General features: G+C 44.8%; 62 protein-coding genes (1 of these 62 only partly in view). 40 read left to right on the plus strand and 22 right to left on the minus strand.

Features of this window, described 5'->3' with window-relative positions; translation table 11 throughout:
- The first annotated feature begins 17 nt into the window (after positions 1-17).
- Positions 18-254 carry a hypothetical protein gene (locus tag L3V37_RS03130; RefSeq protein ID WP_005374030.1) on the plus strand — a complete coding sequence of 79 codons (237 nt, stop codon included), beginning with the start codon at positions 18-20 and terminating at the stop codon, positions 252-254.
- A gap of 121 nt (positions 255-375) precedes the next feature.
- On the opposite strand, the gene L3V37_RS03135 is transcribed toward L3V37_RS03130, so the two are convergent.
- Positions 376-1746 (minus strand): L-serine ammonia-lyase, encoded by a 1371-nt coding sequence (locus L3V37_RS03135; RefSeq protein ID WP_237305823.1) that lies wholly within the window; start codon positions 1744-1746, stop codon positions 376-378.
- A gap of 131 nt (positions 1747-1877) precedes the next feature.
- On the opposite strand from L3V37_RS03135, the gene L3V37_RS03140 reads away from it, so the two are divergent.
- Complete coding sequence (locus L3V37_RS03140; protein WP_138939760.1) at positions 1878-2720, plus strand: YdcF family protein; 843 nt, start codon at positions 1878-1880, stop codon at positions 2718-2720.
- Here L3V37_RS03140 and L3V37_RS03145 read toward each other — a convergent pair.
- Positions 2710-3366 (minus strand): hypothetical protein, encoded by a 657-nt coding sequence (locus L3V37_RS03145; RefSeq protein WP_237305824.1) that lies wholly within the window; start codon positions 3364-3366, stop codon positions 2710-2712. The two genes, L3V37_RS03140 and L3V37_RS03145, sit on opposite strands and share 11 nt — an antisense overlap.
- Positions 3367-3615: 249 nt before the next feature.
- Positions 3616-3882 carry a DUF333 domain-containing protein gene (locus L3V37_RS03150; RefSeq protein ID WP_005374023.1) on the minus strand — a complete coding sequence of 89 codons (267 nt, stop codon included), beginning with the start codon at positions 3880-3882 and terminating at the stop codon, positions 3616-3618.
- Positions 3883-4159: 277 nt separating this feature from the next.
- Here L3V37_RS03150 and L3V37_RS03155 point away from each other — a divergent pair, with 277 nt between their 5' ends.
- Positions 4160-4678 carry an NUDIX hydrolase gene (locus L3V37_RS03155; protein ID WP_005374021.1) on the plus strand — a complete coding sequence of 173 codons (519 nt, stop codon included), beginning with the start codon at positions 4160-4162 and terminating at the stop codon, positions 4676-4678.
- Between the two features lie 434 nt (positions 4679-5112).
- On the opposite strand, the gene L3V37_RS03160 is transcribed toward L3V37_RS03155, so the two are convergent.
- From L3V37_RS03160 to flgA, 4 genes are all read right to left on the minus strand, one after another.
- Positions 5113-5859 (minus strand): lytic transglycosylase domain-containing protein, encoded by a 747-nt coding sequence (locus tag L3V37_RS03160; RefSeq protein WP_237305825.1) that lies wholly within the window; start codon positions 5857-5859, stop codon positions 5113-5115.
- Positions 5840-6277 carry a flagellar export chaperone FlgN gene (gene flgN / locus L3V37_RS03165; protein WP_005374018.1) on the minus strand — a complete coding sequence of 146 codons (438 nt, stop codon included), beginning with the start codon at positions 6275-6277 and terminating at the stop codon, positions 5840-5842. Before flgN ends, L3V37_RS03160 begins: the two co-directional genes overlap by 20 nt.
- A 20-nt stretch (positions 6278-6297) precedes the next feature.
- Positions 6298-6579 (minus strand): flagellar biosynthesis anti-sigma factor FlgM, encoded by a 282-nt coding sequence (gene flgM, locus L3V37_RS03170; protein WP_005374016.1) that lies wholly within the window; start codon positions 6577-6579, stop codon positions 6298-6300.
- A gap of 136 nt (positions 6580-6715) precedes the next feature.
- On the minus strand, positions 6716-7513 hold the full coding sequence (gene flgA / locus L3V37_RS03175; protein WP_222712021.1) for a flagellar basal body P-ring formation chaperone FlgA: 798 nt from the start codon (positions 7511-7513) through the stop codon (positions 6716-6718).
- A 77-nt stretch (positions 7514-7590) separates the two neighbouring features.
- Between flgA and flgB the strand changes: the two genes are divergently transcribed.
- From flgB to L3V37_RS03235, 12 genes are read left to right on the plus strand one after another with little or no spacing between them, the layout of a single operon-like run.
- A complete protein-coding gene (gene flgB, locus L3V37_RS03180) occupies positions 7591-7953 on the plus strand; it encodes a flagellar basal body rod protein FlgB (RefSeq protein ID WP_005374013.1) in 363 nt (120 codons plus the stop codon).
- Between the two features lie 2 nt (positions 7954-7955).
- On the plus strand, positions 7956-8390 hold the full coding sequence (gene flgC, locus L3V37_RS03185; protein WP_005374012.1) for a flagellar basal body rod protein FlgC: 435 nt from the start codon (positions 7956-7958) through the stop codon (positions 8388-8390).
- Positions 8390-9073, plus strand: coding sequence for a flagellar hook assembly protein FlgD (flgD, locus tag L3V37_RS03190; RefSeq protein ID WP_237305826.1), 684 nt, complete (start codon positions 8390-8392; stop codon positions 9071-9073). Before flgC ends, flgD begins: the two co-directional genes overlap by 1 nt.
- 27 nt (positions 9074-9100) lie before the next feature.
- A complete protein-coding gene (flgE, locus tag L3V37_RS03195) occupies positions 9101-10297 on the plus strand; it encodes a flagellar hook protein FlgE (protein WP_017635110.1) in 1197 nt (398 codons plus the stop codon).
- Positions 10298-10309: 12 nt separating this feature from the next.
- On the plus strand, positions 10310-11041 hold the full coding sequence (gene flgF, locus L3V37_RS03200) for a flagellar basal-body rod protein FlgF (protein WP_005374009.1): 732 nt from the start codon (positions 10310-10312) through the stop codon (positions 11039-11041).
- Positions 11042-11065: 24 nt separating this feature from the next.
- Complete coding sequence (gene flgG / locus L3V37_RS03205; protein ID WP_005374008.1) at positions 11066-11851, plus strand: flagellar basal-body rod protein FlgG; 786 nt, start codon at positions 11066-11068, stop codon at positions 11849-11851.
- A gap of 32 nt (positions 11852-11883) precedes the next feature.
- Complete coding sequence (gene flgH, locus L3V37_RS03210) at positions 11884-12555, plus strand: flagellar basal body L-ring protein FlgH (protein WP_017635111.1); 672 nt, start codon at positions 11884-11886, stop codon at positions 12553-12555.
- Positions 12555-13676: a flagellar basal body P-ring protein FlgI gene (locus tag L3V37_RS03215; protein WP_237305827.1), complete on the plus strand. Its 1122-nt coding sequence runs from the start codon at positions 12555-12557 to the stop codon at positions 13674-13676. Before flgH ends, L3V37_RS03215 begins: the two co-directional genes overlap by 1 nt.
- 10 nt (positions 13677-13686) lie before the next feature.
- Positions 13687-14235, plus strand: a complete 549-nt coding sequence (locus L3V37_RS03220) for a rod-binding protein (RefSeq protein ID WP_237305828.1) — start codon at positions 13687-13689, stop codon at positions 14233-14235.
- Positions 14236-15609: a flagellar hook-associated protein FlgK gene (flgK, locus tag L3V37_RS03225; protein ID WP_130546458.1), complete on the plus strand. Its 1374-nt coding sequence runs from the start codon at positions 14236-14238 to the stop codon at positions 15607-15609.
- A gap of 11 nt (positions 15610-15620) precedes the next feature.
- Positions 15621-16520: a flagellar hook-associated protein FlgL gene (gene flgL / locus L3V37_RS03230; protein WP_138939755.1), complete on the plus strand. Its 900-nt coding sequence runs from the start codon at positions 15621-15623 to the stop codon at positions 16518-16520.
- A gap of 18 nt (positions 16521-16538) precedes the next feature.
- The gene (locus L3V37_RS03235) at positions 16539-17579 is read left to right on the plus strand and encodes a flagellin (protein WP_237305829.1); all 1041 of its coding nucleotides are present in this window, start codon (positions 16539-16541) and stop codon (positions 17577-17579) included.
- An 88-nt stretch (positions 17580-17667) separates the two neighbouring features.
- Here L3V37_RS03235 and L3V37_RS03240 read toward each other — a convergent pair whose 3' ends face one another.
- Positions 17668-20355 carry a DUF2339 domain-containing protein gene (locus L3V37_RS03240; RefSeq protein ID WP_237305830.1) on the minus strand — a complete coding sequence of 896 codons (2688 nt, stop codon included), beginning with the start codon at positions 20353-20355 and terminating at the stop codon, positions 17668-17670.
- 416 nt (positions 20356-20771) lie between these two features.
- On the opposite strand from L3V37_RS03240, the gene L3V37_RS03245 reads away from it, so the two are divergent.
- The 4 genes from L3V37_RS03245 to L3V37_RS03260 all read left to right on the plus strand — a co-directional run bounded on the left by L3V37_RS03245 (position 20772) and on the right by L3V37_RS03260 (position 24938).
- Positions 20772-22571 carry a sodium:proton antiporter gene (locus tag L3V37_RS03245; protein WP_130546454.1) on the plus strand — a complete coding sequence of 600 codons (1800 nt, stop codon included), beginning with the start codon at positions 20772-20774 and terminating at the stop codon, positions 22569-22571.
- A 238-nt stretch (positions 22572-22809) separates the two neighbouring features.
- Positions 22810-23829, plus strand: a complete 1020-nt coding sequence (fni, locus tag L3V37_RS03250) for a type 2 isopentenyl-diphosphate Delta-isomerase (RefSeq protein ID WP_222133102.1) — start codon at positions 22810-22812, stop codon at positions 23827-23829.
- A gap of 194 nt (positions 23830-24023) precedes the next feature.
- Positions 24024-24287 carry a DUF3012 domain-containing protein gene (locus tag L3V37_RS03255; RefSeq protein ID WP_005373992.1) on the plus strand — a complete coding sequence of 88 codons (264 nt, stop codon included), beginning with the start codon at positions 24024-24026 and terminating at the stop codon, positions 24285-24287.
- Between the two features lie 252 nt (positions 24288-24539).
- Positions 24540-24938 carry a GFA family protein gene (locus L3V37_RS03260; protein WP_005388696.1) on the plus strand — a complete coding sequence of 133 codons (399 nt, stop codon included), beginning with the start codon at positions 24540-24542 and terminating at the stop codon, positions 24936-24938.
- Positions 24939-25031: 93 nt separating this feature from the next.
- Here L3V37_RS03260 and L3V37_RS03265 read toward each other — a convergent pair whose 3' ends face one another.
- Positions 25032-25382 (minus strand): rhodanese-like domain-containing protein, encoded by a 351-nt coding sequence (locus L3V37_RS03265; protein WP_025768015.1) that lies wholly within the window; start codon positions 25380-25382, stop codon positions 25032-25034.
- Positions 25383-25649: 267 nt separating this feature from the next.
- On the opposite strand from L3V37_RS03265, the gene L3V37_RS03270 reads away from it, so the two are divergent.
- The 3 genes from L3V37_RS03270 (at position 25650) to L3V37_RS03280 (ending at position 27887) form a co-directional block, all read left to right on the plus strand.
- Entirely contained in the window at positions 25650-25940 is a 291-nt protein-coding gene (locus L3V37_RS03270) for a co-chaperone GroES (RefSeq protein ID WP_005373989.1), read from the plus strand.
- 33 nt (positions 25941-25973) lie between these two features.
- Positions 25974-27572: a chaperonin GroEL gene (groL, locus tag L3V37_RS03275; RefSeq protein WP_005388702.1), complete on the plus strand. Its 1599-nt coding sequence runs from the start codon at positions 25974-25976 to the stop codon at positions 27570-27572.
- A 105-nt stretch (positions 27573-27677) separates the two neighbouring features.
- On the plus strand, positions 27678-27887 hold the full coding sequence (locus L3V37_RS03280) for a hypothetical protein (RefSeq protein ID WP_005373984.1): 210 nt from the start codon (positions 27678-27680) through the stop codon (positions 27885-27887).
- 131 nt (positions 27888-28018) lie between these two features.
- On the opposite strand, the gene L3V37_RS03285 is transcribed toward L3V37_RS03280, so the two are convergent.
- Positions 28019-28630 carry a LysE family translocator gene (locus L3V37_RS03285; protein ID WP_237305831.1) on the minus strand — a complete coding sequence of 204 codons (612 nt, stop codon included), beginning with the start codon at positions 28628-28630 and terminating at the stop codon, positions 28019-28021.
- A gap of 109 nt (positions 28631-28739) precedes the next feature.
- On the opposite strand from L3V37_RS03285, the gene L3V37_RS03290 reads away from it, so the two are divergent.
- Positions 28740-29630 (plus strand): LysR family transcriptional regulator, encoded by an 891-nt coding sequence (locus L3V37_RS03290; RefSeq protein ID WP_005388706.1) that lies wholly within the window; start codon positions 28740-28742, stop codon positions 29628-29630.
- A gap of 59 nt (positions 29631-29689) precedes the next feature.
- Positions 29690-30061, plus strand: a complete 372-nt coding sequence (locus tag L3V37_RS03295; RefSeq protein WP_005373979.1) for a VOC family protein — start codon at positions 29690-29692, stop codon at positions 30059-30061.
- A 98-nt stretch (positions 30062-30159) separates the two neighbouring features.
- Here the strand turns inward: L3V37_RS03295 and L3V37_RS03300 are convergent, their stop codons facing one another.
- Positions 30160-30381 (minus strand): hypothetical protein, encoded by a 222-nt coding sequence (locus tag L3V37_RS03300; protein ID WP_017635120.1) that lies wholly within the window; start codon positions 30379-30381, stop codon positions 30160-30162.
- Positions 30382-30503: 122 nt separating this feature from the next.
- On the opposite strand from L3V37_RS03300, the gene L3V37_RS03305 reads away from it, so the two are divergent.
- Positions 30504-31031: a TetR/AcrR family transcriptional regulator gene (locus tag L3V37_RS03305; protein WP_005373975.1), complete on the plus strand. Its 528-nt coding sequence runs from the start codon at positions 30504-30506 to the stop codon at positions 31029-31031.
- A 44-nt stretch (positions 31032-31075) separates the two neighbouring features.
- Here the strand turns inward: L3V37_RS03305 and L3V37_RS03310 are convergent, their stop codons facing one another.
- Positions 31076-32026 (minus strand): helix-turn-helix domain-containing protein, encoded by a 951-nt coding sequence (locus L3V37_RS03310; RefSeq protein WP_237305832.1) that lies wholly within the window; start codon positions 32024-32026, stop codon positions 31076-31078.
- A 184-nt stretch (positions 32027-32210) separates the two neighbouring features.
- Between L3V37_RS03310 and L3V37_RS03315 the strand changes: the two genes are divergently transcribed.
- The 4 genes from L3V37_RS03315 to L3V37_RS03330 all read left to right on the plus strand — a co-directional run bounded on the left by L3V37_RS03315 (position 32211) and on the right by L3V37_RS03330 (position 37158).
- On the plus strand, positions 32211-33623 hold the full coding sequence (locus L3V37_RS03315; protein WP_237305833.1) for an ethanolamine ammonia-lyase subunit EutB: 1413 nt from the start codon (positions 32211-32213) through the stop codon (positions 33621-33623).
- Positions 33616-34500: an ethanolamine ammonia-lyase subunit EutC gene (gene eutC, locus L3V37_RS03320; RefSeq protein ID WP_237305834.1), complete on the plus strand. Its 885-nt coding sequence runs from the start codon at positions 33616-33618 to the stop codon at positions 34498-34500. The genes L3V37_RS03315 and eutC overlap by 8 nt, the downstream gene beginning before the upstream one ends.
- Before the next feature lie 11 nt (positions 34501-34511).
- Positions 34512-35915, plus strand: a complete 1404-nt coding sequence (gene eat, locus L3V37_RS03325; RefSeq protein WP_005373969.1) for an ethanolamine permease — start codon at positions 34512-34514, stop codon at positions 35913-35915.
- A gap of 187 nt (positions 35916-36102) precedes the next feature.
- Complete coding sequence (locus L3V37_RS03330; protein WP_237305835.1) at positions 36103-37158, plus strand: nitronate monooxygenase family protein; 1056 nt, start codon at positions 36103-36105, stop codon at positions 37156-37158.
- A 38-nt stretch (positions 37159-37196) separates the two neighbouring features.
- Here L3V37_RS03330 and L3V37_RS03335 read toward each other — a convergent pair whose 3' ends face one another.
- Positions 37197-37676: a peptide-methionine (S)-S-oxide reductase gene (locus tag L3V37_RS03335; protein WP_054701515.1), complete on the minus strand. Its 480-nt coding sequence runs from the start codon at positions 37674-37676 to the stop codon at positions 37197-37199.
- A 217-nt stretch (positions 37677-37893) separates the two neighbouring features.
- Between L3V37_RS03335 and L3V37_RS03340 the strand changes: the two genes are divergently transcribed.
- A complete protein-coding gene (locus L3V37_RS03340) occupies positions 37894-38634 on the plus strand; it encodes a DNA-binding transcriptional regulator YciT (protein ID WP_054865466.1) in 741 nt (246 codons plus the stop codon).
- Here the strand turns inward: L3V37_RS03340 and L3V37_RS03345 are convergent, their stop codons facing one another.
- The 4 genes from L3V37_RS03345 to L3V37_RS03360 all read right to left on the minus strand — a co-directional run bounded on the left by L3V37_RS03345 (position 38635) and on the right by L3V37_RS03360 (position 41480).
- Positions 38635-39528 (minus strand): DMT family transporter, encoded by an 894-nt coding sequence (locus tag L3V37_RS03345; protein WP_237305836.1) that lies wholly within the window; start codon positions 39526-39528, stop codon positions 38635-38637.
- A gap of 154 nt (positions 39529-39682) precedes the next feature.
- Positions 39683-40039: a VOC family protein gene (locus L3V37_RS03350; protein WP_237305837.1), complete on the minus strand. Its 357-nt coding sequence runs from the start codon at positions 40037-40039 to the stop codon at positions 39683-39685.
- A gap of 29 nt (positions 40040-40068) precedes the next feature.
- The gene (locus L3V37_RS03355; protein WP_237305838.1) at positions 40069-40722 is read right to left on the minus strand and encodes an isochorismatase family protein; all 654 of its coding nucleotides are present in this window, start codon (positions 40720-40722) and stop codon (positions 40069-40071) included.
- A 32-nt stretch (positions 40723-40754) separates the two neighbouring features.
- Positions 40755-41480, minus strand: coding sequence for an NUDIX domain-containing protein (locus tag L3V37_RS03360; RefSeq protein WP_005373953.1), 726 nt, complete (start codon positions 41478-41480; stop codon positions 40755-40757).
- 298 nt (positions 41481-41778) lie between these two features.
- Here L3V37_RS03360 and pncB point away from each other — a divergent pair, with 298 nt between their 5' ends.
- From pncB to L3V37_RS03380, 4 genes are all read left to right on the plus strand, one after another.
- On the plus strand, positions 41779-43089 hold the full coding sequence (gene pncB / locus L3V37_RS03365; protein ID WP_237305839.1) for a nicotinate phosphoribosyltransferase: 1311 nt from the start codon (positions 41779-41781) through the stop codon (positions 43087-43089).
- A gap of 320 nt (positions 43090-43409) precedes the next feature.
- Complete coding sequence (locus L3V37_RS03370) at positions 43410-43769, plus strand: hypothetical protein (RefSeq protein ID WP_005373947.1); 360 nt, start codon at positions 43410-43412, stop codon at positions 43767-43769.
- Between the two features lie 214 nt (positions 43770-43983).
- A complete protein-coding gene (locus L3V37_RS03375; protein WP_005373945.1) occupies positions 43984-44502 on the plus strand; it encodes a glycine zipper 2TM domain-containing protein in 519 nt (172 codons plus the stop codon).
- 170 nt (positions 44503-44672) lie between these two features.
- Positions 44673-45452 carry a methyltransferase domain-containing protein gene (locus tag L3V37_RS03380; RefSeq protein WP_213874357.1) on the plus strand — a complete coding sequence of 260 codons (780 nt, stop codon included), beginning with the start codon at positions 44673-44675 and terminating at the stop codon, positions 45450-45452.
- A 64-nt stretch (positions 45453-45516) separates the two neighbouring features.
- Here the strand turns inward: L3V37_RS03380 and L3V37_RS03385 are convergent, their stop codons facing one another.
- Complete coding sequence (locus tag L3V37_RS03385) at positions 45517-46398, minus strand: DMT family transporter (RefSeq protein WP_005373940.1); 882 nt, start codon at positions 46396-46398, stop codon at positions 45517-45519.
- 93 nt (positions 46399-46491) lie between these two features.
- Here L3V37_RS03385 and L3V37_RS03390 point away from each other — a divergent pair, with 93 nt between their 5' ends.
- From L3V37_RS03390 to L3V37_RS03400, 3 genes are all read left to right on the plus strand, one after another.
- Positions 46492-47376 (plus strand): LysR family transcriptional regulator, encoded by an 885-nt coding sequence (locus tag L3V37_RS03390; protein WP_005387224.1) that lies wholly within the window; start codon positions 46492-46494, stop codon positions 47374-47376.
- Positions 47377-47556: 180 nt separating this feature from the next.
- A complete protein-coding gene (locus tag L3V37_RS03395) occupies positions 47557-48171 on the plus strand; it encodes an outer membrane beta-barrel protein (protein WP_005373936.1) in 615 nt (204 codons plus the stop codon).
- 160 nt (positions 48172-48331) lie between these two features.
- The gene (locus L3V37_RS03400) at positions 48332-49999 is read left to right on the plus strand and encodes an ABC transporter substrate-binding protein (RefSeq protein WP_237305840.1); all 1668 of its coding nucleotides are present in this window, start codon (positions 48332-48334) and stop codon (positions 49997-49999) included.
- A gap of 75 nt (positions 50000-50074) precedes the next feature.
- On the opposite strand, the gene ompV is transcribed toward L3V37_RS03400, so the two are convergent.
- From ompV to L3V37_RS03420, 4 genes are all read right to left on the minus strand, one after another.
- Positions 50075-50851 (minus strand): outer membrane protein OmpV, encoded by a 777-nt coding sequence (gene ompV / locus L3V37_RS03405; protein ID WP_017635134.1) that lies wholly within the window; start codon positions 50849-50851, stop codon positions 50075-50077.
- A 221-nt stretch (positions 50852-51072) separates the two neighbouring features.
- Positions 51073-51606, minus strand: a complete 534-nt coding sequence (locus L3V37_RS03410; protein WP_005373930.1) for a copper resistance protein NlpE — start codon at positions 51604-51606, stop codon at positions 51073-51075.
- Positions 51607-51868: 262 nt separating this feature from the next.
- Positions 51869-53098 carry a glycine betaine/L-proline ABC transporter ATP-binding protein gene (locus L3V37_RS03415; RefSeq protein ID WP_213911849.1) on the minus strand — a complete coding sequence of 410 codons (1230 nt, stop codon included), beginning with the start codon at positions 53096-53098 and terminating at the stop codon, positions 51869-51871.
- Positions 53091-53990 (minus strand): proline/glycine betaine ABC transporter permease, encoded by a 900-nt coding sequence (locus L3V37_RS03420; protein ID WP_005373926.1) that lies wholly within the window; start codon positions 53988-53990, stop codon positions 53091-53093. Before L3V37_RS03420 ends, L3V37_RS03415 begins: the two co-directional genes overlap by 8 nt.
- Positions 53991-54490: 500 nt before the next feature.
- Between L3V37_RS03420 and L3V37_RS03425 the strand changes: the two genes are divergently transcribed.
- The 3 genes in view from L3V37_RS03425 to nqrM are tightly spaced (at most 1 nt apart) and all read left to right on the plus strand, a layout consistent with a single transcriptional unit that may run on beyond the window.
- Positions 54491-54781 carry a DUF134 domain-containing protein gene (locus L3V37_RS03425; RefSeq protein WP_005373924.1) on the plus strand — a complete coding sequence of 97 codons (291 nt, stop codon included), beginning with the start codon at positions 54491-54493 and terminating at the stop codon, positions 54779-54781.
- Positions 54778-55284 carry a NifB/NifX family molybdenum-iron cluster-binding protein gene (locus L3V37_RS03430; protein ID WP_005387209.1) on the plus strand — a complete coding sequence of 169 codons (507 nt, stop codon included), beginning with the start codon at positions 54778-54780 and terminating at the stop codon, positions 55282-55284. The genes L3V37_RS03425 and L3V37_RS03430 overlap by 4 nt, the downstream gene beginning before the upstream one ends.
- Position 55285: 1 nt before the next feature.
- A protein-coding gene (nqrM, locus tag L3V37_RS03435; RefSeq protein ID WP_237305841.1) for a (Na+)-NQR maturation NqrM crosses the window boundary here: on the plus strand, positions 55286-55393 show its 5' portion. It continues 102 nt past the right edge of the window; the window shows 108 of its 210 coding nt (coding positions 1-108); the start codon lies at positions 55286-55288; its stop codon lies beyond the right edge, outside the window.

Raw genomic sequence — 55393 nt, forward strand, 5'->3', positions numbered from 1 at the left:
GATAATAGAGGTGATGTATGAAAAAACTAATCGCACTTGTTTTGATGGTTTGCTCAACAAACGTAGCATTTGCTGGCGATGGGTCATACACGGGCACGATTGATATGACGATGGCAACGAAAAATCAGGTTGACGTAGAGCGTGCAGATTCTCAATTGACGCTGAAGGGTCGCAATGAAATGGCCTATGGCGGTGTAACAATCCATTCGGATGCTGCAACTCAAAAAATTGAACTTCGTGGTCGACGTGATTAATCGAATAGTTTCTTGTTAAGAAAATGCCGCGAAGAACGCGGCATTTCTATATGTAATATCATCAGATCACAATTACCAGATAAGCGTATGGTGAGAAGCTAAGCGCAATGACCACTTGCCATTATTCGCATGGCGGTGCCATATGAATGACAGCTAAGCCCCCCAAAGAGGTTTCACGGTATTTTTTATTCATATCTTTACCAGTCTGATACATGGTTTCGATAACTTTATCTAACGAAATTAAGCATTTACTTGTGCGCTTTAATGCCATACGCGATGCATTAATCGCTTTCATTGCTCCCATGGCATTTCTTTCAATACAAGGTACTTGAACCAAGCCGCCAATCGGGTCACAAGTCATACCCAATGAATGCTCCATCGCAATTTCCGCAGCAATACAAATCTGCTCGTTACTGCCCCCTCTTAGCGCTGTTAAGCCAGCGGCAGCCATGGATGAAGAAACCCCAACTTCTCCCTGACACCCCACTTCTGCACCAGAAATTGACGCGTTAGTTTTATATAAGATGCCGATAGCGCCGGCGACTGCGAGAAAGTCTTTTAGCTGTTTAACATCGAGCTCTTTGATGAAGCGATGGTAGTACATCAATACCGCCGGAATCACCCCTGCTGCGCCATTCGTTGGAGAAGTAACGACTTGCCCTCCTGCTGCATTTTCTTCACTAACCGCAAAGGCGAAGAGATTGATCCAATCCATGATCTCCATCGGATCGTTTTCAACTGCAGCGTTGGCTTCGAGCTTTTTCAAAAGGTTTGGTGCTCGACGAGTGACATTTAGACCACCTTCCAAAATCCCTTCCGTATCGAAGCCACGTTGCATGCAGAGCGACATCACTTTCCAAATTTGCTCTGCTCTTTGGTTAATTTCTTCGTCTGAGCGAAATGCGAGTTCGTTTTGGAGGATCATGCCTCCCAAGCTGAAACCGTTCGTCTCGGCTTTTTCCAGCATCTCATCTGCGGATGTAAACGGAAATGGTACTGCGACCTCATCTTGTTGCGTGCCGTTCTCTAGTTCGTCGGCGGTGGCGATGAATCCGCCCCCAATGGAGTAATAAATTTCAAACGCTACTTGATCTCCAGCAGCGTCTAATGCCGTAATCGTCATGCCATTTTCATGCAAGGGAAGGTTGTCGCTATGAAAGACGATGTCATGGTCGTAGCTAAACTCAATCTGGTGTGTACCGGCGAGCATGAGCGTATTATTTTCTATGGTATTTTGTAGCGCACTTTTGGCACTGCTCATTTTGATGGTATCAGGTTTATTTCCCATCAAACCAAGGACCGTGGCTCGGTCTGTATGGTGCCCTCGACCTGTCAGTGACAATGAGCCATAAAGGTCCACTTGCACCCGATGCACTTTCGCCATAGAGTCGCTAACTAGCTGAGTGAAATGGAATCCGGCAAGCATAGGACCATTAGTGTGGGAGCTGGATGGCCCGACACCAATTTTAAATATATCGAAAATCGACAGCATAATTGACTTCCTTTAGCAGTGAACCTTTATAAAGGTCTCTAGAACAGTGTTGTTAACTAGATGTTAAAGCTTGTGGGTCGGGAGTGAAAGAAGATTTTTGTAACACTGCCAACTAAGCGCGAGATTTTAAAATGAAGTTAGACAACATCGTCATCGTTTTAGGTAAACGCCTCGTCAATAACAGGTTGACCTCTGAGGGCATAACCAGAGTCGAAGCTTTGTCTTGTAGGACTGCATCACTACCGACAGAGCGAACGGCGATTATTTTTTGTGGCGGAGTAACGCAAGGACAAAGTGTTTCTGAAGCAGAGGCGATGTACGCGTATTTTAGAACCCTAAACGCAGACTCTGTGAATCCGTTCCCTGAACGTCATATACTCTTAGAAACGGAGTCGTTGAACACGTTTCAAAACATGCGTTATGTTTCCCAAGTTTTGTGCAAAAGTGGGTTGTTCGAGTTATGGTCGGGGCATCCGGTTGAGGTTATCTTGCTGTCTAATGACTACCACCTCGAACGAATCATTGATATCCAGAATTTGATGGATGAGCAAGGCTTATTACGAGTACTTAAATCCGATTGCGAATCCATGGGGGTGACTCTCAATATTCCACTGGATATCAGCAAACATATTAGCGTGCCATACCCACATAAAGGGCTTATGGCGGAGACATTCTTGCTACTCGATGAACTCACAACCTACCGAGTTTATTTAGAAGGGATCAAGCATGGCGCATTTTTCCGAGATTTATCAATTGTCCGAAAAAAGCCACTTATGATTGCAAGAGATGCTATTCACAAATTGCTCTCTTTACCGCTCGATAAAGAGGCTTTGCAACATATTGAAGAAATGAAAAAGGCCGTCGAAATGACGGCCTTGGATGAATCTGTAGGTGCTGCGGAAAAGGCATTAAGTATCTTCCATCCGATACTGACGGCATTGAACCGTCGCTTTGACCCAGAGTCTATTCATTAAGCTCGCGTTTTGTGCGGACGGCGCCTAATGCGATCAAACAGTAGCAAAGCAGTTCTATACCTTCTTCTGAGATATTTTTAACATCACGGATGTAATTTTCGTCCATCACTTGTTGCCAAAAACTACCCATACCATACAAACGAGAGAAGACTAATAATAGCATTACAGCACCAACTAATAGCTTCATATGTGGCACCGTTAAAATGGTCGCCATTTCGTTCATGGTACCTTTACCACCTTGGTAAGCTTTGGCGCAAGCCAGTGCGGTGACAGCAAGTGCTGGGAAAACCCAAGAGCCATGATGAATCATGTCTGTCCAATAGTCCGTTTCGCGAATAATCAGTACTGCAAAAAATCCTGCAATCAAAATAGACGCATGCTTTAGCTGAGGCTGTTGTTTCGATAAGCTGAAAAACGACCATGATGCAATAGCAAGCATCACAAGCTGGAGCGTTTCTGTAACGGAAAGCTCGCCAAGGCTTGATCCCAACACGACATAATCAAGACGAAGACTAAGGTTAACGAGAATACTGATAGCGACAATCATCAAGGCGTTTAAACTCGATTTATAAATAATGCGCTTCGATTTTTCAGTAACAACGTTGCTTGGGGCTGACTCGGCTTCTTTTACTATTTGTGTTTTCATCTGCTCACCTGTCCCAGAAAATGTGGAAGAAATGTGAATTAGTGTGATCTGTGTTTGGAAATTTTATTGTCCAAGTGGAAAGTTATGTCAGGGGAATGTCAGGAATAGAACACTGTTCGATATAGGGTCGATGTGCGGTAAAGTCAGAGATATGTAAAAACAACGTAAGAACACTTTGATAAATCAAATAAAAAAGGAGCCGAAAGGCTCCTAAGTGATAGAGGGAAGGTGACGTATCGACAAAAAGAATTAGTAGTTGTCACCCTCATTTTCTTTGTGATTCTCGCGATAGTATTCCCATTGCTCGACGCGTTCATTGTCCGACAGCACACAGTAAGTGACACGTTCGCCGTTTTCCGACACGGTATCCAGCTCACCACCTTGCTGAACACAGTATACGGCTGCGGGATTTGCAACGGAGGTATACTCAGTTGAGCGGGTCGCTCCCTCGTAAGTTGAACAACCAGCCAGTACCAATGTTGCAGCCATAGCCATCATTAAATTTGTCTTTTTCATTCTTTATCTCCGCATGGGGTGGGCGAGTATTGTATTGATTATAGGCAACTTTAAGAGATTATTGTCTTATAGATGTTAAAAGTAAGAGGGACGTATAAGAATTTAGATATTCTCATTTATTGCTGATTAGCACGTCACACTTCTGTTCTTGGCGTATTGTTGTGAAGGTCATATCAATCACTCCCTGACAAGCGCTCGAACGTACTTTGCCTACAACAATGATTTAAAGTGTGAAATTCGGTAATATGCGCACAAAACATTGACCGTGGTATTTTCGATGAGACATTTAAAATCGACCGTTCATCCAGACATAGAGCATTTGGATGACAAAATTGTTTTTCAGCGCAATGCAGCGCGAGCCATTGTACTTGATGGTGAAGATGTGCTGTTGCTCTATACAGAACGTTACCATGACTACACGTTACCAGGCGGTGGTATTGATGATGGTGAAGATGTCATTGCTGGATTAGTCCGTGAATTAGAGGAAGAAACGGGCGCCCAAAATATACATGGTATTAAGCCTTTCGGAATCTTTGAGGAGTTTCGTCCGTGGTACAAGGATGACGCTGACGTGATGCACATGGTGTCGTATTGTTATACATGTAAAATCGAACGTGAGCTAGGCGAAACGGCGTATGAAGATTACGAAGTTAAAAATGGAATGCGCCCGGTATGGATGAACATTCACGAAGCAATTGCACACAATGAAAAAACGATGGCAGAAAGCCCGAAAAAAGGCATGAGCATTGAGCGCGAAACGTTTTTGCTTCAGTTGATTTCTAAAGAATTACTATAAACAGCTAGCTTGCATCATTACGACTTAGCTTCTGTTGGCGCTATTGTTGGTAAAGATTTTAGAGCAATAAAAAAGTCCGGACTCCCCCCCGGAACCCGGACTTATTCCAGACGCGCAAGCGAAGCGTCATCTTGATATGTTAGATTTGTTTCGAACTATGAAAACAATAGCTGTTTTACATTTAGTGTGTAAATAATTATTAGGTCTGACCATTGGTTTTCATGTTTTTTGCAAACGCAATGTGACGCATATCTACCCAATTGCCAAGCGCAATTGGGGCGCTTTTTAGTAAACCACTACTCTTTCTTATCTTTGAGATACCTTACCTCAACTTTTTTGCACACGTTTGCATAGAGATCACGAGTTTTCAAATTCGCCGAACAGGATCTTGTAATTTTACGTTTCTCTGACATTGAGCTCTGTCGTAGCTTTTATCACAAATTAACTAGCGGAGGCAGTCGGCTAAAGTCGACCAGCGGTTGTGAAATCATAGGAGCGTCTGGAGCAAACAAGAGTAAAGGTTGAAATGATGAGGATTGTAACTGACCGATATCTATCAACTTTTCCAATGCATAGAAGCGGCTGACGTATTGGCGAGTCTCGTTAGGCAGCGTGAGTTGTTGGAAATCTCGACTTCCTGCTTGCTGAATAGCACGTGCAACGCGTCCTTCTCCGGCATTGTATGCAGCTAAGGTCAGAGCCATATTTTGATCGAATTTGTTGTATAAAAACGCCAGGTACTTGAGCGCGGCCGTTGTGCTAGCTTCTGTGTCAAAGCGATCGTCTTGTTTTGTATTTATCGTTAATCCGAATCGTTTCGCTGTGGTTGGTATCAATTGCCAAAGTCCGGCGGCGTTAGCGTGAGAAACGGCTTTGGGGTTGTAAGAAGATTCTAACATTGGTACTAAGGCTAGGCTATTTGGTAATGAGTGGTTTTGAAGCTGTTTGAAAATGTGGTTAATTACCGGTTTGGATGAATCGAGACGCTTGGCAATTTGTGGCTTGTATGGTGCTAATACTTGATACTGCGTTTGAATATCGACAGCATTTGGTTTTGCCTGGCATGTGATTGGAAGGTAGGACAGAAAGGTAATAAAAATAAAAAGGCCTACAGTACTCAGCCGAGATGGCGACTGAATCTGTAGGCAAGACGAACATCGTTTAGAACGATTTATCTTCATAAGTGTGTTGCACAGGTTGTTTGAGTTGACTGACCAACTCATGGAACGCCGCAGAGCTGTGGCCATTGCTCTGGTTGTATTGTTGGCACTGACTTACCAACGTTTCCAATAGCGCCCATTGTTTTCTAGCTTGCATACCTATTTGGGCAGGCAAAGCATTGAAAATTCGTTTTACGCTGGCGTCATTACACGCTAACCCCAGCGCTCGCATACACTGGCTTCTGTCATTGGCGGAGCGGCTGAGTTTATTGAGTATCGGCATTTGTTTCTGAACATTGTCGTTCAGTGCCTCTCCATCAAACTTTAAGTACAATACCTTTTGCTGCTGCAGCAAAGGAAGCAGTTGTTGATAAAGCTTAATATCCTCAGATATAGAGCGAACAAATTGTTGAATTCGCTGCGATACTGCGCTTGCCATGATGTCTTCCTAGCGTTTTATTACTCGTGACCTGTATGGAACTGCATGATTGCCTTGGATAGCACTTTTGTATCTAGGCTAAGTTCACCACGCGCTAATGCGTTGCGTACTTGTTCTACTTTTTCCATATCAACATCAGGTAGTGATGCCATTTCAGCTTGAGCGCGATCTATCGCTACGGTATTCGCTTGAAATGCAGGCTCGTGTACTTTGCTCTGTTCGACGACGTCGACAGGCTGTTTGCTTGCTTGCTGTAATTTTGTTTGTGGGACATGACCGCCCGCGACTTTGTCGATTTTCATGCTGTGGTCCTCATCATCATGTTCTAAATTAAGTAGGCGGTTAGAATGTGATAAACATTAAATATTTTTTTTGTACTCGAAGTTCAGTGTTACTGACGAGAGCCAAAATTAAAAAATGTTACCCCGAGTCAAAAAATCAAAATTGAGTATGAACCTGGTTTAATCCAGTTACTACTGCTCTTATGACCTTGCCCGAACTTGGGTTTTCCACGTCAATTTGTTGCCCTTTCGCTCCATCTTCTAAGGCGACTCCTTTTGTGCTGGCACTAAATCCATTTTTGCTCGCAATGACTATGACTTCATTGCCTTTCTCGATTAGAGGTGGGGCCGACAAATTGGATGGATTAACCACTTGCCCAGCCCGCAAACGACGAGAGGTTTCTAAGCCTACTGCTTGCTCGGGGCGAGTATAAAAATCGTCTTGGCGAGAGATGGTTCGGGTTTCAAGCTTTATGTGTTTAGCCGTTACGACTTCATTTCGGCCAACCGTGGTTGTCGCGACCAAAACAGGCAGAGTCAGCGAAGACTTTATCGTAACGTTAATTCGCCATGGTGATGCGATATTGTCGCAGCTGACTGAGCGCTTGAGGTTACCGACTGGCAACGTGTTGTTGTCTCGACCTGTGATAACTAAAGGCGATTGACATTCTGGCAAGTGATTGGCTGAACCGGGCACCCACATGTCGAAGTCCAGTTTGTACTCCCCCCACTGATTGGAGAGCGCTACGCGATCCACCTCTTGTTCGAAATCCGTTGCTACAACGGACCTTATCTCTTCAACGCTTAGGGTTTTGTCATTGGTGTTGGCGAATGCTTGTTCTGATGTCAAAGCGAGTAACGTCAGCATTATTGTTGAGGAAGTAGACACTTTCCTCTTGTTTTTAATGCTTTCCGAGAACCGGAAGTTTGGCTTCCATCCTTGTTTGTAAATCATTGATATATATGGCTATTTTTTATGGCACGTATCTTGTTTGTATGTTGGCGTATTCGAGCCAACTGTAAGGAAGATGCATGGCGATCACATTTGAAAATGCTTTAGGAGTACATCCAGAGGCACTTAATTTTCGCGTTCAGCGTACCAAAGTCCTCGCCAGTAACCTAGCAAATGTTGACACCCCTGGGTATTTGGCGAAAGACCTAAGTTTCACCACCGTAATGAACCAAGTAACGGCAGGTGGTGTGAACAAACCGGTGCCAAAGTTCCAGGTTCAGGCCCAATACTCGGTGCCTTACCAGAATAGCAAAAATGGCAACACCGTAGAGCTTGGTGTTGAACAAGCAAAATTCACGCAAAACAACATGGACTTTCAAACTAGCCTGACGTTTCTCAACATGAAATTTAATGGCTTAGCGAAAGCGATTGAGGGACGTTAATTATGTCATTCACTGATATTTACTCGATCACTGGTTCCGCGATGACAGCACAAACTGTGCGTCTGAATACGGTAGCCAGTAACTTAGCAAACGCAGATGCAGTATCTGCAAATCCAGAAGATGCTTATAAAGCGCTTAAGCCAGTATTTGCGACTGTGTACCAAAAAACGCAAATGACAACAGAAAATGGAGCTTATCCCAATGCAGAAGTTCGCATTGTTGACGTTGTTAAAAATGCTGGAGATGCAGAGAAGCGTTTTGAGCCGAACAACCCACTGGCTAATGATGAAGGCTATGTATTTTACCCCGATATTGATGTAGTTGCTGAAATGGCAGACATGATGTCCGCAACACGCAGCTTCGAAACGAATGTTGAAGTATTAGCCAATGTAAAAAGTATGCAGCAAGGTCTGCTTAGATTAGGGCAGGGTAGCTAATGAGTATTGCACAATACACCCCTTTATCGTCTGACGCTCAAGTAAATACAAAAGCAAAAGACAGCAACGGTATCTCACCAAACCCTAAAGACATGAACAGTGCTTCTTCATTGGAGAATGAGTTTATTTCTTTGATGGTGGCTCAAATTCAAAACCAAGACCCACTTAATCCCCTTGATGGTACGGAATACGTTGGTCAATTGGCTCAGTTCTCGCAGGTACAAAGTACCGAGAATATGTCTAAGACAATGCAACAGAGCATGGTGTTACTGGACAACATGCAAGTGCTGTCAACAGCGGGCCTTGTTGGGCAAACGGTTTACGTCAATGCGGATGAATTTCAGCTTGGTGAAGACGTACAAAACGGAAAAATCGAACTCGCTCATAGCTCAAACCAAGTCACGTTAGTTGTTAAAGATGAATTTGGTCAATCAACTAAAGTGCCACTAGGTGCTCACGGCAAAGGTGACGTCGACTTTTCAATTAATCCTGAAGAACTTGGTCTTAAACCAGGCAAATACTCAGTGGCCGTAGAAGTGCAAGAAGGGCAAGCAAGTCCAAATGTGCTGATGGCAGGCACTGTTGAGCAAGTGCGCATTCCTAATACCGGTGGCGCAGCATTAGTCAATGTCCATGGCGTTGGCAACGTTCCTTTCTATCAAATCACTCAGTTTGGTGCTTAACCAAATACGGAAATCAGAGGTCTATTTATGAGTTTTAACATCGCACTAAGTGGTCTGGACGCGACCAACACAGAGCTAAACACAATCAGCCACAACATTGCCAACGCATCAACGTATGGTTTTAAAGGTGGCCGCACAGAATTCTCCGCTGTATACAATGGCATGCAACCTGGTGGTGTGGAAGTCGCGTCAATTTCACAGAACTTCGACAAAGACGGCAGTATCACAGGAACTGGCCGTGCGATGGACCTAGCTATTAATGGCGGTGGCTTTTTTGTTACTAAAGATAATATGGGTCAAATGTTGTACACACGTTCAGGTGTGTTCTCAACGGATAAGAACAACTTTGTTACGGCTAACAGCGGTGCAAAGCTTCAAGGTTACAGTGTCGATAGCAACAACAACCTAATGACAGGTTCTGTGGGTAATATTCAGGTATCGACTTCCTCACTGAATGCTAAAGCAACAGACAGCTTAGATTTTGTTGCGAACTTCGACGCAAGCGCGTCTGTTATTGATAAAGCCGTAACGCCATTCAATCCAAAAGATCCAAGCTCATTTAACTCGTCTTACACAACAAAAGTCTACGACTCATTGGGTAACTCGCACACGGTAACTCAGTACTTTACTAAGACTGCTTCTAACTCGTGGGAAGTAAACGTTCAAGTAGATGGCGGTACGACGCCAGTAGCAACTGTGCCTGTAACGTTTGGTAAAGACGGCTCGCTTTCAACACCGACTGCGCCGTTTAATGTTTCATTCCCTGCAGCAGGCGCGAACGCGATGAGTGTAGACATTAACCTGAAAGGCAGCACGCAATTTGGTGCAGCTTTTGGCGTAAGTACTAATAGTCCTAACGGTTACACATCAGGTGAACTTGCAGGCGTACGCGTTGAAGGTAACGGCATGGTTTACGCGACTTACACTAACGGCCAATCACAGCTACAAGGTCAAGTTGTTCTTGCTGATTTTGCAAACACACAAGGCTTAGCGAAAGTGAGTGGAACATCATGGACTCAAAGCTTTAGCTCAGGTGCTCCAATTATGGGTGTTCCGGGTTCAGGTACGATGGGTGACCTAACTCCGGGTGCATTAGAAGGTTCTAACGTTGACTTAACCAGCGAACTTGTTGCTCTAATGACTGCACAACGCAACTACCAAGCAAACGCAAAGACAATTTCTACCAGCGACAAGCTTACTCAAGCTTTGTTTAACGCGGTGTAATGGGAGTTTTGCATGGATAGTTTGTTATTTACGGCAACGTCGGGTGCCAGCCGAGTTCTTAAAGCGCAGCACGTTCGTTCAAACAACTTATCAAATGCTGATACTGCGGGTTTTCGAGCGGATATGGAGCGTGTGCGTAGTGTAGAGATGCAAGGCCCAGGTTTTGATGGTCGCACTATGGTTGTGACCAACTCTGCCTCAACACGTTTCGACGCTGGCGATATTGTGAAAACAGGACGTCCGTTGGACGTTGCGGTTATGGGTGAGGGGTATCTCTCTGTAGAAACCCCAGCGGGTAACGAAGCTTACACCCGTGCAGGCAATATTCAGGTCGATACTTTTGGCGCTCTAACAATCAATGGGTTCCCTGTCCTCGGTGACAATGGTCCTTTGGTTGTGCCGGATTACCAAAAGATTGAAATCAGCGAGCGTGGTCAAGTCTCAGTGATCCCACCAGGTGGCGGCGCAGAAATTGTGGCAGGCACTTTGAAGTTGGTTAAACCGGAAATTAATCAACTGCAAAAAGAGAGCGATAGCTTGCTGCACAGCGTAGATGGCGTGCCATTCGCGGCAGATGAAACCGTGCAACTCTCTCCTGAGCACATTGAGGGCAGTAACGTATCTGCTATTGATGAATTGGTTAGTGTGATGTCGCTGACGCGCAACTTTGAAATGCAAGTTCGCATGATGAAAACGGCGGAAACTCTAGCAAAAGCTGGTAACAAATTAATGGCGGCGAGCTAAGTCTCGCCCCGGAAGGAGTAAAAAATGCATTCAGCATTATGGGTAAGTAAAACAGGCATGGCAGCGCAAGACACGAAGATGACTGCCATTTCTAACAACCTAGCAAACGTAAACACGGTTGGCTTTAAGCGTGACCGAGTCGTATTTGAAGACCTTTTCTACAGCATTCAGCGTCAACCAGGCGCCCAAGTAGACCAAGTTAACGAACTACCAAGTGGTATTCAGCTAGGTAGCGGTGTTCGCGTTGTTGGCACACAAAAAGTGTTCACGCAAGGTAATACCCAAAACACAACGCAAGAGTTGGATCTTGCTGTAATGGGTCAGGGTTTCTTCCAAATAGAAAACTCGGATGGACAGATCATGTATACACGTAATGGTCAGTTCCATCGAAACTCAGAAGGCTTAATGGTGAACAGTCAGGGCCTGCCTTTAGAGCCTCAAATCCAGATCCCTGACAATGCGGTCTCTTTCTCTGTGGGTGTTGATGGCACCGTGACAACAACAACAGCAGACGATCCAACACCTCAGCAGCTTGGTCAAATTACACTTGCAAAATTCATCAATCCAGCAGGCTTAGAGGCCATGGGTGGCAACTTATTCCGTGAAACGGAAGCCAGCGGTCCAGCTGATGAGCTGATTGCAGGAGCTGATGGTGCCGGCATTATCAAGCAAGGTGCACTGGAAGGGTCAAACGTACAAGTAGTAGAAGAGATGGTCGACATGATCACCACTCAACGTGCGTATGAGATGAATGCGAAAGTGGTCTCTGCTGCAGATGACATGCTGAAGTTTGTTTCGCAATCAATGTAAGTATGAAATTGGTGATGATGAAGGAAAAAGCAATGAAATGGCTTTCTAAGAGTTGGGCAGTAGCCGCCGTGTTGCTGGTGGGATGTGCTGGCCGTCAGGAATTTATTCCGCCTGAGCCGAATGCTGAGGAATATGCACCACCAACGCTCGATTACACGCTGCCGGAAACCCAATCTGGTAGCCTTTATCGTCACCAATACACGATGACCCTGTTTCAGGATCGTCGTGCTTACCGAGTTGGCGATGTATTAACGGTTCAACTATCAGAAGAAACCTCATCGAGTAAAAATGCGGGTACTAAGTTCGGTAAAAGTTCAGCAATTAACTTTGTGGCGCCGACCATAGGCACGAAAACTATCGATGAGTTAGGGGTTAGCGTGGATGGCAAACGTAACTTCGATGGCAGTGCATCAAGTTCACAAGGCAACAAGCTTCAAGGTGCCATTACGGTAACGGTACACGAAGTATTACCTAATGGCGTATTGCGTATCAGCGGTGAAAAATGGCTTCGTCTTAATCAAGGCGACGAGTTTATTCGTCTAACCGGTATCGTCCGTGTGGATGATATTAACCGCAGTAACCAAGTTTCTTCTCAACGAATTGCTGATGCAAGAATTACCTACGCAGGTCGCGGAGCCCTAGCTGACAGCAACGCAGCCGGGTGGCTAACTCAGTTCTTCAACAGCCCATGGGTACCTTTCTAATGAAGACAATGCAATCTTTCTTTATGTCTCTCCTATTGGTGTTGAGCTTGGGACTACCAGGCACTTCACGTGCTGAAGCGGAAATTCCGATCATGGACTTGGTCGATGTTCGCGGCATTCGAGAAAACCAACTGGTTGGTTATGGTTTGGTGGTTGGCTTAGCCGGCCAAGGTGACCGAAACCAAGTGAAATTTACCTCTCAATCTATTACCAACATGCTACGTCAGTTTGGGGTTCAAATTGATGACAGTATGAACCCTAAGCTACGAAATGTGGCTTCTGTGAGTGTGACAGCGTCCGTTGATCCAATGGCAGGCCCAGGACAAACGTTGGATGTGGTTGTGTCTTCAATCGGTGATGCAAAGAGCCTTCGCGGTGGTACGTTATTGCTAACGCCTTTACGTGGTATTGATGGCGAAGTGTACGCGATTGCGCAAGGCAACGTGGTTGTGGGGGGCTTATCTGCAGAGGGGCGAAGTGGCTCCAAAGTAGAAGTGAACACACCAACGGCGGGTCGCGTTCCGAATGGTGCGACTTTAGAGAGAGAAATCAAAACCGATTTCAACCAACGTGATGAAATCACCCTAAACCTGCGCAAGCCTAGCTTCACTACAGCAAAAAATATTGCGCGTGAAATTAACAACACTTTTGGACCTAACGTTGCAGTTGCGATCAATAAAGCGCGCATTGATATGCGTGCACCAAAAGATACACAGCAGCGTGTCGTCATGATGTCGATGCTTGAAGAAATGAGCGTTGTTGAAGGCCGTAAACCTGCTCGTATTGTCTTTAACTCTCGCACTGGCACCGTGGTGATCGGTAAGAGTGTCAAAGTGAGTGAAGCAGCAGTAAGTCACGGTAACTTAACCGTGCGAATTTCTGAATCACAACAAGTTAGTCAGCCTAATGCGTTTGCAAATGGCGATACGAAAGTCGTTAACCAAACGGATCTTGATGTGAATGAAGATCTCGCTCAGATGGTGATTTGGCCTCCAGGCACGGAACTTAACACCATAGTTAATGCGGTAAATAGTTTAGGTGCCACGCCTACAGACTTGATGTCTATCCTGCAAGCTTTGAGTGAAGCGGGTGCATTGAACGCTGAATTGGTCGTGATATAAGGAGTTAAGGATGAAGCTAGACAGTACCAATGAACAAACTCAGTTAAATTCGATGCTTTATCACGACAACAGTGCATTGGCTAACATCAAGCATAGTCGTGATCAAGAAGGCGCACTTGAAGTCGTCGCAGGTCAATTTGAGGCAATGTTCCTACAAATGGTGTTACGCCAAATGCGTAGCAGTAGTGACGCTCTTGCTGATAAAGACAGCCCGTTTGCCAGTCAGCAACAAGGGGTATTCCGTGATATGTATGACGGTCAGCTGGCGATGGAACTAGCAAAGAAACAGGGCTCAGGCATTGCCAATATGCTCATCCAGCAGCTGAGCCCGTCTATGCGTGAGGTTGCTTTCGATGCTGCGCGCAACATCTCATCCGCTAACGATGGTAAAGGTTCGAATTCTGAATCTATCTCACAAGTAGATTCTAAAGAGGTGGAGAAGAATTCAAGCCTATTTAATACCGCTTCTCAAGCCGTCGCCTCTGTTAAACAGGTATTCGGTGAGGCCGGTATGACTACCGCGTTTTCTCAGCCGTTGATCAGAAAAATGGAGCTGTAAATGAACCTAGTTAATATTGCCCTTTCAGGTTTAGGCGCGAACCGTGTGGCCCTAGACGTAACCGCGCAAAACGTGGCAAACGTGAATACCGTGGGTTACAGTCGTCAACAAGCGTTGATGGCGTCTGTCGATGATGGTAAAGCCAATCGCTTAAGTCCAGGTTTAGGGGTAGAAGTCACTAGCATTCGCCGCGTTACTGATCAATTTCTGATTAAGCAAACGTGGTCGACTAACAGTATGGCGGCATACGCATCTGGATACACCAGTAACATGAGTCAGCTGGAGAATACGCTTGGTGCCGATGGTTTCAGTATATCGGCTGGCTTGGACTCGCTAAACGCTGCGCTTAACGATGCGACCGTTAAGCCGGAATCCATACCTTACCGCCAGCAGATCATTAACGAATCTGAAGCTTTGGCCCGCCGTTTTAATACGCTTACCGAGTCTTTATACAATCAACATAAAGACATGAGCGACCAACGTAATGCAGCGCTTAACCACGCGAATAGCCTTATGGAAAATATCGCGAAGGTGAACAAGCAACTGGTAGAGATGCAAGGTACAGGTGGTAACCCATCACAGTTAATGGATGAACGAGATAGGTTAATCGGTGAGTTATCTCAAACCATTGAAATCAAAACAACACAGCAGCATGACGGCAGTGTTCAGGTCACACTAACCTCTGGTCAACCGCTTGTGATGGGTACGGACCATGGCAAACTGGAAGCCATTCCTGACCCGAGTGATCCTTACTTAGCGGACTTACACGTCACGTTCTCGAATCAAAGTTTTGCGATTGGTGACTCGCTTGGTGGCAAATTAGGTGCGATTAATGACTATCAAACCGAAGTGTTGAAACCAAACCAACTGGCTCTGAATGACATGGCGAAAGCTCTCGCGGATGAATACAACGCCGTGCTTGCAACTGGCAAAGACTTAAATGGCAACCCAGGTAAACCTTTGTTCAGCTATGACCCAGCAAACCCTGCAGCCAGTTTGGATATCACTGAGTTAACTCCAAGTGAGCTTGCTTTTTCAAGTGATGGTACGCCAGGTAACGCAGATGCGTTGCAATCATTGATCGAGTTAAGCAACAAGCCAGTGGCGGTATCAGGTTACGGCTCAGTAAGCTTGAACGATGCCTTTAGTTCAATGGTGGGTCAAACCGCAATTAAAGCACGCCAAGCTAATGCTGATTATCAAGCGAAGTTAGCCATGAACAAGCAAGCGCACGCAGCTCGCGATAATGTTAGTTCCGTAAACAGCGATGAAGAAGCGGCTAACTTAATGACGTTTGCTAATGCGCACAACGCCAACATGAAAGTGATCAGCACAGCGAATCAGCTGTTCGATTCTGTATTGCAGTTATTTTAAAGGAAACCCAGATGCGAATCAGTGACAATCAATTTAGCCAAATGATGCTGCAAAGTCTGCAAGGTAACAATGCAGGTCTGGGGCACGTGCTACAACAAATGACGACAGGTGAGCGTCTAACTAAACTATCTGATGATCCAATGGCTTCGATCAAGTTGCTTAACTTAGACCGAGAAACCAGTGCGATTGCTCAGTACAAAAACAACATTGAAAACGTAAAAACGACGCTATCGAGTCAAGAAACCCATTTAGATTCGATCAAAGAAAGCTTAAAAAGCATGCGAGACATCGCGCTTTGGGGTGCGAACGGCTCTCTTACTGACGAAAGTCGTGGCGGTATGATTACAGAACTTAAGAGTTACCGTGACTCTATTGAGTCGTCTTTTAACGCGCAGGATGAAGAAGGGCACTACCTTTTCTCTGGTACTAAAACGGATACTGCGGCTGTAAGTAAAGCGAGCGGCAGCTACGTAATTGAAGGTAATAGTGACAAGCGCGTAGTAACAATTGCTAAAGGTGTCACGATGGATTCCAATATGACTGCAAAAGAAATATTGGACCTTGGGGGAGGCCATAACGTGCTTAACCAAATTGATGCGCTGATCAAAGAGTTTGAGAGCCCTACCGCCAACTTCAGAGCTGAAGTTGAGGCGAGTATCAGTGCTATCGACGATACTTTTTCAAACGTACTAGGGACCATGACTGAGATTGGTGGTCGACACAACAACTTAGATCTTGTTGGTGGCGCGCACAGTGAAAACAAGCTGTTCGTTGACAAAGTATCTGGAGACCTCTCTGCTCTGGACTATGGTGAAGCGTCGGTACGATTGAGTAATTACATGGCCGCTTTGCAAGCAACGCAAGCAAGCTATGTGAAGATCGATGGTTTGTCGCTGTTTGACCGTTTATAAGGTTAGGAAGTTCTTTTTATGGTAATGAGTACAGTAGAGGTTAGACCCCATAGCATACGCTTAGGTGGACAAGAACAAGCCTCTATCATGCCGACCCGTTCTGCAGACTCAAGTACGGCAATTAAACCGCGCCCGGCGCAAATTCAGGCTGACACTGCGTCAGCCTACTCTGTATCTGGTATTCAGCTTACACAGGGTCAGCAGCAAGCCACGGCGGTTCAGATCGCGTCCAAATCGCTGCAGGTGATTGGCAAAGAGCTCACGCAAATTAAACGTGGTTTGGCGCAAGCTATTAATCAAGGCGTACAAAATGTTCCTGGTTTGCAGGATACATTGGTTCGTTCTAAAGCCACCATCCAAAAAGTCGTTGAGCAAGCACGTTTCGATGGCCAGAAAGTCCTAAATAACGAACTGCACTTAAAACTGGATAAAGCGGATATTCGTCGCTTTTCTATTCCAGGTTTGAATGTTCATCGCTTAAGCGACAAGGCCGAGCAAATCCGTTTGGATTTTCCTCAAGGTCAAGCGGTGATGATTCAGTTTGATGGACAATCAGACGGTGAGCGAACGGTCAAAATGCTGGATCGCAGCTTGATTGCGTTAGGAATGCGAGCCTCATTAGCCGATGATGGCAGCATTTTATTTGAAGCCAGAGACAACGCTTATCAACAAATGCAGCAAAAGGTGATGGTAACGGGGGAAGGGCACCGATTCCCTGCGGGACAGCCTAACGTTTTGAACTTAAAGTCTGAGCCAGATGGTATTGCGGAGCTCGGGTTTGATCTAGGCTCACGCGACGGCATCAAGCAGACGATTGCCAAAGTAAATCAGCATCTGAAACAAGTTCAAACGAGCTTGCAAGAAGCGAAAGCTTTTCATGGTGAACTGAATACTCAAATGCGTTCTATCCAAACCAAAACCGCACAGCTTTCAGTCAATGAGGTGAATGCAAAACTGGATGGATTCATGCAAAAGTCTGGCGAGTTTACTTCGACTTTTCAGGCATTGAATGCGCAAGCAAACGTGCGTCGTCATACCGTGGTCGCTTTACTGAAGTAACGAACACTCCAATGATTCCCGGCTTTACACTGTTATCGTCCCCCAATAACGAAAACAGCGCACTGTCGGGAATCTCTCTTTGACTCGTCTAGGGCTCGAGTGCTTTTGCCACCGAACGATTCAATTTCTGGAATAGCCATCCAAGTGCTATCAAAGATGCACCTAAGCCTAAGAAGCTTATTGCTCGCCAGAACCCATCCAGAGAGCTCACATCCCATAAGAATACTTTCAGTGCGACACAGGCAAGGACCACTAGACCGACACGCTGCATCATCAGCCCCTGTTGGGTCACGCCGCGCCAAGTCAACAATCCACCTACGAGCAAGCCAGCCACTGAATAACTGAACAACTCTGCCATGCTGGTTGGCTGATACAGCATCATCGATGTGGTTTGCCAGAATTGACGGATAGACATCCCCAACCAAATGGCTGCAAGTAAAAAGCCTAGACTAGCAATCGCAAATCGATGAACTTGCAACGTATTCCAGCGTTTAAAGGTTGCGATAAGCAGGATGCAAGCTGGTAACAGCCAGCCGATACTCAGCATGTTAAAGATGGGAAGTGCTTGTGCAGAGACGTTATCAGTCACCAACGGCGATTCTGCCGTATTAAGCAAAATAATCAATATAGCGAACGCGCACCAAAGCAAGTAACTATAGATTTCGTAGATACGGCTTAAGCGTTGCGCAAATTGGCTGCGGTAGCTGTATACCAAACCCATAACTAATGCTTGATTGGCAAAGACTGCCGCACTTGTGAAGTCGATGTGCCCCAAGTAACCATATTGCCCCGTTAACCAGTAGTTAGTTTGGGTGAACAATGCCATTAAGAATACATGTAAAAACGCCCCTTCAAACCAGTTGGTCAGTTCTCGGTCCACTTGTTTTAGTGTTGAACGAGCATAAGACAAGATGAAGAGAGAAGGCAGATAACTCACCAGAACCCAAGCCCAATGCCCGGCTTCTACCGGTTGCCATTCGGGTATGAAAGGTAGCAGCGTGAGTCGGATAACCAGTATTCCCATTGCCACTTTAATCGCCCAACTCGCAGGTCGAAATAACCCGACTTGAGCCTGTAAGGCCATTATCGCAACTTGTATTGAGATTGCTGTTGTTAACCAAGTATCGCTCAACCAAACAAAAGCGATACCTACGATTAAAGCATGCATAACGGCAGAGCATTCTAATGCCAACGAACGTGCACGCTGACCAAGCACAACATAGTAAGTGGCCATCAATGCGCAGAATGCAGTCCAATACCACAGGTAGCCCTGCATAAATTCGTCAATATAAAACAACGTAATTAAGCTCATCGCGGGAGCCAGTACCAGCAGAAGCAGCCCACTGAGTTGCGAACGGTCACTAAGTGATTGGCAATATGTTCGATAGCCGATCAGCGCAATACTCGCGGCCAATGCGAATAGGATGCTAGCTTCTCGTTCTAACATATACAGCGCATCAAAAGCGATGGTAAGAACAATCTGCGCGGTTGCCGAGACGAGAATGGATGGCAAAAATACACGTAATGACCAGCCTGTACGAAGTGCTGGTAGCCAGATGATCGCAACAAGCAGCGTATAACAGTACGCCATTTGTAGAGTGTTCAGCTCCGGCATTCTGGTGACGGCAGAAAAGGTCAATAATACAATTGCGAGAGCGGTAGCGGTCGGCGAGTTTGTCCACTTGCTTTGATAGTGACGAAAGCGAGGATTGAGCATCCAACCCATTCTCGGAACCGCGAAAATGAGATACAAAGTGATGGAGAGATAAATCGCGAGCCACGAGAACAACCGTTCTGTTGGTACACTCTCAATCAACAGCAACATCCAAATGACATGTGGAATCGCGATACTTGGCGTAATCCATGCCCTACGCACTTTTTGCATCAATAAGGTCGCCGCGAACGAAATCGCGCAGATGTATCCGGCTAACAAGAAGTAGTTGGGTTCATTACCTCCAATCCACAGTGGTGCTGTGTAGCCACCAATTAAGCCAAGCACGGCCATTAACGGCCCTTGTCGCAATGATAATGCTAAACTGAAAAATGCCGCTGAAGCCAAGATGATCAACGAGATACTCGGCGTTAGCATTTGATAAACCACAAAGGCAAAAATGACGGTGCAGTAAATGCCCGTTAATCCCGTACCGGTAACGGCAGCAGGAACATACGTAAAGCCTTGGGCTCGTGCTGCCCGTTGCGGATTCTGTTGTTCTTTACGGTGAAACCACTCGCCAACAAGCACCATAAGTAATGAGATCACAAAGGCAAAGGACACTCGCATAAATGGCGAAAACTGGATGTGACTACCAATCACCTGTACGAGATAACCTCCACCGATCAGCATGGCCAATGCGCCTACCCAAACCAACCAATTTTCTTGAATGTTGCTAAGCAGGCTCTGAACTTTACTCTGAAGGAATGACTCATTTTCTTGACTAAAAACATCCAGTTGCACTTCTCTTGTCTGGGCGTACCCTTGATTCGCAGCGCTCTGGTCCAAGTCTAGGTTGGCAGCTGGATCATGTTCCCCAGAGGATGAGACATTTTTCTGTTGTGATTCTATGTGAGGTGACGTCGCTACAGATGGTGTGTCTTTTTCGATGCTGGATTGTTGGTGCACTTGTGGGCTTGAGCCCCCATGGACACTGGCTCGTAGTGATGTGACTTCCTCACGAAGTTTGGTTAGTTCTTTTTCTAAAAGTGCAGCTCGGTTGGCGGCTTTCACTCCGATGAGGATGGCGAGACACGCCATGAACAGTGCTAGTATTACGTACAATCCATTTCTCCTTGCGTACGTCGCGTGACACACGATTCTTAACTTTGAGCACTTACGCTAAAGCTTAGTTCATGCTCTATGCCTTAGCCTCATATAGTGCTAGGTTCCGCGCTTTCTTTAGAAATCATTCTACATAATGAAACTCAATGCGTAATGATGAATTCGACAAAGTCGCACACTTGTGTGCCACTTTAAAACCTGATGAACAAAAATGAGTCGTTAAGTCATTGGGGGTCAACTATATTCATAGTTCTGATGCGATCGCCAAATGACTTCAAACATGTGCGTTTCGTAGCGATGTCATCGAAGGTCAGTCGTTTGATTTGCACGTTCGGTTGTTTCTATTTGACCGTAAGGCTGAATGTATTCGGGTATAGCGCATTCACGCGAAAAAAGACAAAAACAGGTAATTATTGATGCAAGTGGGTAATGAAGCGCTGGTGCTGTCAGCGGTTGGGGTTATTGGTTTAGGTTGCCAATGGTTAGCTTGGCGATTGCGTTTGCCAGCGATTTTATTTTTGTTGTTGGCAGGGCTGATCGTCGGGCCATTTATGCAGTGGTTAAACCCTGATGAGATATTAGGTAATTTGCTCTTTCCGTTGGTCTCTTTAGCGGTGGCAGTGATTTTATTTGAAGGCAGTTTGACCTTAAATTTTAAAGAAATTCGTGGCGTGAGTGGTTCGGTATGGAGCATTGTTTCCATCGGGGCGATCATTTCGTGGGCAGCGACCAGTATCGCAACACACTATTTCCTCGGCTTTACTTGGGAGCTTGCCATGTTGTTCGGCAGCTTAACCGTAGTAACAGGGCCGACGGTCATCGTGCCACTTCTACGAACCGTAAGACCTAACAGTACGCTTGCTAACATTTTGCGATGGGAAGGGATTTTGATTGACCCGCTCGGTGCGCTTTTTGTTGTGATGGTTTACGAGTTTATCGTATCTCACAGTGCGATAAATAGCGTCGAAGTGTTTGGGACGATCATTGCTGTCGGTGTCATGCTAGGTGCGGCCTCAGGCTATGCAGTTGCGACGATCATGCGTCGTTCTTGGCTACCGGAATATTTGCAGCCATTTGCGGTTTTGATGGTGGTTCTAGGTGTATTTTCGGTCTCTAACCACATTGAGTCTGAAGCTGGGTTACTAACCGTCACCGTAATGGGTATGTGGCTCGCAAACGCTAAAGACATCAATATTCAGCAAATTCTGCATTTTAAAGAGCATTTAACCATTTTACTGATCACCGGATTGTTCATCTTCCTTGCGGCTCGAATCAGTCTGGATGATTTTGCTGCGCTAGGTAGCGGTGCGTTATTGTTGTTTGTATTTATGCAGTTAGTGTCGCGTCCGTTATCGATTTTTCTTTCAACCTTCCGCAGCAACTTGCGTCTCAAAGATAAGCTGTTTTTGTCTTGGGTTGCACCGCGCGGTATTGTTGCTGCTTCGATTTCGTCTCTTTTCGCGATCAAATTGACTGAATACGGCATTGATGAAGCGATTTTACTGGTCCCTATGACCTTCATGGTGATTATAGGAACGGTCGTGTTACAAAGTGCGACGGCACGTCCTGTAGCGCTGACGTTGGGCGTCGCAGAGCCAGCACCACGCGGCTTCTTGTTGATTGGTGCTAACCGAGTAGCAAGAGAAATAGGGCAGGCGTTGTCGCGTTATGACCGTCGCGTATTAATGACTGACTCAAACTGGGAGTACATCAGTCAGGTTCGTATGTTGGGACTGGATTACTATTACGGCAACCCTATTTCTAGTCACGCGGACGACAACTTGAACTTGATAGGAATAGGTCAAGTGGTTGCATTAACGCCCGATCAGCATTTCAACATTATGGCTTGCATGCAATTCGTCGACGAGTTTGGGGAAGATAAAGTTCACTGCTTACAAAAAGTGAAAACCAACGGCAATGGCAGCGAGAAGCACTCCGTGGCTCAGGAGTACCATGGTAAATTGCTGATGGGCGGCAATGTAAGCTATACCCAGCTAGCCAGTATGTTAAGTCGTGGTGCAGAGGTTAAACACACGAAATTGAGCGATAACTTCACGTATCAAGATTATTTAGCGCATCACAAAGGTAGTTCAGTTGTACCGCTGTTCCATGTAGAAGAAAAAGGAAAAATTCAATTCTGTGATGATCCCGAACAGTTTGAACCAACGACGACAAGCACTGTTGTATCGCTAATTCTGTCGGACAGCGTAAAGTAAACTACAGAGCAATGTGATCCATTTTCATCATGGGTATCGTACGCTGATTATCTCAATTTGAAGAGAAACTTGCCGGCTTGTTTAAAACGGAAAGCGAGTTTCTTTTCTTATAATGTCAGGGGCAGTCGAGATTCATTACTCGTTTCGGAAAAGTAATCCGGCAAATTCACAAAATTCGCATTGACGTTACTGATAAGGATCGCAATACTGCGCGACTGTTTTACTTTAGGGTGACATTATGGCTCCGCAAACTAACCGAAAAGATTTACACCTAGATGCTGTTTTACATCATGATATGAGCATGAAGCATAAAACGGCGGGTTTTGAGTCTGTCGAGTTTGAACACTGTGCGCTGCCAGAATGTGACTTTCACGCGATCGATTTATCGACAGAGTTTCTTGGTCATCAATTAGCGCTACCGTTTTTGATTAGCTCGATGACTGGCGGAGCAAAAGACGCAGAAACGATCAATTGTCGTCTAGCTGAAGCAGCAAGTGAATTAGGTATTGCCATGGGTGTGGGCTCGCAACGGATTAGCTTAGAAGAAAGTCAGCATTCGGGCTTGGGTAAAACCATTCGTGAGTTGGCGAAAGAAGTACCGTTGTATTCCAATCTTGGAGCCGCTCAATTGCTCGATAAAGGTAAACTCGATAATGCGCAACGTGCGGTTGAGGCGATTCAAGCCGATGCCTTGTTTGTGCACGTTAATCCAATGCAGGAAGCGTTTCAGAAAAATGGCGACCACAATTGGGTTGGTGTTTTCCAGGCAATTGAGATGCTTAAATCTCGCGTGAAGGTTCCTATCATTATCAAAGAAGTCGGTTTTGGTATTAGCGGACACATTGCGCAGCGATTAATTGATGCTGGTGTGGATGCAATTGACGTTGCGGGCGCGGGTGGCACAAGCTGGAGTGCGGTTGAAGGGTATTGCCAAGACAATCCGAAAATGCAGCGTGCAGCCGAGCTTTTCCGCGATTGGGGTGTCCCTACAGCAACATGTTTGGCTCAAATCCGCGCACTGCATCCTACATTACCCTTGATCGCCTCGGGAGGTGTTCATAACGGACTTGAAGCGGCGAAAGCCATTCATTTGGGTGCTAATCTCATTGGGCAAGCTGGTGCGGTATTAAAAGCTGCGACGATCAGCACGCAGTCTGTCGTCGATCACTTTGAACAAATGGCATTAGAGCTGCGTTTAGCGTGCTTTGGTACTGGCTCTTTTAAGGTTGGTGAGCTAACAAAAGCGCGCTGCCTATAGCTTTTAGAATGGCGCGCTTTACACAGAGTCGCTCAATAATTTTTCGGTGTCTTAACACGTAGACTGATAATTTCGTTATAGTTGATACAAAAGTCACTTCAGCTAGTGACGCCTTTATTCAGACACTTGAATGGGCATGTGTTGAAGAGATTGAGTTTAATTTTACTATTGTTTGCAACTGGAACCTTAAATTTATGAAAAAACTAGTCATGCTGATGTTGGCGGCTTCTGCTTTGACCGCTTGTAGTGATGAAGTGGGCACTGAAGGCTGGTGTAACGACATGCGCGATAAGCCAAAAACAGAATGGACAGCAGACAACGCGGTAGACTTTGCAAAGCATTGTGTTCTGCAAGATGGTGTCGGCAGCGAGCAATGGTGTGAAAACCTGAAAGATAAGCCGAAAGGTGACTGGACTGCAAACGAAGCGACCAGCTTTACTAAACACTGCATTTTTTAAGCACAGCGGAAAGCGCCTTTTCTGAGGCGACATTCTGTGAGGTAAACACCAAGCGTTATTGCTTGGTGTTTTTGTATCTAAAATAGCTCGATTTTTCACGTGTCGAGCGCACTTCCCTCTGAATGGAATGTTTTACATTTTCGTTTCATTTTTGAAAACCTGTATTGCCTGTCTTTAATTTTTCGTATTGCAGTGGCATGGTGTTGAGATAGCCATCTAATTCAATTAGATTCATAACAAAAAGGAATTCAAATGGAAGTACTAAAAGGCTCATGTCTGTGCGGCAAGGTAAAGTTGGAAGTGGCAGATGAATTCAAGTACATGGGAAATTGCCATTGCTCTGAATGCCGCAAGTTCACAGGTTCTGACTATTCATCTGCCGGTGGTATTGCGTTGGATAAACTGCTTATTATCCAAGGGAAAGAAGATATTCAAACTTATCAGAAAAGCGAAAATACCATGCTATGCTTTTGTCGCCACTGCGGATCAAGTCTGTATTCGAAAAAGAACAATGGGATCGTCAATATTCGCCTTGGTATCTTGGATGACACACCTTCTCACAAGCCTGATTTCCATATTTTTGTCGCGTCGAAAGCGCCGTGGCTCGAGATATCGGATAACCTGACTCAATTTGATGCAGGGCCAAAATAGAGTTGTTGTAGATAAGTATTTAGAAACAGAGCGCGTTACAATACGCTTGCGACGCGCTCTGTGCTTTTACTTTGTATATTAGAACGGAGACGACTATTTGGCGTCTTGTAGTTCTTCAAAGCCACCTGCATTGTGCAGATTCGTAAAGCCTTGCGATTGTAAGTATTGATACGCTTTGCCAGAGCGGTTACCACTGCGACAGTACAACACGATAGCTTGATCTTTATCGACGTCTTGAAAATGTTTATCAAGTTCAGATAAAGGGAAGTTGACGGCATTATCCAAATGCCCTTCAGAAAACTCTTGCGGCGTGCGCACATCGACAATCATCGCGCCCTCGTCAATCAATTGCCAACCTTGTTCAGCGCGTTCAGAAGCTGACACGTTGGGTGAGAGGAAGCCAACGCATAACGTTGCAAGAAATAGAGATACGGCCTTTTTCATTGTTTGATTATCCTTTTTAAGAGTACGTAACCACTCTAGATTTGATTGAGCACATTTTCCATCATAAAGAGATGCTAAGTGGTTGTGAATGCGATAATTCGATAGAAAATTTTATTTAATTTAATAAAAAATTTTTATCAAATTCACCTCTTGAACTCTAATTTTTCGACCTTATTATTTTCATCGAAAGCGAGCTGTCGACTCGCAAATCCATCTTGATGTTTATTTTGTCTTTTATTTTTGGTTCCAAGTAGGAGGCACTTAAAAATGAAAATTCGTCCTTTAAATGACAAGCTAATTGTTGAAAGACAAGAGGTGGAAAATAAATCTGAAGGGGGAATCGTTTTAACTTCTCAGTCGGTGAAAAAATCAAACCGCGGGAAAGTCATTGCTGTTGGTTTAGGTAAACGTCTTGAAAATGGCGAACGCGCTGCGATGGAAGTCAAAGTGGGCGACCAAATCATTTTCAATGACGGTTACGGCGTGAAAACCGAGAAAATTGACGGCGCAGAATACTTAATTCTGTCCGAATCTGATGTGTTAGCAATCGTTGAGTAATTATTTTTGTAGTAGTTTTTTGAGGAGATAACCATGGCTGCAAAAGACGTATTATTTGCTAATGACGCACGTCAAAAAATGCTGAAAGGTGTGAACTTACTGGCGGACGCAGTAAAAGTGACACTAGGCCCGAAAGGCCGCAACGTTGTGCTTGATAAATCTTACGGCGCGCCAACCATCACCAAAGATGGCGTGTCTGTAGCGAAAGAAATCGAACTGAAAGATAAGTTCGAAAACATGGGCGCACAAATGGTGAAACAAGTGGCGTCCAAAGCGAATGATGAAGCGGGGGACGGTACAACGACCGCTACCGTACTGGCGCAATCTTTCATCAATGAAGGTCTTAAAGCGGTAGCCTCTGGCATGAACCCAATGGACCTAAAACGTGGTATCGACAAAGCCACTGAAGCGGCGGTTGAGAAACTACGTGAAATGTCTAAGCCATGCAGCGACAAAGAATCTATCACCCAAGTGGGTAGCATTTCTGCAAACAGCGATCGCGCGATCGGTGAAATCATTGCAGAAGCGATGGAGAAAGTGGGTCGCAATGGCGTGATTACGGTTGAAGAAGGCCAAGGTCTAAACAACGAATTGTCTGTGGTTGAAGGTATGCAATTTGACCGCGGTTACTTGTCGCCATACTTCATCACTAACCAAGAAAATGGCAGCGTCGAGCTAGACAACCCTTACATCCTATTGGTGGACAAAAAAGTCAGCAGCATCCGCGAGCTATTGCCTGTACTAGAAGAAGTGGCGAAATCTTCTCGCTCGCTATTGATCATTGCTGAAGACATCGAAGGTGAAGCGCTAGCGACATTGGTTGTGAACAACATGCGCGGCATCGTGCGTGCGACCGCGGTGAAAGCGCCTGGCTTTGGTGACAACCGTAAAGCGATGATGGAAGACATTGCGGTACTAACTGCTGGTACGGTCATCTCTGAAGAAATCGGCCTAGAGCTCGAAAAAGCAACGTTAGAGCAACTAGGTAGTGCGAAGAAAGTGACCATCACCAAAGACACAACAACCATCGTGGGTGGTGCAGCAGAAGCAAGCGCGATTGCTGATCGTGTGGCTTCGATTGAAAAACAAATCGAAACAACCACCTCTCAATACGATAAAGACAAGCTTCAACAACGTGTTGCGAAGTTATCTGGCGGCGTAGCGGTGATCAAGATCGGCGCTGCAACCGAAGTTGAGATGAAAGAGAAGAAAGATCGCGTGGACGATGCGCTACACGCTACTCGCGCAGCGGTTGAAGAAGGTATTGTTGCTGGTGGTGGTGTTGCCCTAACTAAGATCGCGAAAGAATTGGCGGATCTAAAAGGCGACAATGATGACCAAAACGTGGGTATCCGAGTCGCGCTACGTGCAATGGAAGAGCCTCTTCGTCAAATCGCAACTAACGCAGGTGACGAAGCTTCTGTTGTGGCGAACGCTGTCAAAGCGGGTGATGCCGATTACGGTTACAACGCTGCAACAGGTGAATACGGCAACATGATCGAAATGGGTATCTTGGACCCTGCGAAAGTAACACGCTCAGCGCTTCAATTCGCTGCGTCTGTTGCTGGCTTGATGATCACCACTGAAGCGATGATCACCAACCACGTTGAAGACAAAGAACTTGATATCTAACGTCATCAATCGTTAGTGATTAAGTAAGCGTTAAAATAACAATAACATTGCAAAACCTAAGCGGGCTCGCTTGAGCCCGCTAATCAGTCATTTGAGGTAAGTGTTATGACCCGTTTACCTGCGTTTTCTTTCTCAATATCTGAGCCGGGCGGTAATGAAGCTTCGTCAACGTGGCCGACTGCTATTCACTTCCCCCTCGTTCCAGCTGGGCCAGAGTTTTCGATCGAAAATGCTCTGCCTAAACGTCCGACAGTGACGATATTCACTATCGATCTGTCTCAGTTATTTAAAGGGGACGCCCGGGTCATCCATTAACTGTATCGAAACAGCCAGCGTACGTTGGCTGTTTTTTTCTAATTTAAAGTATTGATAATGTAGATTTTTAATTGATTACTGCCACTTGTTCAATGATCAATTTGAATTGGGATAATCGGACCGCAAGCGTACTACACCTTTAAGCCCAGCATCGCGCCGAAAATGATCAATCCCGCCCCACATGCTTGATTGAGTCGATGCTTAATCTTCAACAAGAAAGCTTGTAGCTGGGATGACGTGAATAAAACAGCAACGATAGAAAACCAAATACCATGCAGCGCAATCATATAAATCCCGTAAAAAAAGGCGATGTGTTGCTGACTAGAGTCGGGAGAAATCACTTGGCTAAAAATACTCAGAAAAAACAGCATCGTCTTGGGATTGAGTAAATTACACAGAAGTCCCTGCATGAAAAATCGCCACATTGAATACTCGCTCTGTTGAACGGTTTCTGAGTTTGATGCAGGTTGCGAGGAGAATATTCCTTTAATCCCAAGGTAGACAAGATAAGCGGCCCCAAGATAGCGCACGAGATTAAACAACCATTCATTTTGTGAAATTAAGTAACTGATCCCCAGCATGGAGTAAGCGATGTGGATGCTGATCGCCATGCTGATACCAATCGCACTGTACACGCCTGCTTTTCGTCCTTGATTTAAGCTATTTCTTAATACCAAAACAAAGTCTGCGCCAGGGCTAATAACAATAAGCACACCTAATAACGCAAGAGTTACAAATTCCATATCGGTTTCCTGTTTGAATGATGAAGTCTGGGATGTAGCGGAATTGTAGGCGTCTTTATTACTGACTATAATCGAAAAATATTCCCATATTGGTGAGAAAAACTCACAGATGCGTCACCTGAAATCTTTTTATGTCTTCCACGTTGCGGCGAGTTCTTCAAGCTACACTGAAGCGGCTGACAAACTAAACATTACCCACGGAGCCGTGAGTAAGCAGATCAAGCAACTTGAGCAATATCTGTCTCAACCTTTGTTCTTCAAAGAGGGCAGGAAAGTCGTGTTGACGGCGGAAGGCGAATTACTCAAGACATACACAGAAACGGCATTCCAAACGCTAGAAACAGGCGTGAATACGCTTATTCAAGAGAAGCATCAGCATCTTGAAGTGTCTTGTGAGCCGACATTAACCATGCGCTGGTTGATGCCAAGGTTGGCCGCGTTTAATGATGAACACCGTGCTGATGTTCGTTTGTCGACGGCTGGTGGCCCGGTAACATTAGGATCAACTGGGCTTTCGATGGCGATTCGTCGAGACGATTTTGCGCAGCATCACGATTACGACAAAACCATTCTTGTGGAAGAGTGGGTGGGGCCGGTATTTTCTCCTGAGTATTGGCAATCCATTAAAGACAATTTGAAAGCAGCTCGATTGTTGAATAGCCAAACCAGACCGAATGCTTGGGCGGATTGGCAGCAATCAACGCGTTGTGAAACTTTCAACGGCAACACTCAGCAATCATTCGCGCATTTTTATTTTTGCATACAAGCCGCAGTGGATGGCTTAGGCGTCGCAATGGGATCGTATCCTTTTGTCATGGACGATATTAAGCGTGGTAATTTGGTCGCACCATTTGGGTTTTCTCCATCAAGTTGCAATTACGTTTTATTGAGTCAAGATAAAAAGCGTACAGAACTCGAACATAAATTTATCACGTGGTTACAAACGCAAATGGCAGAGTGTGTGCCACTGTCATCACAGCAGATTACGCAAGGCGAATAGAAGGCATAGAGCGAGATTACGTCAGTCAGTTTTATGGAAAAAGGCTTAGGAAATTGGAAATGGAAAACCTCAATATTGTTGAAATCAAATCATTTGTTCCGGCGAAAGATTACGCGCTATCAAAACGCTTTTATGAGGCGATTGGCTTTGAAATGGCATCGGACTTCGGTGATGTAGCATACTTCTCTCAAGGTAGCTGCGCGTTTCTTTTACAGAATTTTTATGAGCCAGAACACGGCAATAACTTCATGATGCACTTGCTCGTAGAAGACGCAGAAAGTTGGCATCAGCACTTATCCAAAGTGGGTCATGAGGAATTTGGTTCGCGTTTGACTGAGCTGGTCGAGCAACCTTGGGGCATGCGCGAATGTTGTTTGTTTGACCCTAGCGGCGTTTTATGGCGAATTGGTCAGAACATGAATACTGACTAACGCCAGTCTTATTTTCACCACATCTACGCGCAGGTATTGAGATCTCGATATCTGCGCGTTTTCTTTTTTACTTAGCCTTGCCAACGTTTGTAGCGCACTCACGCCTTTTTCGAGGTGGTGTGCGATGGGCTAACGCCAAAAAACTCCTCAAGCAGCATGGCTTTGAGTTCTGCTCTGACTTCTGCGCCACCGATTAACGCCAAAAGTGCGAGTCCTCCTGGAATAAGGATGACCATTAATATCGGTCTTAAAATATACGAAAAGCAGAAGATGGTCGGGAAGAAAATCAATCCTTGGCCTAGTTTGTTTAATACGTACATGAGCGATTCCTTTTGTTTTTACATAAAATGAGCATGCTCAATTTTATAAATGAGCGCGCTCAATTTGTCAATCTCAACCACGCAAGGTATGATCCTTTCAGGCTCATTAAGCAGACACATCAATGACGAAGCGACAACAAACCAGAGATAAAATTCTAAAAGCCGCATGGGCATCTTTTGCTCAAAATGGCTATGACATGACGACCACAAGGCAGATAGCGAGAGAAGCAGGAGTAGCCGATGGCACAGTGTTTAGCCATTTCCCGACTAAACTGTCGATTTTGCGCGAAGGGATGCTGGCGCAACTGCAACAGATCAGCCAAGAAACGCTAGTCAGTGTGGAAGGTAAAACCGATATCGACATTGGTTTGGCGCTGACGGAGAAATACTATCGCTACTATTTTGCGAACGTTGAGCTGAGCCGAGCTTTGTTGAAAGAGGTGATTTGGGATTTGGATTATTATCAGTCGTTTAACCAAGCTTTGTTTCAATCTGTAAACGGAAGCTCCGTCCTTGAGGGAAAAATACCGCTGATTTTTGACTGCTATTTTATGACGTTAATCTCGCACTTGAGCCGTGCAGAACCGGATGTTGAAGCGGCACTTGAAGAGCTTCATGCTAAGTTTCAGCAAATCATTGCGACTGCATAACATGGCCCCAACGCAGGATCTGAAAGAATATACTGCCTGTCATTTTATTTGCTGGGCTCCCATTTTCTCGTTTCAGTTGGCGTCTCACCAAATAGCCGCTTGTAGCTTTGACTGAACTGCCCGAGATGGAAAAAACCAAAGTCAAAAGCAATTTCTGCAATTGTTCGATTATCTTCAGGGCTTTGTAGCACTCTACGTACTTGATTCAGGCGCATTCGATGTATGAACTGCTTTGGGGAAGTATTACAGCAATGTTCAAAGGTGTACTGTAGTGTGCGACGACTGACGTGTACTGCGTCACACAGTTCACTGACGGTTATTGGTGTACGGTAGTCTAGATCCTGTAGCTGTTGTTTTATACGCTGCATCACGTGTTGACGATGAGAGATTGATATCGGATGGCTCGTGTGCAGTGAACTGAGTGAGAACAACTCCAGCACAATGTCTTTTAAGATTGCTTGATGTGTGGTTTCAGACCATCTTGGCTCGGCGGAACCAAGTAACGTGCCTAAGTAGTATTTAAGTTGTTGAATGTGTTTTTCCGTCAAACCCGTTAAGTGAAATATGTTGTTCTGGATACTCCCAAGCTCAAGTTGATTTTCTATGATGTGAACGAAGTTTTTGTCGAGCACTATTCCATAGATAGAAAACTGCTCCGGTGTCATTAACTCAAAATCAGCGCCACCTTGCCTAAGCAAAAGCTGGCTTGAATTAAACTGACAGTGATTTAGGTGTAGCGGCTTATTTTCCGCACTCAAACCCAACCAAATACCTCCCTCTTCAACCCTGCATTGCTGTCTTAGCGAGCGGTTACTGTCTTCACGAAACACATGGAAATTGGGAAATCGTCGTTCTCGAATTTGACCTAAAAATCGACCATCGCTGAGTTGGTCATATTCCTGTTGCCAGTTTATCAGACTCGCAGCTTGTTGGTTTGCATCCTTAGTGTGATGGATGCACAGCATTGGTGCAGTTTGGGGCATTTGGTTACTCATCCTTGTGATGCTCATTCCTTTTTTGTGAGTCATGTTGGAGCAGTATTTACATAACTCATTGTTTATTATTGGTTTATAAATGTTGCCAGTTTTTGATAACGCTACGGAACACATTTGGCAATACTTTCTTAAAGCTTATTGATAGTTCAGCAAAAAGCGAACCAAATAGTGAAGAGGAAGAGCAATGACGGCAACTTATCGTCGGCAACAAGGAAGTAAAGTCTATACCTTTAAGTCATTAGCTGACTTGATGGCGAAAGCGACACCGGAGCGCTCAGGCGATGCGTTAGCCGGGGTTTGTGCTCAGTCAGCGGCAGAACGTGTAGTCGCACAAATGGCGCTGTCTGAGTTACCACTTAAAACGTTTCTTAACGAGGCGGTTATTCCATACGAAAGCGACGATATCACTCGCCTAATTATCGATACGCATGACCTTGAAGCCTTTAAGCCGATTGAGCACTTGACGGTCGGAGATTTTCGAAATTGGCTGCTGAGTGAAGAAGCCGATGGTGAAACGTTGGCTAAAATTCGTCAAGGTTTAACACCAGAAATGGTGGCCGCAGTCAGTAAGATTATGCGCAACCAGGATTTGATTCTCGTTGCTAAAAAATGCCAAGTTGTCACGGCTTTTCGGAATACGATTGGTTTGCCGAGTCGCCTGTCTACTCGCTTACAGCCGAATCATCCCACTGATTCTCTCAACGGTATCGCAGCGACCATTTTTGATGGTCTGATGTACGGAAATGGCGATGCGGTTATCGGTATCAATCCGGCAACAGATAATGTACCTCAAGCTATTAAGTTAATGAACTTAATGGATGAGGTGATTCAACACTATCAAATACCGACTCAGTCTTGTGTGTTAACTCATGTCACGAACACGATCGAAGCCATTGAAATGGGCGCACCAGTCGATCTCGTTTTTCAGTCGATAGGCGGCACGCAAGGGACGAATGATACCTTCGGAATCGACTTGTCGATTTTGAAAGAGGCCCATGAAGCCGCGTTGTCTTTGAATCGAGGTAGTGTAGGAAACAATGTGATGTATTTTGAAACCGGACAAGGTACAGCGCTGTCTGCGGATGCATTTCATGGGGTCGATCAGCAGACTTGTGAAGCCCGCGCTTATGCTGTCGCGAAACAGTTCGATCCTTTGTTGGTTAATACTGTCGTTGGGTTTATTGGCCCTGAGTATCTGTTTGATGGCAAACAGATCATTCGTGCTGGGCTTGAAGATCATTTCTGTGGGAAGTTGCTTGGTTTACCTATGGGTTGCGATATCTGTTACACCAATCATGCCTATGCCGATCAGAATGACATGGATAACTTGCTGACACTATTAGGTGTGGCCGAGTGCTCGTTCATCATGGGTATTCCAGGGTCTGATGACATCATGCTCAACTATCAAACTACCTCATTTCACGATGCCCTTTACGCAAGAAAAGTACTCGGTTTGAAGCCAGCACCAGAGTTTGAACAATGGTTAATGGAGATGCAGATTTTCGAGAGCGTGCAAGACGTTCGGTTAAGTGAGCAAATCTCTCGCTCGTTTTCGGGAGCAATTAACCAACTGAATAAGGGGTATTCTCATGGGTAAAGTAATCACCATTGCTCAGTCCCCACAAGATGAGTCTGAAGTTGTCACACATAACCCTTGGGGCAAGTTACGCGACTTCACCTCTGCTCGGATCGCTCTGGGTCGCAGCGGGAACAGTGTACCAACCAACGAGTTACTCTCATTTCAGCTGGATCACGCCCAAGCTATGGATGCAGTGCATTGCAGTTTGAATGTTGACTCTCTCGTTGCTGGTTTATCGGACTCTTACTCGATTCTTGAAAATACCTTAGAACCTCCAGTGGTAGTGAATAGTCAAGTGAGTGACCGGCTTATGTACCTGCAAAGGCCCGATTTAGGAAGGCTGCTTGATGAATTTTCTTGGCAAACGCTCAACTTGATAGCAAATGAGCATAACACTGACATTGATCTTGCGATTGTTATTGCTGATGGACTTTCTTCCGTCGCAATTCAAAACCATGCCGTGCCTGTTGTTACTCGATTGATTTCTCTTTTAAGCGCTGATGATGGACATCAATGGAAATTCGCACCTATCACAATCGTAAAGCAAGGAAGAGTAGCGGTAGGGGATGATGTTGGTGAATGTTTTAACGCCAAGGCCGTGCTGGTTTTAATTGGAGAGAGACCCGGTCTAACTTCTCCGGATAGCATGGGTATGTATCTCACTTGGGGGGCTAAACGAGGCTCTAAAGATTCCCAAAGAAACTGCATTTCCAATGTGCGTCCCCAGGGGCTCAACTATGACGATGCCTGTGAACGCGCATTTTACTTGCTCAAGGAGGCTCGAAAATTACAACTGTCAGGAGTGAACCTGAAAGATCGCTCCGATATCAATGAGCCAAGTGGCGCAAGCGTTGAAGATAAACACAGCGACAACTTTTTAATTTCATCAAAGTAGAAGGATTTACTATGTCTAAACATCAGGAGTACTTGGCCAAAAGGCAGCTAAAAAGAGGCACCGCAGGTTGGATTTTACTTGCTGGCTTAGGTGTCTCGTATGTTATATCTGGTGACTTCGCCGGTTGGAACTTTGGCATCGCTCAAGCAGGATGGGGAGGCTTTCTTATTGCTGCTATCGCGATGGCAGTAATGTATTTCACGCTAGTATTGTCTTTAGCTGAAATGTCTGCGGCTATTCCTGCTGCGGGTGGTGGTTACAGCTTCGCAAGACAGGCGATGGGGCCGACAGGTGGCTTTTTCACTGGCTTATCAGTTTTGATTGAATATGCGCTCGCGCCTGCTGCGATAGTGATTTTTATTGGCTCAGCAGTGAATGAATTGGTTGGTATCGATGGCCCTGTTGTTTACGCACTTTTCTACGCCGTCTTTATCGCTATTCATATGGCAGGGGTTGGCGAAGCTCTCAAAGTAATGATGGTCATCAGCGGTTTGGCTGTGCTAGCTATTCTCATTACTGCTGCTGTGCTTATTGGTCACTTTGACGTTAATAACTTATTCGATATTGCTCCGGCGACGGCTCAGGCAACAGAAATCTTACCGTTTGGGTGGTATGGCGTATGGGCTGCGTTGCCATTTGCAATGTGGTTGTTTCTTGCGGTTGAAGGTGTGCCTTTAGCGGCAGAGGAGGCAAAAAATCCGGCAAAAGATGTTCCCAAAGGCATCATTGGTGCGATGCTGTTTTTATTGCTAACCGCAACTCTCGTAGTCGTCCTTTTGGCTGGTGCGGTTGGCTCAAAGGTCATAGGCGATAGCGCGGTGCCATTAGTTGACGCCCTAAAGCTTACGGGCAATTCAACGGTAGCAATGGCCGTGAACTTACTTGGATTGGCTGGCCTTATCGCTTCTTTCTTTTCAATCATTTATGGTTACAGTCGCTTGGTGTTTGCGCTTTCCCGCGCGGGTTATTTACCGCAAACTTTGTCATTAACCAGTGACAAAAAAGTGCCTTCTCGTGCGCTTTTGGTTCCGGGCGTTTTTGGGTTCTTGGTTTCACTTACGGGTGAGGGGGACTTAATCTTGGCGATGGCTGTTGTCGGTGCGACTGTATCGTACGCATTAATGTCCTTGAGCCATATTTTATTGCGAATTAAACAGCCGGAATTAACTCGTCCATATAAAACGCCTGGTGGGATAATTACTTCGAGTATTTCTCTGGTGCTTTCTTTGATCGCAATGACAGGTGTTTATGCTTTTGATCCCTCAGCCTTTTTCATGACAATGGGATTGTTTCTTATCGGTGGTGTTTATTATGGGTTATACAGCCGCAACAAACTGGTGGCAGCAACCGCCGAGGAAGAGTTTGCCATGCTGTCTGTAGCAGAGCTAGAGCTTGAATCAGATGTCGTACGATAGTCACTTTGATTCTTGTTATTCAGCATATTAAGGGAGCCATAGGCTCCCTTTGTCATTTCTATCAAAAGTGCATAGCGCACAAATGCATCACTTTAACTTTATAAGCGGTTAATCATGTGAAAGTCTAGTCTGGATAACGATGGCGAAGATCCATCACAGGTAAAGGTTAAGTTTTCAAGGAAAGAGCATGATAAACAAGGTATTTAATACACTTTTGGGAACAGAGTTACCGATTATTCAAGCGCCAATGGCTGGTGTGCAAGACAGCCAAATGACCATAGCCGTCAGTAATGTTGGCGGGCTTGGCTCGTTACCTTGTGGAATGCTGAACAAAGACGCCATCGTAAAAGAACTTCAACTTATCAAGCAGGCAACTAACCGACCGTTTAACCTCAATTTCTTTTGCCATGAAATGCCGGAGTATGACGCCAACAAGCACGAAAAGTGGCAAAAAACGCTGCAACCGTATTTTTCCGAGGTTGATGCAACCGTTCAGGCTCAGCCAAACGCTCCGACAAGGATGCCTTTCAATCATGATATTGCTGACGCGATTGAACCATTTGCACCGCCAGTGATCAGTTTCCACTTTGGTTTGCCAGACGATGATCTGTTAGCTCGAATTAGAGGGTGGGGAGGGAAGATCCTTTCGTCAGCGACCACGGTGGACGAAGCACTTTGGCTAGAAGCAAAAGGCGTTGACGGTATTATCGCCCAAGGCTTGGAGGCTGGTGGACACCGAGGTATGTTTTTATCGGATGATTTAACTACTCAATTAAGTTTGATGGCGTTATTACCACAAATCGCCAAACGGGTGAATTTGCCTGTTATTGCTGCAGGCGGAATCGCTGATAGAAGAGGGGTGGAAGCCGCGTTGAGACTAGGAGCGAGTGCCGTTCAAGTTGGCAGCGCCTATTTGTTGTGTGATGAGGCGAAAACATCGTCTTTACATCGATATGCCATTGCCAGTGAACGCGCGCAACATACCGCTGTGACCAATGTTTTCTCGGGCCGACCAGCGAGAGGCATTGTGAATCGCGCGATGTCGGAGCTAGGCTACATCAGTGAGTTTGCGCCGAAATTCCCATACGCCTCCATTGAAATGGCTCAACTAAGAGCGCTTATGGAAAAGCAAAACCGAGATGAATTCACACCGTTGTGGTGCGGACAAAACTCGTCGGGTTGTAAGGAAATATCGGCGGCAGAAATGACATTGTCATTAGTGGAAGGCATAGATTTAAACTGATATGCATCTTGCCTTTTAAAGCGATGCTGACTGAATGGTTACGAGTTATCCCTGTATTTATGTAGTAAATCTAATGGGATGTGGCAGTAATCATTCGGAAAGTTTGTGAGTCTGTCTTGGTGCTCATCATCACTTGGCACATAATTTGTGAGTGGCAGTACTTCTACGGCGATCTTGTCGGCGTCCGGTCGTGCTGCGATAAACGCTTTCGCGATGGTGAGATGCTGTTCGTTTTGGCTATAAACACCAGTACGGTACTTCTCACCTACGTCTTCACCTTGCTTGTTAACGCTGTAAGGGTCGATTATCTCAAACAAATACCCCATTAAAGTTTCAACCGAAACTTGCTCAGGGTCGAACTGGGTTTTCACGCACTCTGCGTAGCCATCGTATTCGGATTGAGTGTTATCCGTTGTGCCATTTGCTCGCCCGGCTTCTGTGTTGATTACGCCCGGAAGGTGGCGCATAAATTCTTGCACGCCCCAAAGGCAGCCGCCTGCGAAGTAAATTTCTTCCATTACTTTTATCCTAGTCTCTATCGTTGTTGGGATGTAGGGAGTTAACCCCTCTTCTTCCATCCCATTTTCGTTGCCCTATTATCTGTTGATGGGAGCGATATTCGCAAGGTACAGCTTGGCTAATCAGACCACGCGTTTTTTCCTTTTTACTTTCAAGTTCTTTTCATATGAAACATCAGGTGAGTATACTGTAAGCTCATCAATAAGGAGCGAACCTGTGAACCCAAGACAAAATGAAATCCTGCAATTAGTGAACGACCGTAAACGCGTTCAAGTCACAGAGCTTTCTGACATCATTGGCGTGTCGGGTGTGACCATCAGACAGGATTTGAACTTTCTGGAGCAACAGGGCTACCTAAAGCGCGTTCACGGCGCAGCTACCGCGTTGCAAAGTGATGACATTGATGCCCGCCTAGAAGTGCGTTTCGATATTAAACAATCGCTCGCAAACCAAGCTGCGGATTTGGTCGCATCGAATGAGACAGTGCTGATTGAAGGGGGCAGTGCCAATGCGTTGTTGGCTCGGACATTGGCTGAGCGCGGCGATGTGACCATCATTACGCCATCGGCGTATATCGCCCATCTCATCCGTAACACTTCTGCCAACATTATCTTGCTTGGTGGCGTATATCAGCACCAAGGCGAGAGTTTGGTCGGACCGCTGACTAAGTTGTGTATTGAGAACATTCATTTCAGCACGGCCTTCTTGGGTATTGACGGCTTCCATCAAGACACTGGCTTTACTAGCCGCGATATGATGCGCGCTGAGATTGCAGAAACCATCATTGCGAAAAAAAGGCGCAATATTGTTCTAACGGATTCTAGTAAATTTGGGCAGATTTATCCCTCATCAATTGGTAAGACTGACGAAATATCAGTGCTGCTGACTGACAAAGCCGCTCCGAAAAGCGACCTTGAACAAATCAAAAAGCGAGGTGTGGAAGTCATATTAGGCTGATTAAGCCATGCTTCGTTTTCGCTTAGCGAGCATTGCTGTTGGGGAGAAACCGGTGACTAGCATAGTACCGCTAAGCACTAGAATTGTTCCTATGATGGTGTTTGAGCCGACGGGCTCATCTAGCACCAAGTAGCCCCATAAGATACCAAAAACAGGAACAAGAAAAGTGACAGTTAGCGCTGACGCTGGGCCGATATCAGAAACTAAGCGGAAATAGAGCAAATAAGCGAACCCTGTGCATACAACGCCGAGCGTGACAACAGAGCTCCATTCGAAATGACTTGGTTCTGCACGCATTGGTAAGAATGGTAGCAGCGGCAGTACCCAAATAACCGCCGCCCACATACTGCCGTGAGCATTGTCAAAAGCTGGTACTTGTGGCGCATTTTTAGTGTAGTTGGTAGCAATGCCATAGCTGAAAGAAGCCATCAAACTGGCGGCAATAGGGAGCATGGCTTCTTCACCTATGGTTGAAGTATCTAAGCCGACCAAGACTGCAACGCCTCCAATGCCTATTAGCATACCGAGAACAGATTTCGCTGTGAGTGGGCTGCGGTACCAAGCAAAGCCAACTAGTGCTCCCCATATTGGGGCGGTTGAGTTCAATATTGCTAAAGTTGATGCATTCAGTGTCTGGGCTGCGTACGCAAAGAGTAAAAATGGAACTGCGCTATTGAATAAGCCAATAATAAAGAAGTGTTTAGTATGCGCAGTTAACGTGAGTTTCTTCTTCAAATATACGGCGATCAATAACAAAGCGACGGCGGCAAATGTAACTCGAAATTCGATTAAGTAAGCTGGCCCGAATGTGTTGGCGGCGACTCGCATAAACAGAAACGAGCCACCCCAAATAGCAGCGAGGCAGAGTAAGCGAAAAAAACTGACGGCAGTCATTTGACATCCTTGGTCGAGGTCTAGCGCCTCATCGATTAATTGTTGCGCTAACAGTGAATTAAACCAAGGATGAGGTCAACCAGAAATGTAATGCCAGTTCCGGATCTGGCTAGCTTGGGCTCACGTTGATGGTGTGTTGTTGATTTGTGATGACTTAATGGCTCTCTGACCATACTGCGAATTCATTTCCACTCGGTTCAGTGAAGTGGAATCGACAGCCGCCGGGGAATTCGAAAATAGGGCGGATAATTTTTCCACCATGCTGCTCTACTTTTGTCTCAGTGGCTTGAATGTCTGAGCTATAAAATACTAAAAGTGCGCCACCATTTGCGGTTTGGTTTATAAACTCAGATTTGAAGAATCCGCCATCCAATCCTTGTCCTGAAAATGCAGAATATTCTGGACCATAATCGGTAAAGCTCCAGTCAAAAGCACGCTCAAAAAATTGTTTGGTCGCACTGACATTAGTGGAACCAAATTCAACGTAATTCAATTTTTCATGTTGATGCATGGTGAAATCCTTCTCGGTTACTATCGTTTCTAGGCGAACTTTTCTACGATGATGTCGTCCGCTTTTTCGACAAATAATGCGCCATTATCTCTGAGTTCTGTCAGCACATTCTCTACATTATCAGGCAGCACCGCACGAGTTGAAGCAAGATTAACTACCACATTGTAGCCAAGTTCCAGCGCTTGCATGACGGATTTTTTCACACAAAAGTCTAAGGCAAGGCCACCGATAACTAAGGTATCAATCCCGTTGAACTTTAGAAATTCATGCGCGCCTGTCGTTTTGGTGTCGGCAATATCATGGAAAAAAATACCGTAAGGGTGCGCGTCAGGATCCATACCTTTATTAACTTGAAAATCATAGTCCAACACGGGTGGTAAGCCATCTAGCAGCTCAGAACCTGTTGTGCCAAGCACACAGTGACGGTTCCACTTTATATCCACATTCGGTAAACCAACGGGCTCAAGCATATTGGCTGGCGATTCTGCATCCCATTTTGCTTTCGGTGGGTGCAAGTCACGACTGACCAGTTTTAATCGGCCTTTGGCATGATTGTTCAAAAGCTCCGGTACGATTTCCAACGCACCTGCAACGGGCAGTTCATCTGGACATAACTCACTAAAGCCTTTCTCTGGATCAACGTCGATCACTGCTGTAGTTTGATAGTTTACTCGAATAGTCATGGCAGACTCCTTGTCTGTCTGATTGTCTGCGTTTATCCACGCAAACAGTTTTGAAAAAAGGTTACTTCGTCGCTAGTCAGCGTATATACCATTGCGGGTTTTCCACCTTTGCCTTTGTTGGTTGAAGCGACTTTATTAGTGGGTTTTAGTACGCCTGAATCTATCAAGCGGCGCTTAATCGTCATTCGGCTGATATCAATACCAAACTCTTGATAAGCAGAAATGATGTCCGCAACCAAAAACTCTTTGTCTAATGCAAACAAAAGAACCGATGTGTATTCAATGGATGCACGAAGCTTTTGCCACGCTTTTTCAATGGTTTTTTGATGATCAAATGCGAGGGTTTCTTCTCCATTGAGAATAGCCTGTAGCGAAAACCATTTAAGTTGGCATTCCGGTACACCTGCATTATTTATTTGCTCTACATTGTTACGATCAACTAAGGCGTAGTGCGTAATGTTTAAGCTCCAGTCTTCTGGATCGCGCTTTGGATCACCGTCGATAAACGCTTCGCTAAAATGACGAGGGTAGGTATGGATTTTCTCACGGCAAATTCGGCGCCGCGCCGCTTCAAAGTTTTCATCGGCCGGGCGTCCGCCTTCACTGGTTAAGTCTTTATCAAAGACAAATCCGCCCGGTAGTGCCCAGACTCCATGGTATGGCCGATTTGGATTTGAACGTTTAATCAACAACACTTCCAATCCCTTATCGGCACAGCCAGATAGCCTGAATGGAATAATGTCGACAGATACGATCATGGTTGGGTCCTAATATTGATTTGTAAGTAATCTAGCGCATAACAAGTGGTCAATCAATGGGTAAGTAACGAGTTGTTAGAAACGTTTTTGGTAGTGTTCGTAATACGGTTTGAGCATAAATTTACGGATGACTCTGACTTATTCACAATGCTTGCTCGAATTCTAGACAAAAAAACCTTATAAAAATGAGTGGTTAGTAACAAAAGTTGACAAACTATAGATGGGTGTTTATTGTTTACGCAAATTAGTTAGTAACAAAAAGTTATATACCCAGGAAGGGCATGTAGAAGGGCACCTAATGACCACCAAACTATTTTCTTCCCGCATCATTCAAAGCGCTTTGGATTTCGATGTCTACAAAGTCAATATGATGAGCGCTGTAACAGCGCTTTACCCTGATGCGATGGTGTCATATAAGTTTATCGTGCGCAGTGAGGAAGACCTCTCTGAGCTTTTGCCCGAGGTAAAAGCCGAAGTCCTTAAACTGCAAGATATTCATTTTACGCAAGAAGAAATTGAATATATTAAGCGTGTCGCGCCTTACCTGAATCTTGACTTTGTTGATGCACTGCGCCATTTCCGTTTCAACCCACAAAGTGATGTCTCTTTCCATAATAAAGCCATGGCTGATGGCTCAAGCCAGTTAAGAATAACCATTAACGGTTTGTGGCGAGATACCATCTTGTACGAAACGATCATCATGAGCATCGTGTCTGAAGTTCGTAGCCGTCAGCGTTGGTCAGATATCCCTGTTGCGCAATTTACCACTGTTTTAGAAGAGAAAGTTCGACACCTAAAGTCGGAACTAAAACGTCGTAACATTACTAACTTTAAATTTTCTGACATGTCGACGCGTCGACGTTTTTCCTTTCAAGCTCAGCGCACTATGCTGGAATATTTGTGCCAGGAAGTGCCGGAATGTTTGACAGGAACAAGCAACTATCACTTAGCAAAAGAGCTAAACTTGACGCCTATCGGCACCGTTGCTCATGAATGGTTTATGGGACACCAAGCTCTGGTGAATGTGCGAGATTCGCAAAAAGTGGCGTTGCAACGTTGGCAAAAAATGTTTAATGGTGCACTAGGTATTGCACTGACCGACACGATTGGTATCGATGCTTTCCTTAAAGACTTTGATGAAGAACTAAGTAACGCGTACTTCGGTGTACGTCACGATAGTGGTTGCCCTTATAGCTGGGGTGAAAAAATGATTGCACACTACCAGTCGCTGAATATAGACCCATTAACAAAAACACTGGTGTTTACCGACGGACTTAACTTCGAACAAGCGTTAGATATTTGCGAGTATTTCCAAGGACGTATTCAGGTGAGTTTTGGTATCGGTACTTTTCTTGCCAATGATATGGGTGATTATGTCAATAAAGATGGTGAAGCCTACCAGCCACTTTCTATCGTGATAAAAATGGTCACGTGCAATGGTTCACCGGTCGCCAAAATCAGTGACGAACCTGAGAAAGCCATGTGTGAAGATATCTTCTTTTTGATGAATCTCAAGCGCCGCTTTGAACAACCTCTTGACTTAAATGAGTGTCGTAAAATGATCGATCGTTTAGAAACTGAAGGTCAAAATTATCTCATCGACGCGTAGGCGTTATCCTCTCTCCATGATAAGCACCCTCTATCGTTACGACAAATTTATATAGGTAAACGTGGAGGGTGATTTCGTTATAGTAATATACAGAAGTAACCAGATACAGCGCAGGAAAGCACTCAAAAGTTGATGTGTTATCTGCCTTTGATTGGTGTAAATCGATACGTTACAGCATCGTGGACGGTGTATCTCATCCGACACTAAACTCAGTCTAATCACGTAGTTTATTCCCACGTACCATGAGCTCACTCGGGTATAGACGTCTATCTGCTTTTATGGCTTTGGGCTTCACGTAGTTGCTTGAATCAGGAGTCAAAATGAACCTAGTAGTACATTTGCAAAAGAAAGCGATCCGAAAATATGGCTATGAGATGGCCACTCGCCAAGCATGGAAGTGTGGTATCAAGGCAAATCTTGTAAAGCGCGTGATTGGCCTTTTTAAAGGACAAATTGTTTGTGTGGTTGAAGGTTGCCGAGCAGAGTTTTCTTCTCCTCTTAATAACCCCCTTCACGAAGATGACAAGCAGGGGCGATATGTGTTTGTTGGCGGTGTATGCTGGGAACCAAATAACATTATAGCGCCTGGTTTCCCTGATTTTATGTTTATGCACGTGCGTAATCTAAGCCACCGTCATAAGTATTTAACGGATGACGAACTATTTTTGAGCTTGGCTTAAAAATAAATCTCATAGACTAGTCCAGCCCAATCATAATCAGTAGTGATACAGTTTTATCTCTGTTGACATTCTGCTGAGTGTTTCTTGACGTACCTCTTATAAAACAGTGTTTCTTTACTTGTTAATAACAGAGGGTTTGTTTTCGTCTGATGTGATTTCCCTTTTGCGATTTACCATAACGCTCATCAAAGCAAACCATACTGGGATGTAAATCATGAATATGAAATCTATCGCAATTGCAACGGCAGTTGTTGCTGTACTAGCAGGCTGTAAAGACAAAACGCCACCAGCTCCAACTCAAGCAAACATTACTTTGGTTGAAGCGGTGACTGAAACGGTGAAAAAGCCGCACCAAGTATGTAAAGACGTGGTAGTAACCGAGCAAGTTGCCCCTGCGGATGACAATAAAATTATTGGTACGGTTGGTGGCGCAGCAGCTGGAGCAGCGCTGGGCAACCAAATCGGTGGTGGCTCAGGTAAAGTGATTGCAACTGCAGCTGGTACGATTGCTGGTGCACTGACAGGTCGTAAGATCCAGGAGAATGTGCAAAAAGGTGATGTAGTAACAACGACGAAAAAACAGTGTCATACAGAATATACGACATCTGATAAAGTAGTGGGTTACGACGTCACTTACGAAGTTTCAGGTGCACCAACGACGGTTCGTTTGGCGAGCAAACCAGCGACAAAAACGTTCCCAATTCAAGATGGTAACGTTGTTCTACCACAATAGTTAGCGACTTAACCGAAGCGATTAACAAGCCCTTTTATCTTTGAGATGAAAGGGTTTTTTCACATAAGCGGCGTTTTCATCTGTTTTCCCATTGGAATGTGCGGCCAGAAATACCCGTTAATTTCCGCGTTCGATACAATCACTTTTCTTAAAGTACGAACGGAAAAAACATGGAAGATTTTTACCTGACCGAGCACGGTCTGGCTGGTTATTTCGAAGCGCAATGGTTCGACAAGTTCATTGAGGATCAACAGATTGAGATGATAACCAGTCGCTCAAAACAAGTCCCACTTTCTTTTTTGTCATCACCTCACTGCTCCCAAGTTGCTGATTTTATTGCGCAGGCGGTAATCGAAAGCAGCGTTCAGCCGTATTCCCTACTTGAGGTTGGGGCGGCGCTGGGAAGAAATTATTATGAGTTAGTGCAACGCTTACCTAACCTTAAAGAAGCGACGCTTGTGGAGCCTTCAAATAGGTTAATGGATGGCTTGAAGCAACTATTAATAGAAGAACAACGCGTCGAGCTTACTTACCTTCACGATGTGAACACCTTAAACACTTTAGAGGTAGAGAATAGAGATATCGTACAGAAATGTGCTCATGTTGATTTGACGCTAATTAACCAGCCTTTTGAGCTCGATACTCTCCAATCTCGCTTTGATTTAGTCGTATGTTTAAATGTGATTGATCAATGTGAGTCGCCACTTAGCGTGATCAATGCTCTAAAAAAAACCACCAAGGTGGGTGGGCTGATCGTTGTCTCTTGCACTTATCAGTGGAACGCGAAACACATCAAAAATAAAGAAGAGGCGGTTGATGATATCAAAGAATACTTTGCTGAAGGCTGGCGTCTAGTGTCGGAAGCCGATCATGAATATCGCATCCGGTTTAATGATCGCTTTGCAAGGCAGTTTTTATCTCACGTAGTCGCTTACGTAAAAACCGATTAGAGCCACATAAAAAAACCGAGCACTTACGGCTCGGTTTTTTTAGTCTTTGGGTTAGAGCACAACTTTAAGTAACGTGCGCTTCTTGTTGCTCTTGCAACTTTTTCTTGCGACGCTCTCGTTTAGAAAGCCAAACCAGAGGCACAACAATCATAATGGTTCCTATTGCCATAAATATGTCTGGCACTTCTCCAAACCAAATCAATCCCACAAACACGGCACCAATTAAGCCACTGTATTCAGCGCTGGCAATTTTGTTGCTATCGATCGAGCGGTAAGCGATGACACATGTTGCTGCATAAATCATGATGAACAAACTTGAGCCAGCAGCAACAGGGAAAGCACTCCAGTCCCAAGGTTCTGCTTCGATCAGAACAAGCAAGAAGGCTACTGGAATACCTGCCAAGTTTGTCATCAATAACGTTTGCATCACAGACTGATTTTTTGGCAGTTTTCGAATGAGCAAGTTATTGATTGCTAGAGTAATTGCAACAACTAAAGCTGAAATCGCTGCCCAATCGATTTGGTCTGGACGAATGATGACCAATACACCGGCAAAGCCCATTATCGCTGCGGCGACCGATTGCTTAGACAACTGTTCTCCAAAAAAGATTGCTGCAAGCGGCAACATGATCAATGGCGCGGCGTAAAAGATCGCGTTCGCAGTTGCGAGCGGTAAAGATGAGATCGCCAAAACCATGAATATTGCACCAAGTAACCATACGTGAGCGCGAACAGCATGCCACTTAAACCCTTCAAGAAAAGGCGCATTTTTTGTTAGCAAGTAGACTGGCAGCAGGAAAAGCACCGCTGAAATTTGTCGGAAAAAGACAAATTGAAAAATAGGCACTTCATTTCCGACACTTTTAATTAAAGAGTCCGAAAGCACCGCAATGAGATTTCCAACAATTAATAGCAGCATCGCTGCTCCGACCGATGTAACTTTCACTTTTTCCTCTCCTCTTTCTTTGCCAAAGAGTAGGTGATGTCATAGGATGAAGTGAAGTGATATTTATTAGTTTAAGTATGAGATTTTTAGATAATGAAATTGCCACCACTCAGAGCGGTTCACTGTTTTGAATCTGTTGCCAGAAACTCTAGCTTTTCGCTTGCTGCTGAAGAACTCAATGTGACGCAAAGTGCCGTTAGCCACCAGATACGATTATTAGAAGATTACTTGGGTGAATCATTATTTATCCGCCAAGGCAGAAAGCTCTCTTTGTCCGATACGGGCACCCGCTATTTAGAGGATATTAGCCCAGCAATTAGCTCAATTGCGATGGCCAGCCAAAAGGTGCGAGAAGGGGACAAAGGCAGCATACGGTTGGCGATTTATAGCTCGCTCGCCGTAAAGTGGCTTATTCCGCGTTTGTCTGATTTTAAGCGCTTACATCCAGAAATCGATCTGACACTCAATATGGTCGTTGGTGATCCTGAACAGACAGACAGCGTTGGCGATTGTTTTATCACGGTAGAAAAGCCAAAGCGAAACTACATGTCGGTAAAGTTATACGCGGAGACGCTGTATCCGGTCTGCAGCCATAAAATTTGGAAAGAGTTGCAAGATCAACCGATTCCAGAAGCGCTTTGGCGATACCCTATTTTGTCGACAGACTCAATTTATCGTGAGAGAGGAAAAGACTGGGCTGAGTGGTGTAGAGCGGGCGGTTACACCTTGCCGAAAGATGTCGATGTTCAACATTTTAGTCATATGTTGTTGGCAATTGAGGCGGCGCGTTATGACCAAGGCATCGCATTTGCGAATGATTTTATGCTTAATGAAAGAGATAAAGCGCACGATTTGGTGTATATCCCTTCTCATGGATTGGAAACCGGCGACAGCTTCTATTTTATTCATAAAAAGAGTCGAGCCAAGCAAGCGGAAATCATCAAGCTCACTAACTGGTTGAAGCAGCAATGCTTGTGAAATGACTAAATTGTCAAAATTAAGAAAGAAAGTGGCAAAGTTGTGTCTAAATATTTCATGTTTTATTGAGTTTTTATTCATTAACATCCACTTGGTTTTGAAACCAAGTGAAATGGATAGCATGGCATGCTTAAGGATGGGCAAAACACAACCTCAATAATTAACAGGCAGTGAAATACAATGTTTAAAAAAACATGGCTAATGACAGCCCTTCTAGCAACATGTTCTGTTGCAAACGCAGCTCCTTACGTTGGTGCATCTGTAGGTCAAGCATCGTTTGGTGATGTTAATGGCTCTATCAATGGTGGTGGTACTAACGCTAGCACTAAACTTAAACTTGAAGATGACTCAAGCCTTTCAGGCAAAGTATTCGGTGGTTACAAATTCAACGAATACATTTCTCTAGAAGCGGCCATTGGTGGCTACGATGCTTTAGACGGCAAAGTTGTTACTGTTGGTGATATGAAGTATCTATCGATTCAGCCAAAAGCGACTCTACCGATTGGCGATCGTTTCAACCTTTTTGCTAAAGCTGGTCTTTCTTACTTCAATGCTGAATTCAAAATTAGCAACTCTGTGATTGACGGTAGCGCAGGCCATACCACCATTTCTGACAGCACTGTAACAGGCATGTACGGTTTAGGCGCAGAGTTCGCTATTACTGAAAACTTTGCTCTACAAGTTGAATGGGAATACATGATGCCTGAGCTAGACATTGCGAAATTTGGCAATGAAAAAGTAACGGTTGATGCAGACATCAATGTGTTCTCTGTAGGTATGAGCTACCGTTTCTAAGAATACTTATTCAAGTTACCTCTTGGCTTAGTAAACGTTTTTGACTTCTGTTGGTCGAGCTGAGTCCAAGCTTTGAATTTGTTTAGATATAGCACAGGAAGTTTAGTTGCTAAGCGTCCTGTGCTATTTTTTTGCTTTGGAATAACTCTTAGGAATCTTTGTGAACGATGTCAATCTTAGGTATCTGGATCTACTGTTAAAGCACTTTGAACCTCACCAGTATCACCTTGTTACGCTTTCTGAGCTAGAAGCGGTGATTTGCACGTCGAGGCGCAATGTTTCTATTGTGATGAAAAAGCTTGCCACTTACGATTGGGTCGATTGGCAACCTGCGATTGGCCGAAGTAACGCTAGCCGTCTCAGTATTAATATTTCCCTCCAACAAGCGATGACCGAGTTTTTGGTTGAGGAGCTTGGCAGAGGAAGAATGAACTCAATAACGAAACTTATTGATTGGTTCGGTCAAACCGCGGTTAGAGCACTAACTATCGCATCTGAAAAAGTGAATCGATTGAATGAATCAAATAACGCTATTTTGATTTCTTCTTACCCTTGGGTATCCAAAATCGACCCTGCGAATACTTACCGTCACACTGAATTACACGTCGCGAAAAGCGTTTATGACGTATTGCTGACCCAAAATTCCAATGGTGGTATCGAGCCATCGTTAGCACACGAATGGAAAATGGAAGGCAAGGTAATGACGTTATGGTTGCGGCCAGGCATATATCGCCATGATGGCGAGCCCCTTAACATACAGGATGTGGTTTGGAGTATAGAAAGACTCAGGGAGATAAAAGGACCAGTTCACGAGCTCTGGCAATGCATTGATAGTGTGGTTGCAGAAACATCTAACTGCTTAAAAATTATATTGAAGCATCCGAACAAGTTGTTTCCATACATGCTAGCAACTCCTCATGCGTCTATTCTGTGTCGAGATGTCGTCTCTTTCGGTTCTAGTTATTCCTACCACATCGGGACTGGGCCATTTAAAATTAGCGGCTGGAACCAGGAGAGTATGACTCTTGAAGCGCACAAAGAGTATTTTTCAGCACGCGCATTGTTAGATCAAATAACGCTGTCTCATGGTGATGTTAAAACCTTAAATATGTTGAGCTTTAACCAAAGCTCCGATCACGTTGAAGTGGAAAAAATTAGCGCATTTTCATATCTGACCTACCGCGAACGTGCGGAATCCCTACTCACAAAAGAAACTTGGTATCAACTCGCTGATTACATCCATGTGCAAAAGCGAATTTATGATGCGCCAAGTGCCGTTGACAGCATTCAGTTAGAGACTCACGAGCAAGATTTATCAATAACAGATGGTGGTGTGATACCTAAACTGAAAGGTAAAGTGGTATTAGCTGAACCTGTCTGGACGATACCGAGTCTAATTCGTCATTCCGAATGGTTGCACAGTGTGATTCGTGCAACGGGATTGGAGTTGGAGATCGTCGTTATTGATGACATTAGTTTTCCTGAGGTAGTGTCTCACCAAGCAGACTTGCTCTTCATTGAGGAAGTCATGGAAGCACCATTTGAATATGGCATCTTCGAATGGCTGTCGATAGCAACTGGACTGCGTTTTAGTTTTGATCAAAGCCAGATGTTAAGCCATAGAGAAAAGGTTCGCAGGGCGATGGCAGATGATCACTCGCTACAGTCTTTATTAAACCTAGAGAAAGCGCTGCGCGATCAGTACCTATATTTGCCTTTGTTTGTTGGCTACGAAGAAGTGACAAAAACACAGCAAGTGCGAGGTGTGCAGGTGAAGAATACAGGCTATAGCGATTTACATAGGTTATGGATTGCTCATTCACACTAACGTCTGTGTGCAAGATGATGCAAATGTCCAACGCATAAAGCCATCGAAATGATGGCTTTATAAGGGCGTATCGGATTAGAAGTTGTACGACACACTTGCGCCAACAACCCATTGGTTTGCACTATCAACGATAGATGAGTCGCTGATACCGCTGCCTAGGCGCGTGTATTGTGTCATTTGGCTTACTTGCCAGTTGTCGTTGATTGGCATAACAAGTTTGTAGCCCACACCATAGCTTACCGTTGAATCACCTTTGTATGCTTTGCGGTTTGCGTTTGCTTCGCGTTGTTTTACACCAAAGTAGTAATCTACGTAGTCTTCACTTTGATAAGTTAGGTTAGCAAAAGGAACAAAATCAACACTACCGAATTTCATGATGTGGAAGTAAGTCGCGCCCGCTAAGTAACCTTTGTAAGCACCACTGATATCGTGCTGAAGGTACGTAGAAATGACGTTGTTTTGATCCAGTGTAAAGTCTGCGTTTAAACCTAGATCGACGGCGAAGCGGCGTTTATCTGTGCCTTTCAGGCTTTTCGCTGTATCACCGTCGCGCATTACACCGCTACCTACAAGGTAGGCACTCATGTTGATTAACTCATTGGTGTTACCGAAGAAGCGGTAGTTAATGCCACTTAGGTCGGCATTAAAGTCGTCACCATGGTAACCACCGTTGAGAATTGGTGCTGTATTATGCTTTTGATCTTTGAAAAGATCGCTGCCTTGAGCCACACCAGCTTCTACGTTCCAACCGCCTTCGTTGTTGTAGATATTACCGTTACGAATGTAAGTATCGCCAGCGAAAGCTGAGCCAGCAGCTGTCAAAGTAAGTAGTGCAATTAATGTTTTTTTCATCATTTTTCCGAGTTGTTCTGTTTTGTTTTGAACACTGTACAAAATGATGTTGTAAGCATCTATCGGCAAAGCGTATGGAAATGTAATGAACAATCAGGGTAAGAAGCGGAATGTTGCTTCAGAATAGAAAGGTTGCTGGAATAGCGTTCGTTAAAATAACGAAAAATCCGAGCTGGGGTGGCTCGGATTTGGGGTATTTATCAGGTATTGATACTAACTTCTTACTGTTTCGTTAAGTTGTATAGTGGTGCTAGGTCACCCGTTACTTTTTCGCCATTCATGTCTAGCTTCATAAGTACGTTTTCACCAACAAAGTATTGGTTTGGTGCATCTTCATTTGTCAACGTTACGATGCTGCCATTTGCGTCCCAAGTGAATTGACCTTCAGATTTTGATTGACCGTCTTCTTTGTCTTGGTAGCTTTCTTCAAGTACGTAAGTGCCATCTTGATTTAGTGTGATGGTCATATCGATACCAGCACAATCCGCGCAAGGTAGTGTTCCTTTGTAGGTGCCGTTCCAGTCCAGAGCACTTTGTGCGTTGTGTTCAGAGTCTACAAATGTCTCTTCAGTAATTACCTGTTCTTCTTCTACTGGTAACGTGTCAATTGTCTCAGTCGTAACGTCTGCACTGGTGGTGACTTCAGTTTCCGTTGCCTGAGGTACTTCAACTGCGCTTGTTTCGGCAGGTTTCTCATCTTGACAGCCTGCAAGAATGATTACCGCGCCTGTTAGTGCCAACATTGTCTTTTTCATTTTATCCCTCTTTAAATCAAGATTTTGTATGAGAGTAATAGTAGACATTTATCGAGGATTTGCGTCATCAAAAAGCAATAGAATGATCTAACTATGTCAATAAAACCGGATATGAGCATGAAATTGTCAGGAAAATCAGAACAATGTAAATGTTGCTTTGGGTATCAAGCTTGAGCCCACAGATAAATATCTAAAAAAGGGGATTGTGAGCGAGTTAATTGATAACAGCCCACATTGTTGTGAGCTGTATTATCAACATCATCTAAGAAACGTTATTGAAGCTTGAGCGTGAAGTGCCCCGTTTTGTGCTTCGTTGATCAGAAAATAGCTCCGCAATAACCTGACGATTTAATTCGCCTTTCAAATGGCCGTGCTCATCGATGACGGGCAGTGAATGTTCACATGACATGACTTCAGTTAGCACTTGCTCAATGGCTAAATGTGGAGAGATGATAGGCACCTCTTCATAGATATCATCACGCCAACCTGATATATGAGTTAACTTCGCTGCGTTTAGCAATCCTTGCTGTGTTATCACGCCTTGATAGCCTGCATTGGTCTGATGGTAGGCATAATCACGTTTAACACGTTTCATTTCACTCAGTGCATCTTCAATGGTTTCAGCGCTAACACAGTACGAAGGTGGCTGCATCAGCGTTTCGACCGTCAGTGCTCGCGCTCTATTGACGTCTTTTACAAAGGCTTCAACGTACTCATCGGCAGGATGCAGTAAGATTTCGTCTGGTGAACCTTGTTGGACAAGTTCACCGTCTTTAAGAATCGCGATGCGATCGCCAAGTCGAAGCGCTTCATCTAAATCATGAGTAATGAAAATAATGGTTTTGTGCAGCTTCTGTTGCAGCTCTACCAGCTGATCTTGCATTTCGCTCCGAATCAGAGGGTCCAATGCCGAGAAAGCCTCGTCCATCAACAGTATTTCGGCGTCGGTAGCTAGTGCCCGTGCAAGGCCCACACGCTGTTGCTGTCCACCCGATAGTTGAGCAGGATACTGGTGCTCATAGCCCGTCAGTCCAACGGTTTCTAACCATTCATTTGCTTTTTCTAAGCGCGCCTCTTTATTCATTCCCTGAACTTCCAAACCATATGCGATGTTGTCGATAACAGTGCGATGAGGCAGCAAGCCAAAGCGTTGGAACACCATAGACATCTTGTGACGGCGAAACTGTTCAAGCTCTTTGTTAGAAAGTTGCATGACATCCACCCCTTCTACCAAGATCTGCCCCATGGTTGGATCGATTAATCGATTGAAGTGGCGAATCATGGTGGATTTTCCAGAACCGGATAATCCCATAATGACAAAAATTTCACCCTTTTGAATTTGCAGGTTGATGTCTTTTAGTCCGACCGTGTGGCCCGTTTCCGCTAAAACCTGCTCTTTACTATGTCCCAACTTAACGCGCTCAATCACGCTATTGGGTCTGGTACCGAAGATTTTATACAGACCGCTGATTTCGATAAGTGGACTAGTCATGTTTTGAGTCTCCTAAATGAGCTTGAGTGCGTTTCGCATACGCTTGTGAAGCACGATCAAAAAGGATTGCTAGGGCGACAATTGCTAAACCATTGAGAAGACCAAGAGTGAAATATTGATTGGTAATAGACTTTAGAACAGGCTGACCTAAACCTTTTACCCCAATCATTGATGCGATGACCACCATTGACAGTGCCATCATGATCGTTTGGTTAATTCCCGCCATGATGGTTGGCATTGCAAGCGGAAGCTGAACCCCAAAAAGCCGTTGCCGAGTGCTGGCACCAAATGCGGTTGCGGCTTCCAATACTTCTTTATCAACTAGACGAATGCCCAAATTGGTTAAACGAATAACCGGTGGAATCGCGTAGATCACTACTGCAATAAGGCCAGGAATTTTCCCGATGCCCAATAACATCACAACTGGAATGAGATACACAAATGCCGGCATGGTTTGCATGACGTCGAGTAATGGTGTTACCACCGACTGAATGCGATTAGAGCGCGCCATAGCGATGCCGATAGGGATACCAAGTGCGATGGCAAGCATAGTACATACAGTGATGATACTGAGCGTGCGCATAGTGTCTTCCCACATTCCAAAATAGCCAATCAGAATCAGCGAACCAAAACATGCAGCGGCCAGTTTCCAAGAGCGGCTGGCGGCATAAACGAGAGTGGTGCAGACACCTAAAATAATGAACCAAGGTGTAGAAATCAGAAGTTTTTCAAACCAGACAAGAAACGCAAGGAGCGGATCAAACAGAGACTCAATGAGTTCACCATACTCGCGAGAGAAATCTCTATAGGCGCCGTCGAGTGTTTTGCGAATCGCCCTGAGATCAGAGGCATCCATTTCCGGGAATTCGCTGAGCCAATTTGAGTCAGACATATGTACTTCCTTTTTCTGATATACCTAAGCGCTCTCAAGAAACTTAATTTGGCAAGAAGAGTAGGGCACCTAGGCCAAGTAATGTTCGTTCGACAGGTTCTGTATCGAAAGTATTACCCTTTAAGCTCAGGCCAATGTCGTCAAACTTCTCTTTTTCGTTTCTTAGGTATACATCCTTTTAAATAAAACAATCATTAGTGTTCAAACTAATGATTTGCTTGGATTATAGTTTTTCTTCTTCAATAAAATGAACACATTAGCGTGTATTTGTATGAAAAATCTGCGCAAACTAACGTTTTTATTATCCGGTTAATTAGAATTGATCTTTTTGTTCGTTTGTCATCAAAATTCCTAAATTATTAGATGTCTAATTAATGCTGATGTATTACGTATTTGTCGTGTTGATTTTTGCAAACTTAGTTTATTGGCATATGCTAAAAATGTTATTGGCATATGCCAGTTTAAGGCGTAATTTGACTCTGTGTTTTTGAGGGACAATGATGGCAAGACCAAAGATAGAAAGACGAATATGCGGACGTGCGGCTCACCATTGCTTTAAGCCCAATGGCATTCCATTTAATCAGTTGGAGCAAGTCGCCATATTACCAGAAGAGTTAGAAGCGCTACGTTTAGCCGACTTAGAGGGGCTTAGCCAGCAGCAAGCTGCGGAGCAGATGGGCGTTTCTAGACAAACTTTTGGTAACACAGTAAAAAGTGCAAGATTGAAAGTCGCAAAAAGTTTAGTTGAAGGTCATGCATTAGTTTTTCCGAATGAGGAGTCAAACTTATGATTTATGCTATTCCTAATGATGGTGAGCGGGTGGCAAACCACTTTGTAAAAGCACCATACATCGCTATTTATTCTGATACTGACGGTATGCTAAAAAACTTAGCGAACATTGCTTCTATGCCACAAGCGGGTTGTAATGCGAAGTCTCAGTTGATCCAGTCTCTACAAGGGTACAATGTGGATGCTGTTCTTGTGCGAAATATTGGTGAACGCGTATTGGCAAAGCTACTTAGCAGTGGCACGCCAGTATTTAGGCTGTCTACTCGTAGTTCATTAGAAGATGTGCTTGCGGTTCCAAGAGAGCCTTTGATTGAGCCCTCTCAAGGACGTCCATCAAACAATCATAAGAAAAGTGTTCACAAACAAAAAGGCGGCTGCGGCTCCTGTGGTTGTGGTGGCCAAAAATCAAAACCCTCCTTGTTGGCAAGACCTAAAGCGCTACTCAAAGCGACATCTAGCCCTGCTATACTTAAGCTAGAGTCGATGGCTAATAAGGCAGGTTAATATGGTTTGGTTACTTACCTTTCTTGGTTTTCTCGCAATCATTTTGTTGATGTCACTTGGCGTCATTTTTCACAACAAGCGCATTCAAGGGAGTTGTGGTGGTTTGAAT

This window comes from Vibrio sp. D54, from assembly GCF_021728075.1.
Lineage (GTDB): Bacteria > Pseudomonadota > Gammaproteobacteria > Enterobacterales > Vibrionaceae > Vibrio > Vibrio alginolyticus.

What these genes read in the sequence shown, in the direction of transcription:
- L3V37_RS03380 (WP_213874357.1), top strand. Translation starts at nt 44,673, where the DNA reads ATGGAAGATTTTTACCTGACCGAGCACGGTCTGGCTGGTTATTTCGAA.
- L3V37_RS03360 (WP_005373953.1), bottom strand. Translation starts at nt 41,480, where the DNA reads ATGATCGTATCTGTCGACATTATTCCATTCAGGCTATCTGGCTGTGCC.
- L3V37_RS03255 (WP_005373992.1), top strand. Translation starts at nt 24,024, where the DNA reads ATGAAAAAACTAGTCATGCTGATGTTGGCGGCTTCTGCTTTGACCGCT.
- L3V37_RS03335 (WP_054701515.1), bottom strand. Translation starts at nt 37,676, where the DNA reads ATGGAAGAAATTTACTTCGCAGGCGGCTGCCTTTGGGGCGTGCAAGAA.
- L3V37_RS03430 (WP_005387209.1), top strand. Translation starts at nt 54,778, where the DNA reads ATGATTTATGCTATTCCTAATGATGGTGAGCGGGTGGCAAACCACTTT.
- L3V37_RS03395 (WP_005373936.1), top strand. Translation starts at nt 47,557, where the DNA reads ATGTTTAAAAAAACATGGCTAATGACAGCCCTTCTAGCAACATGTTCT.
- L3V37_RS03285 (WP_237305831.1), bottom strand. Translation starts at nt 28,630, where the DNA reads ATGGAATTTGTAACTCTTGCGTTATTAGGTGTGCTTATTGTTATTAGC.
- L3V37_RS03290 (WP_005388706.1), top strand. Translation starts at nt 28,740, where the DNA reads ATGCGTCACCTGAAATCTTTTTATGTCTTCCACGTTGCGGCGAGTTCT.
- L3V37_RS03155 (WP_005374021.1), top strand. Translation starts at nt 4,160, where the DNA reads ATGAGACATTTAAAATCGACCGTTCATCCAGACATAGAGCATTTGGAT.
- groL (WP_005388702.1), top strand. Translation starts at nt 25,974, where the DNA reads ATGGCTGCAAAAGACGTATTATTTGCTAATGACGCACGTCAAAAAATG.
- flgF (WP_005374009.1), top strand. Translation starts at nt 10,310, where the DNA reads ATGGATAGTTTGTTATTTACGGCAACGTCGGGTGCCAGCCGAGTTCTT.
- flgM (WP_005374016.1), bottom strand. Translation starts at nt 6,579, where the DNA reads ATGAAAATCGACAAAGTCGCGGGCGGTCATGTCCCACAAACAAAATTA.
- L3V37_RS03295 (WP_005373979.1), top strand. Translation starts at nt 29,690, where the DNA reads ATGGAAAACCTCAATATTGTTGAAATCAAATCATTTGTTCCGGCGAAA.
- L3V37_RS03330 (WP_237305835.1), top strand. Translation starts at nt 36,103, where the DNA reads ATGATAAACAAGGTATTTAATACACTTTTGGGAACAGAGTTACCGATT.
- flgL (WP_138939755.1), top strand. Translation starts at nt 15,621, where the DNA reads ATGCGAATCAGTGACAATCAATTTAGCCAAATGATGCTGCAAAGTCTG.
- L3V37_RS03215 (WP_237305827.1), top strand. Translation starts at nt 12,555, where the DNA reads ATGAAGACAATGCAATCTTTCTTTATGTCTCTCCTATTGGTGTTGAGC.
- flgG (WP_005374008.1), top strand. Translation starts at nt 11,066, where the DNA reads ATGCATTCAGCATTATGGGTAAGTAAAACAGGCATGGCAGCGCAAGAC.
- L3V37_RS03355 (WP_237305838.1), bottom strand. Translation starts at nt 40,722, where the DNA reads ATGACTATTCGAGTAAACTATCAAACTACAGCAGTGATCGACGTTGAT.
- eutC (WP_237305834.1), top strand. Translation starts at nt 33,616, where the DNA reads ATGGGTAAAGTAATCACCATTGCTCAGTCCCCACAAGATGAGTCTGAA.
- flgN (WP_005374018.1), bottom strand. Translation starts at nt 6,277, where the DNA reads ATGGCAAGCGCAGTATCGCAGCGAATTCAACAATTTGTTCGCTCTATA.
- ompV (WP_017635134.1), bottom strand. Translation starts at nt 50,851, where the DNA reads ATGAAAAAAACATTAATTGCACTACTTACTTTGACAGCTGCTGGCTCA.
- L3V37_RS03135 (WP_237305823.1), bottom strand. Translation starts at nt 1,746, where the DNA reads ATGCTGTCGATTTTCGATATATTTAAAATTGGTGTCGGGCCATCCAGC.
- flgA (WP_222712021.1), bottom strand. Translation starts at nt 7,513, where the DNA reads ATGATTTACAAACAAGGATGGAAGCCAAACTTCCGGTTCTCGGAAAGC.
- L3V37_RS03260 (WP_005388696.1), top strand. Translation starts at nt 24,540, where the DNA reads ATGGAAGTACTAAAAGGCTCATGTCTGTGCGGCAAGGTAAAGTTGGAA.
- L3V37_RS03145 (WP_237305824.1), bottom strand. Translation starts at nt 3,366, where the DNA reads ATGAAAACACAAATAGTAAAAGAAGCCGAGTCAGCCCCAAGCAACGTT.
- flgD (WP_237305826.1), top strand. Translation starts at nt 8,390, where the DNA reads ATGAGTATTGCACAATACACCCCTTTATCGTCTGACGCTCAAGTAAAT.
- flgB (WP_005374013.1), top strand. Translation starts at nt 7,591, where the DNA reads ATGGCGATCACATTTGAAAATGCTTTAGGAGTACATCCAGAGGCACTT.
- L3V37_RS03220 (WP_237305828.1), top strand. Translation starts at nt 13,687, where the DNA reads ATGAAGCTAGACAGTACCAATGAACAAACTCAGTTAAATTCGATGCTT.
- L3V37_RS03160 (WP_237305825.1), bottom strand. Translation starts at nt 5,859, where the DNA reads ATGAAGATAAATCGTTCTAAACGATGTTCGTCTTGCCTACAGATTCAG.
- L3V37_RS03265 (WP_025768015.1), bottom strand. Translation starts at nt 25,382, where the DNA reads ATGAAAAAGGCCGTATCTCTATTTCTTGCAACGTTATGCGTTGGCTTC.
- L3V37_RS03375 (WP_005373945.1), top strand. Translation starts at nt 43,984, where the DNA reads ATGAATATGAAATCTATCGCAATTGCAACGGCAGTTGTTGCTGTACTA.
- L3V37_RS03245 (WP_130546454.1), top strand. Translation starts at nt 20,772, where the DNA reads ATGCAAGTGGGTAATGAAGCGCTGGTGCTGTCAGCGGTTGGGGTTATT.
- L3V37_RS03415 (WP_213911849.1), bottom strand. Translation starts at nt 53,098, where the DNA reads ATGACTAGTCCACTTATCGAAATCAGCGGTCTGTATAAAATCTTCGGT.
- L3V37_RS03370 (WP_005373947.1), top strand. Translation starts at nt 43,410, where the DNA reads ATGAACCTAGTAGTACATTTGCAAAAGAAAGCGATCCGAAAATATGGC.
- L3V37_RS03300 (WP_017635120.1), bottom strand. Translation starts at nt 30,381, where the DNA reads ATGTACGTATTAAACAAACTAGGCCAAGGATTGATTTTCTTCCCGACC.
- L3V37_RS03425 (WP_005373924.1), top strand. Translation starts at nt 54,491, where the DNA reads ATGGCAAGACCAAAGATAGAAAGACGAATATGCGGACGTGCGGCTCAC.
- flgE (WP_017635110.1), top strand. Translation starts at nt 9,101, where the DNA reads ATGAGTTTTAACATCGCACTAAGTGGTCTGGACGCGACCAACACAGAG.
- L3V37_RS03305 (WP_005373975.1), top strand. Translation starts at nt 30,504, where the DNA reads ATGACGAAGCGACAACAAACCAGAGATAAAATTCTAAAAGCCGCATGG.
- L3V37_RS03280 (WP_005373984.1), top strand. Translation starts at nt 27,678, where the DNA reads ATGACCCGTTTACCTGCGTTTTCTTTCTCAATATCTGAGCCGGGCGGT.
- L3V37_RS03140 (WP_138939760.1), top strand. Translation starts at nt 1,878, where the DNA reads ATGAAGTTAGACAACATCGTCATCGTTTTAGGTAAACGCCTCGTCAAT.
- eat (WP_005373969.1), top strand. Translation starts at nt 34,512, where the DNA reads ATGTCTAAACATCAGGAGTACTTGGCCAAAAGGCAGCTAAAAAGAGGC.
- L3V37_RS03150 (WP_005374023.1), bottom strand. Translation starts at nt 3,882, where the DNA reads ATGAAAAAGACAAATTTAATGATGGCTATGGCTGCAACATTGGTACTG.
- L3V37_RS03235 (WP_237305829.1), top strand. Translation starts at nt 16,539, where the DNA reads ATGGTAATGAGTACAGTAGAGGTTAGACCCCATAGCATACGCTTAGGT.
- L3V37_RS03310 (WP_237305832.1), bottom strand. Translation starts at nt 32,026, where the DNA reads ATGAGTAACCAAATGCCCCAAACTGCACCAATGCTGTGCATCCATCAC.
- flgH (WP_017635111.1), top strand. Translation starts at nt 11,884, where the DNA reads ATGAAATGGCTTTCTAAGAGTTGGGCAGTAGCCGCCGTGTTGCTGGTG.
- L3V37_RS03390 (WP_005387224.1), top strand. Translation starts at nt 46,492, where the DNA reads ATGAAATTGCCACCACTCAGAGCGGTTCACTGTTTTGAATCTGTTGCC.
- L3V37_RS03350 (WP_237305837.1), bottom strand. Translation starts at nt 40,039, where the DNA reads ATGCATCAACATGAAAAATTGAATTACGTTGAATTTGGTTCCACTAAT.
- pncB (WP_237305839.1), top strand. Translation starts at nt 41,779, where the DNA reads ATGACCACCAAACTATTTTCTTCCCGCATCATTCAAAGCGCTTTGGAT.
- L3V37_RS03130 (WP_005374030.1), top strand. Translation starts at nt 18, where the DNA reads ATGAAAAAACTAATCGCACTTGTTTTGATGGTTTGCTCAACAAACGTA.
- L3V37_RS03420 (WP_005373926.1), bottom strand. Translation starts at nt 53,990, where the DNA reads ATGTCTGACTCAAATTGGCTCAGCGAATTCCCGGAAATGGATGCCTCT.
- flgK (WP_130546458.1), top strand. Translation starts at nt 14,236, where the DNA reads ATGAACCTAGTTAATATTGCCCTTTCAGGTTTAGGCGCGAACCGTGTG.
- L3V37_RS03345 (WP_237305836.1), bottom strand. Translation starts at nt 39,528, where the DNA reads ATGACTGCCGTCAGTTTTTTTCGCTTACTCTGCCTCGCTGCTATTTGG.
- fni (WP_222133102.1), top strand. Translation starts at nt 22,810, where the DNA reads ATGGCTCCGCAAACTAACCGAAAAGATTTACACCTAGATGCTGTTTTA.
- L3V37_RS03315 (WP_237305833.1), top strand. Translation starts at nt 32,211, where the DNA reads ATGACGGCAACTTATCGTCGGCAACAAGGAAGTAAAGTCTATACCTTT.
- flgC (WP_005374012.1), top strand. Translation starts at nt 7,956, where the DNA reads ATGTCATTCACTGATATTTACTCGATCACTGGTTCCGCGATGACAGCA.
- L3V37_RS03410 (WP_005373930.1), bottom strand. Translation starts at nt 51,606, where the DNA reads ATGAAAAAGACAATGTTGGCACTAACAGGCGCGGTAATCATTCTTGCA.
- L3V37_RS03270 (WP_005373989.1), top strand. Translation starts at nt 25,650, where the DNA reads ATGAAAATTCGTCCTTTAAATGACAAGCTAATTGTTGAAAGACAAGAG.